The sequence below is a fragment of the Mycobacterium sp. AMU20-3851 genome (assembly GCF_043974665.1).
Taxonomy (GTDB): Bacteria; Actinomycetota; Actinomycetes; order Mycobacteriales; family Mycobacteriaceae; genus Mycobacterium.
Genome location: NZ_CP146371.1, coordinates 565,559 through 623,229, shown reverse-complemented (window position 1 = coordinate 623,229; position 57,671 = coordinate 565,559). Strand labels below are relative to the sequence as shown.

44 protein-coding genes (2 of these 44 running past the window's edge) are annotated in these 57,671 nt (G+C 64.8%); 11 read left to right on the top strand and 33 right to left on the bottom strand.

Annotated elements, in window-relative coordinates; translation table 11 throughout:
• Positions 1–418: the 3' portion of a class I SAM-dependent methyltransferase gene (locus V4U86_RS03030; protein WP_395309820.1), read on the top strand. The gene continues 404 nt to the left of window position 1, outside the view; the window shows 418 of its 822 coding nt (coding positions 405–822); the start codon falls outside the window, past its left edge; its stop codon occupies positions 416–418.
• A gap of 18 nt (positions 419–436) precedes the next feature.
• Entirely contained in the window at positions 437–859 is a 423-nt protein-coding gene (locus tag V4U86_RS03025) for a DUF6632 domain-containing protein (protein WP_395309819.1), read from the top strand.
• Here the strand turns inward: V4U86_RS03025 and dmpG are convergent.
• The 3 genes from dmpG to V4U86_RS03010 are packed head-to-tail and all read right to left on the bottom strand — an operon-like array spanning position 856 to position 3,641.
• Positions 856–1,908 (bottom strand): 4-hydroxy-2-oxovalerate aldolase, encoded by a 1,053-nt coding sequence (dmpG, locus tag V4U86_RS03020; RefSeq protein ID WP_395309818.1) that lies wholly within the window; start codon positions 1,906–1,908, stop codon positions 856–858. The two genes, V4U86_RS03025 and dmpG, sit on opposite strands and share 4 nt — an antisense overlap.
• Positions 1,905–2,816, bottom strand: a complete 912-nt coding sequence (locus V4U86_RS03015) for an acetaldehyde dehydrogenase (acetylating) (protein WP_395309817.1) — start codon at positions 2,814–2,816, stop codon at positions 1,905–1,907. The genes dmpG and V4U86_RS03015 overlap by 4 nt, the downstream gene beginning before the upstream one ends.
• 39 nt (positions 2,817–2,855) lie before the next feature.
• Positions 2,856–3,641 (bottom strand): 2-keto-4-pentenoate hydratase, encoded by a 786-nt coding sequence (locus tag V4U86_RS03010; RefSeq protein ID WP_395309816.1) that lies wholly within the window; start codon positions 3,639–3,641, stop codon positions 2,856–2,858.
• A 95-nt stretch (positions 3,642–3,736) separates the two neighbouring features.
• On the opposite strand from V4U86_RS03010, the gene kstD reads away from it, so the two are divergent.
• Together kstD and V4U86_RS03000 are read left to right on the top strand one after the other, a co-directional pair.
• The gene (kstD, locus tag V4U86_RS03005) at positions 3,737–5,419 is read left to right on the top strand and encodes a 3-oxosteroid 1-dehydrogenase (RefSeq protein ID WP_395309815.1); all 1,683 of its coding nucleotides are present in this window, start codon (positions 3,737–3,739) and stop codon (positions 5,417–5,419) included.
• Between the two features lies 1 nt (position 5,420).
• Positions 5,421–6,281 carry a MaoC family dehydratase gene (locus tag V4U86_RS03000; protein ID WP_395309814.1) on the top strand — a complete coding sequence of 287 codons (861 nt, stop codon included), beginning with the start codon at positions 5,421–5,423 and terminating at the stop codon, positions 6,279–6,281.
• On the opposite strand, the gene V4U86_RS02995 is transcribed toward V4U86_RS03000, so the two are convergent.
• Together V4U86_RS02995 and V4U86_RS02990 are read right to left on the bottom strand one after the other, a co-directional pair.
• On the bottom strand, positions 6,278–7,420 hold the full coding sequence (locus V4U86_RS02995; protein ID WP_395309813.1) for a glycosyltransferase family 4 protein: 1,143 nt from the start codon (positions 7,418–7,420) through the stop codon (positions 6,278–6,280). The two genes, V4U86_RS03000 and V4U86_RS02995, sit on opposite strands and share 4 nt — an antisense overlap.
• 56 nt (positions 7,421–7,476) lie before the next feature.
• Positions 7,477–8,190, bottom strand: a complete 714-nt coding sequence (locus V4U86_RS02990; RefSeq protein ID WP_395309812.1) for a LuxR C-terminal-related transcriptional regulator — start codon at positions 8,188–8,190, stop codon at positions 7,477–7,479.
• Between the two features lie 814 nt (positions 8,191–9,004).
• Here V4U86_RS02990 and V4U86_RS02985 point away from each other — a divergent pair.
• The gene (locus V4U86_RS02985; protein ID WP_395309811.1) at positions 9,005–9,751 is read left to right on the top strand and encodes a GAF and ANTAR domain-containing protein; all 747 of its coding nucleotides are present in this window, start codon (positions 9,005–9,007) and stop codon (positions 9,749–9,751) included.
• Positions 9,752–9,896: 145 nt separating this feature from the next.
• On the opposite strand, the gene V4U86_RS02980 is transcribed toward V4U86_RS02985, so the two are convergent.
• Complete coding sequence (locus tag V4U86_RS02980) at positions 9,897–11,324, bottom strand: hypothetical protein (protein ID WP_395309810.1); 1,428 nt, start codon at positions 11,322–11,324, stop codon at positions 9,897–9,899.
• Between the two features lie 581 nt (positions 11,325–11,905).
• Here V4U86_RS02980 and V4U86_RS02975 point away from each other — a divergent pair.
• From V4U86_RS02975 to V4U86_RS02965, 3 genes are all read left to right on the top strand, one after another.
• On the top strand, positions 11,906–15,139 hold the full coding sequence (locus V4U86_RS02975; protein WP_395309809.1) for a non-ribosomal peptide synthetase: 3,234 nt from the start codon (positions 11,906–11,908) through the stop codon (positions 15,137–15,139).
• Positions 15,140–15,313: 174 nt separating this feature from the next.
• The gene (locus V4U86_RS02970; protein ID WP_395309808.1) at positions 15,314–18,925 is read left to right on the top strand and encodes an amino acid adenylation domain-containing protein; all 3,612 of its coding nucleotides are present in this window, start codon (positions 15,314–15,316) and stop codon (positions 18,923–18,925) included.
• Between the two features lie 4 nt (positions 18,926–18,929).
• On the top strand, positions 18,930–22,997 hold the full coding sequence (locus V4U86_RS02965) for a type I polyketide synthase (protein ID WP_395309807.1): 4,068 nt from the start codon (positions 18,930–18,932) through the stop codon (positions 22,995–22,997).
• A 77-nt stretch (positions 22,998–23,074) separates the two neighbouring features.
• Here V4U86_RS02965 and V4U86_RS02960 read toward each other — a convergent pair whose 3' ends face one another.
• Positions 23,075–24,061 (bottom strand): glycosyltransferase family A protein, encoded by a 987-nt coding sequence (locus V4U86_RS02960; RefSeq protein ID WP_395309806.1) that lies wholly within the window; start codon positions 24,059–24,061, stop codon positions 23,075–23,077.
• Between the two features lie 396 nt (positions 24,062–24,457).
• Here V4U86_RS02960 and asnB point away from each other — a divergent pair, with 396 nt between their 5' ends.
• A complete protein-coding gene (asnB, locus tag V4U86_RS02955; protein ID WP_395309805.1) occupies positions 24,458–26,275 on the top strand; it encodes an asparagine synthase (glutamine-hydrolyzing) in 1,818 nt (605 codons plus the stop codon).
• A gap of 8 nt (positions 26,276–26,283) precedes the next feature.
• Here the strand turns inward: asnB and V4U86_RS02950 are convergent, their stop codons facing one another.
• The gene (locus V4U86_RS02950) at positions 26,284–26,979 is read right to left on the bottom strand and encodes a class I SAM-dependent methyltransferase (RefSeq protein ID WP_395309804.1); all 696 of its coding nucleotides are present in this window, start codon (positions 26,977–26,979) and stop codon (positions 26,284–26,286) included.
• A 259-nt stretch (positions 26,980–27,238) separates the two neighbouring features.
• On the opposite strand from V4U86_RS02950, the gene V4U86_RS02945 reads away from it, so the two are divergent.
• Positions 27,239–28,048 (top strand): heparin lyase I family protein, encoded by an 810-nt coding sequence (locus tag V4U86_RS02945; RefSeq protein ID WP_395309803.1) that lies wholly within the window; start codon positions 27,239–27,241, stop codon positions 28,046–28,048.
• A gap of 31 nt (positions 28,049–28,079) precedes the next feature.
• Here the strand turns inward: V4U86_RS02945 and V4U86_RS02940 are convergent, their stop codons facing one another.
• From V4U86_RS02940 to V4U86_RS02855, 18 genes are all read right to left on the bottom strand, one after another.
• The gene (locus V4U86_RS02940; RefSeq protein WP_395309802.1) at positions 28,080–29,138 is read right to left on the bottom strand and encodes a GNAT family N-acetyltransferase; all 1,059 of its coding nucleotides are present in this window, start codon (positions 29,136–29,138) and stop codon (positions 28,080–28,082) included.
• 16 nt (positions 29,139–29,154) lie between these two features.
• On the bottom strand, positions 29,155–30,609 hold the full coding sequence (locus tag V4U86_RS02935; protein WP_395309801.1) for a lipopolysaccharide biosynthesis protein: 1,455 nt from the start codon (positions 30,607–30,609) through the stop codon (positions 29,155–29,157).
• A 65-nt stretch (positions 30,610–30,674) separates the two neighbouring features.
• Entirely contained in the window at positions 30,675–31,796 is a 1,122-nt protein-coding gene (locus V4U86_RS02930; RefSeq protein ID WP_395309800.1) for a glycosyltransferase family 2 protein, read from the bottom strand.
• On the bottom strand, positions 31,793–32,866 hold the full coding sequence (locus tag V4U86_RS02925) for a polysaccharide deacetylase family protein (protein ID WP_395311898.1): 1,074 nt from the start codon (positions 32,864–32,866) through the stop codon (positions 31,793–31,795). Before V4U86_RS02925 ends, V4U86_RS02930 begins: the two co-directional genes overlap by 4 nt.
• Positions 32,867–32,877: 11 nt before the next feature.
• Positions 32,878–34,035 (bottom strand): glycosyltransferase family 4 protein, encoded by a 1,158-nt coding sequence (locus V4U86_RS02920; RefSeq protein ID WP_395309799.1) that lies wholly within the window; start codon positions 34,033–34,035, stop codon positions 32,878–32,880.
• 6 nt (positions 34,036–34,041) lie between these two features.
• Complete coding sequence (locus tag V4U86_RS02915) at positions 34,042–35,379, bottom strand: nucleotide sugar dehydrogenase (RefSeq protein ID WP_395309798.1); 1,338 nt, start codon at positions 35,377–35,379, stop codon at positions 34,042–34,044.
• 144 nt (positions 35,380–35,523) lie between these two features.
• Positions 35,524–36,762, bottom strand: coding sequence for a glycosyltransferase family 4 protein (locus tag V4U86_RS02910; RefSeq protein ID WP_395309797.1), 1,239 nt, complete (start codon positions 36,760–36,762; stop codon positions 35,524–35,526).
• 83 nt (positions 36,763–36,845) lie between these two features.
• A complete protein-coding gene (locus V4U86_RS02905) occupies positions 36,846–37,970 on the bottom strand; it encodes a glycosyltransferase (protein WP_395309796.1) in 1,125 nt (374 codons plus the stop codon).
• Positions 37,967–39,043 (bottom strand): glycosyltransferase family 4 protein, encoded by a 1,077-nt coding sequence (locus V4U86_RS02900; protein ID WP_395309795.1) that lies wholly within the window; start codon positions 39,041–39,043, stop codon positions 37,967–37,969. Before V4U86_RS02900 ends, V4U86_RS02905 begins: the two co-directional genes overlap by 4 nt.
• A complete protein-coding gene (locus tag V4U86_RS02895) occupies positions 39,036–40,418 on the bottom strand; it encodes an O-antigen ligase family protein (RefSeq protein WP_395309794.1) in 1,383 nt (460 codons plus the stop codon). The genes V4U86_RS02900 and V4U86_RS02895 overlap by 8 nt, the downstream gene beginning before the upstream one ends.
• A gap of 43 nt (positions 40,419–40,461) precedes the next feature.
• The gene (locus V4U86_RS02890) at positions 40,462–41,808 is read right to left on the bottom strand and encodes a hypothetical protein (protein ID WP_395309793.1); all 1,347 of its coding nucleotides are present in this window, start codon (positions 41,806–41,808) and stop codon (positions 40,462–40,464) included.
• Between the two features lie 49 nt (positions 41,809–41,857).
• The gene (locus V4U86_RS02885) at positions 41,858–42,844 is read right to left on the bottom strand and encodes a GDP-mannose 4,6-dehydratase (RefSeq protein ID WP_395309792.1); all 987 of its coding nucleotides are present in this window, start codon (positions 42,842–42,844) and stop codon (positions 41,858–41,860) included.
• Positions 42,845–42,878: 34 nt separating this feature from the next.
• Positions 42,879–44,393: a sugar transferase gene (locus V4U86_RS02880; protein WP_395311897.1), complete on the bottom strand. Its 1,515-nt coding sequence runs from the start codon at positions 44,391–44,393 to the stop codon at positions 42,879–42,881.
• 41 nt (positions 44,394–44,434) lie between these two features.
• Positions 44,435–44,761, bottom strand: a complete 327-nt coding sequence (locus tag V4U86_RS02875) for a hypothetical protein (RefSeq protein ID WP_395309791.1) — start codon at positions 44,759–44,761, stop codon at positions 44,435–44,437.
• Between the two features lie 289 nt (positions 44,762–45,050).
• Positions 45,051–45,908: a LuxR C-terminal-related transcriptional regulator gene (locus V4U86_RS02870; protein WP_395311896.1), complete on the bottom strand. Its 858-nt coding sequence runs from the start codon at positions 45,906–45,908 to the stop codon at positions 45,051–45,053.
• A gap of 288 nt (positions 45,909–46,196) precedes the next feature.
• Positions 46,197–47,981 (bottom strand): glutamine--fructose-6-phosphate transaminase (isomerizing), encoded by a 1,785-nt coding sequence (gene glmS / locus V4U86_RS02865; RefSeq protein ID WP_395309790.1) that lies wholly within the window; start codon positions 47,979–47,981, stop codon positions 46,197–46,199.
• 130 nt (positions 47,982–48,111) lie between these two features.
• Positions 48,112–48,909, bottom strand: a complete 798-nt coding sequence (locus V4U86_RS02860; protein WP_395309789.1) for a LuxR C-terminal-related transcriptional regulator — start codon at positions 48,907–48,909, stop codon at positions 48,112–48,114.
• A 217-nt stretch (positions 48,910–49,126) separates the two neighbouring features.
• Positions 49,127–49,819 carry a response regulator transcription factor gene (locus V4U86_RS02855; protein ID WP_395309788.1) on the bottom strand — a complete coding sequence of 231 codons (693 nt, stop codon included), beginning with the start codon at positions 49,817–49,819 and terminating at the stop codon, positions 49,127–49,129.
• A 922-nt stretch (positions 49,820–50,741) separates the two neighbouring features.
• On the opposite strand from V4U86_RS02855, the gene V4U86_RS02850 reads away from it, so the two are divergent.
• Positions 50,742–51,446: a GAF and ANTAR domain-containing protein gene (locus V4U86_RS02850; RefSeq protein WP_395309787.1), complete on the top strand. Its 705-nt coding sequence runs from the start codon at positions 50,742–50,744 to the stop codon at positions 51,444–51,446.
• Here V4U86_RS02850 and V4U86_RS02845 read toward each other — a convergent pair.
• The 7 genes in view from V4U86_RS02845 to V4U86_RS02815 are tightly spaced (at most 45 nt apart) and all read right to left on the bottom strand, a layout consistent with a single transcriptional unit that may run on beyond the window.
• Positions 51,443–52,180 carry a PE domain-containing protein gene (locus tag V4U86_RS02845; RefSeq protein ID WP_395309786.1) on the bottom strand — a complete coding sequence of 246 codons (738 nt, stop codon included), beginning with the start codon at positions 52,178–52,180 and terminating at the stop codon, positions 51,443–51,445. The two genes, V4U86_RS02850 and V4U86_RS02845, sit on opposite strands and share 4 nt — an antisense overlap.
• 6 nt (positions 52,181–52,186) lie before the next feature.
• The gene (locus V4U86_RS02840) at positions 52,187–53,287 is read right to left on the bottom strand and encodes a hypothetical protein (RefSeq protein ID WP_395309785.1); all 1,101 of its coding nucleotides are present in this window, start codon (positions 53,285–53,287) and stop codon (positions 52,187–52,189) included.
• Positions 53,288–53,332: 45 nt separating this feature from the next.
• Complete coding sequence (locus V4U86_RS02835) at positions 53,333–54,487, bottom strand: lipid-transfer protein (RefSeq protein ID WP_395311895.1); 1,155 nt, start codon at positions 54,485–54,487, stop codon at positions 53,333–53,335.
• A 2-nt stretch (positions 54,488–54,489) separates the two neighbouring features.
• The gene (locus tag V4U86_RS02830; RefSeq protein WP_395309784.1) at positions 54,490–54,900 is read right to left on the bottom strand and encodes a MaoC family dehydratase; all 411 of its coding nucleotides are present in this window, start codon (positions 54,898–54,900) and stop codon (positions 54,490–54,492) included.
• On the bottom strand, positions 54,882–55,859 hold the full coding sequence (locus V4U86_RS02825; protein WP_395309783.1) for a bifunctional MaoC family dehydratase N-terminal/OB-fold nucleic acid binding domain-containing protein: 978 nt from the start codon (positions 55,857–55,859) through the stop codon (positions 54,882–54,884). Before V4U86_RS02825 ends, V4U86_RS02830 begins: the two co-directional genes overlap by 19 nt.
• Positions 55,856–57,019: an acyl-CoA dehydrogenase FadE29 gene (fadE29, locus tag V4U86_RS02820; RefSeq protein ID WP_395309782.1), complete on the bottom strand. Its 1,164-nt coding sequence runs from the start codon at positions 57,017–57,019 to the stop codon at positions 55,856–55,858. The genes V4U86_RS02825 and fadE29 overlap by 4 nt, the downstream gene beginning before the upstream one ends.
• A gap of 33 nt (positions 57,020–57,052) precedes the next feature.
• Positions 57,053–57,671, bottom strand: partial view of an acyl-CoA dehydrogenase family protein gene (locus tag V4U86_RS02815; RefSeq protein WP_395309781.1) — the 3' portion only. The gene runs 380 nt beyond the window's last position; only the last 619 of its 999 coding nucleotides appear in the window; the start codon falls outside the window, past its right edge — the gene reads right to left on this strand; the stop codon is at positions 57,053–57,055.

The following is a 57,671-nucleotide window of genomic DNA, read 5'->3' as shown; positions in this document are numbered from 1 at the left end:
GTCGGCGCTGGACTATTCCTGGATGGACCGGGTGGACACCGGCAACGGGGTGTTCCTCACCGCGGAGGGTCTGCTGATGTACCTACAGCCCGACGAGGCGATGGGCCTGATCACCGAGTGCGCCAAGCGTTTTCCCGGCGGGCAGATGGTCTTCGACCTGCCGCCGATCCTGGTCAAGAAGTTCGCCCCGAAGGGAATGCGCGCCACCCGCCGGTACCGGGTACCGCCGATGCCGTTCAGTCTGTCGCCGAACCAGCTGGCCGATCTGGCCAACACCGTCCCCGGCATCCGGGCGGTACACGATCTACCGATGCCGCGGGGCCGGGGGCTGGTGTTCGACAAACTGTTCCCGGCGTTCTGGCAGTTCGGGCCTACCAAGCAGATCCGCGGGGCCTATACACTCCTCGAATTCGGCTGAATCCGAACGGAGGCCACCATGACAGGCACGCGCTCCTACACGCTGCTGCGGGTCATGCTCGTGGTGTTCGGAATCCTGATGCTGCTGCTGTATCCCCTTGCCGCGGTATGGCCGTCCGGGTGGGCCTGGCATACCGGTGCCCCACACCAGTCCGACTATTTCATGATGATCGTCGGGCTGTACGCGACGCTGGGCGTCTTCCTGTGCAACGCCGCACGACGCCCGGAGGCGCACCTGAGCCTGATCTGGTTCACGGTGTGCTCCAGCGTCGTGCACGCCGCCATCATGGCCGTGCAATCCTTCGGCGCCGGCCGTCACCACGGCCATCTGGCCGGAGATGTCCCGGCGCTGTTGCTGGTCGCCGTGGTGCTGACTGTCCTCGTCCGGTCCGCCGGTCTGCGGCGGACCGTCGAGGACGTCAGCAACCGAGCCCCGTCTTAGGCGTTGGCCTCCTGCTCGCGTTTGATTTCCAGGGCGATGTCGATGAGTTGGTCTTCCTGGCCGCCGATCAGTTTGCGCTGACCCGCCCGGTGCAGCAGCTGATGCGCCGGCACACCGTAGCGCTCGGACTGGCGGATGGCGTGCTTGAGGAAGCTGGAGTACACCCCGGAGTACCCCATGATCAGCGCATTGCGGTCCAGCAGGCACTCCGCCGGCATCGCCGGGGCGACGACCTCTTCGGCGGCATCGGCGATGTCGAAAAAGTCGATACCGGTCTTCACACCGATCTTGTCGAACACCCCGATCAGCGCCTCCACCGGCGCATTGCCGGCACCCGCACCGAACCGGCGACACGACCCGTCGATCTGCTTGGCCCCGGCGCGGACCGCCTCGATCGAGTTCGCCACACCGAGGCCGAGGTTCTCGTGACCGTGAAAACCGACCTGAGCATCCGACCCCAACTCCGCGACCAGCGCCGCGACCCGGTCGGCGACCCCGTCCAGGACCAGCGCGCCGGCCGAGTCCACCACATAGACGCACTGGCAACCGGCATCGGCCATGATCCGGGCCTGGGCCGCCAATTTCTCCGGGGAGATGGTGTGGCTCATCATCAAAAACCCGACGGTCTCCAACCCGAGTTCGCGGGCCAGCCCGAAATGCTGGATCGACACATCGGCCTCGGTGCAGTGGGTGGCGATCCGGCAGATCTCGCCACCGTTGTTCTGCGCCTCCTTGATGTCCTCCTTGGTACCCACACCGGGCAACATCAAAAAGGCGATCTTGGCTTCCTTCGCGGTCTCGGCCGCAAGCTTGATCAGTTCCTGCTCAGGGGTTTTCGAGAACCCATAATTGAACGACGAACCGCCCAGCCCGTCACCATGGGTCACCTCGATCACCGGCACACCAGCGGTGTCCAGCGCGGCCACGATCGAGGCCACCTCGTCCTTGGTGAACTGATGCCGCTTGTGATGAGACCCGTCGCGCAGCGAGGTGTCGGTCATCCGGACATCCCAGATGGGATTGAAGAAGATCTCATCGATGCCACTCATGCCTGAGCTCCTGCCGAAATTCGTTCCTTGGCGATCTCCTCGCCGACCTTCGTCGCCGCGGCGGTCATGATGTCCAGATTTCCCGCGTAGGGCGGAAGGTAATCACCGGCACCCTCCACCTCGACGAACGTGGTCACCACATGCTGGCCACCGTTGACCACCGACGGCTCGTCGAACTGCGGCTCATTGAGCAACCGGTAGCCCGGCACATAAGTCTGCACCTCGGCCACCACCTCCTTGATCGACGCGGTGATCGCCGCGTGATCGGCATCCTCGGGAATCGCGCAGAAGATGGTGTCGCGCATGATCATCGGCGGATCCGCCGGATTCAAGATGATGATCGCCTTACCGCTGCGCGCCCCACCGATATGCTGCACCCCCGCGCTCGTGGTCTTGGTGAACTCATCGATGTTCGCCCGCGTACCCGGGCCCGCCGAAGCCGAAGACACCGACGCCACGATCTCGGCATATGGCACATCAACCACCCGCGACACCGCGTACACCATCGGGATCGTCGCCTGCCCACCGCACGTCACCATGTTGACATTCGGCGCGTCCAGATGCGCCCGCAAATTCGCCGGCGGAATCACCCCCGGCCCCACCGCCGCCGGAGTCAAATCAATCGCAGTGATCCCGGCCGCCTCATACCGCGGCGCAGCATCGCGATGCACATAGGCGCTGGTCGCCTCGAACACCAGATCAGGCTTCTCGGCCTGACTCAACAGCCAGTCCACCCCCTCATGACTGGTCTGCAACCCCAACTTACGGGCCCGCGCCAACCCCTCGGACTCCGGATCGATACCGATCATCCAGCGCGGCTCCAACCAGTCCGAGCGCAGCAACTTGTACAACAAATCGGTACTGATATTTCCCGACCCGACAATCGCAACCGACAACTTATCGGCCATGAACGGCTCCCTAACTTCGTTCGTGAAACTCGAAAAACCTCATTCAAAAGACAGTTTGACTGAACCTAGCCCGTCGAAATCTGCTACGAAATCGTCACCGGGACGTGCATCTATCGCACGCATGCACGCGCCCGGCAACACGACGTCGCCGGCCTTAAGCCGCACCCCGAACTGGTCGACCTTGCGAGCCAGCCACGCCACCGACGTGACCGGGTTGCCCAGCACCGCGTCGCTGCGCCCCTCGGCGACCACCTCACCATTGCGCTTCAGCACGGCGTTGATGTTCTTGATGTCTATGTCCTTGGGCGACACCCGTTCCGGGCCCAGTACCCACCCGGCCGAGGACGCATTGTCGGCGATCGTGTCGCACAACTTGATCTTCCAGTCGGTGATCCGGGTGTCGATCAACTCGATCGACGGCGCGAACGCGGCGGTCGCGGCCAGTACGTCGTCCTCGGTGCACCCCGCGCCGGGGAGGTCGTCGGCCAACACGAATCCCACCTCCACCTCGACGCGCGGATACAGGAACCGGCCGGCCGCCACCGGAGTGTCCTCGAAGACCTCCATATCGGCGAGCAGATGACCGTAGTCGGGCTCGTCGACGCCCATCATCTTCTGCATCGCCTCGCTGGACAGGCCCACCTTGTGCCCGATCACCCGCGCGCCTTCGGCGACCCGCTGCCGGATGTTGATCAGCTGGATCTCGTATGCGTCGACCACGTCGATGTCGGGATACCGATCCGTCAGCGGGGTGGTGGGCACCCGGCTACGCTCCGCCTGAGCCAGATCGGCAGCAAGCTCGTCACGGACCTCGGCACTGAGCATCTTGGTGAATTCCCCTCGTAATCTCATTAGGCCCTCGACCGGCACAGTTGCGGGCCTGTTGTCGAAAGGCACTGCAATTCTATAACGTGTTCTACATGACTGGACAGGAGTACGACGTAGTCGTGGTCGGTAGCGGCGCTGCCGGCATGGTCGCCGCCCTCACCGCTGCTCACCAGGGCCTCTCGACAGTAGTCGTAGAAAAGGCTCCGCACTATGGCGGTTCCACTGCGCGGTCAGGTGGTGGGGTATGGATCCCGAACAACGAGATCCTCAAGCGCGACGGGGTCAAGGACACTGCCGAGGAGGCCCGCAAGTACCTGCACGCCATCATCGGCGACGTGGTGCCCGCGGAGAAGATCGACACCTACCTGGACCGCGGTCCGGAGATGCTGTCCTTCGTGCTCAAGCACTCCCCGCTGAAGCTGTGCTGGGTGCCGGACTACTCCGACTACTACCCGGAGACCCCCGGAGGCAAGGCCAGCGGCCGCTCGGTCGAGCCCAAGCCGTTCAACGCCAAGAAGCTCGGCCCCGACGAGAAGGGCCTGGAGCCGCCGTACGGCAAGGTGCCGATGAACATGGTGGTGTTGCAGCAGGACTACGTCCGGCTCAACCAGCTCAAACGGCACCCGCGGGGCGTCCTGCGCAGCATCAAGGTGGGCGTGCGTTCGGTGTGGGCCAACGCCACCGGCAAGAACCTGGTCGGCATGGGCCGCGCGCTCATCGCCCCGTTGCGGATCGGCCTGCAGAAGGCCGGGGTGCCGGTGCTGCTGAACACCGCGTTGACCGACCTCTATGTGGAGGACGGTGTCGTCCGCGGCATCTACGTTGTCGATGCGCGCGACTCCGCAAACGCCGAGCCCACCCTGATCCGGGCCCGCAAGGGCGTGATCCTGGGCTCCGGCGGGTTCGAGCACAACGAGCAGATGCGGGTCAAGTACCAGCGTGCCCCGATCACCACCGAGTGGACCGTGGGCGCGGTCGCCAACACCGGAGACGGCATCCTGGCCGCCGAAAAGCTGGGCGCGGCACTGGAATTGATGGAGGATTCCTGGTGGGGTCCGACCGTCCCACTGGTGGACGCGCCGTGGTTCGCCCTGTCCGAGCGCAACTCCCCCGGATCGATCATCGTCAATCTGTCCGCCAAGCGGTTCATGAACGAGTCGATGCCCTATGTGGAGGCCTGCCACCACATGTACGGCGGCCAGTACGGCCAGGGACCCGGACCGGGCGAGAACGTGCCGGCCTGGCTGATCTTCGATCAGCAGTACCGCGACCGCTACATCTTTGCGGGATTACAGCCCGGCCAACGCATTCCGAAGAAGTGGCTGGAGTCCGGTGTGGTGGTCAAGGCCGACACCCTGGCCGAGCTCGCCGAGAAGACCGGGCTGAACGCCGATGCGTTGACGGCCACCGTCGACCGGTTCAACGGCTTCGCCCGATCCGGTGTCGACGAGGACTTCCGCCGCGGCGACAGCGCCTACGACCGTTACTACGGCGACCCGACCAACAAGCCCAACCCCAACCTGGGCGAGATCAAGCACGGCCCGTTCTACGCGGCCAAGATGGTTCCCGGCGATCTCGGCACCAAGGGCGGCGTCCGCACCGATGTGCACGGCCGTGCACTGCGTGACGACAACTCCGTGATCGAAGGGCTCTACGCCGCAGGTAATGTCAGCTCGCCGGTGATGGGCCATACCTATCCCGGTCCGGGCGGGACCATCGGCCCCGCCATGACGTTCGGCTACTTGGCCGCTCTCCATCTGGCAGGAAAGGCATAACGTGCCCATCGACGTCGAAAAGGCGCTCGCCGCCGACCTGGATCCCATCGAGTTCTCCTGGACCAGCAGCGACATCCAGCTCTACCACCTCGGTCTCGGCGCCGGAGCCGACCCGATGGACGGACGCGAGCTGCGGTACCTGACCGACAACACCCCGCAGGTGCTCCCGACGTTCGGCAACGTCGCGGCCAGCTTCCACATGACCGAGGCACCGACGGTGCAGTTCCCCGGCATCGACATCGAGTTGTCCAAGGTGCTGCACGCCAGTGAGGGTGTCACCGTCCCGGCGCCCATCCCGCCCAGCGGGAAAGGCTGGTCCAAGCAACGGTTCACCGAGATCTGGGACAAGGGCAAGGCCGCCGTCATCGTGAGCGAAACGACGGTCACCGACGAGTCCGGCAACGTGCTCTGGACGACCAAGCGCTCCATCTTCGCCCGCGGCGAAGGCGGTTTCGGTGGCGAACGCGGCCCGTCCACCTCGGTGGATCTGCCCGACCGTGCACCGGACGCGGAGATCGCGCTGCCGACACTGCCGCAGCAGGCCCTGCTGTACCGGCTGTGCGGTGACCGCAACCCGCTGCACTCGGATCCCGCGTTCGCCAAGGCCGCCGGCTTCGACCGCCCCATCCTGCACGGGCTGTGCACCTACGGCATCGGATGCAAGGCCATCGTCGATCACTACCTCGACGGCGATGTAACCCGGGTCGGCACCTACGGAGCCCGGTTTGCCGGCACCGTCATTCCCGGCGAGACGCTGCAGGCCAACATCTGGAAGCAGGATGGTAAGTACATCGGGGTGCTGACCGCGCCGAGCCGGGACAACGCGGTCGTGCTGTCCGGCGTGGAGCTCATTCCGCTCTAGTAGACCAGGACGCCTGGACTACTGCGCGATCGCCGGCACCACCGGACGACCTTTGACGCAGATTCGTTCCAGGAGTAGCGCAGTGAGTTCGCCGATGCTCTTCGTTGCAGCTCGTCAGAGAGATCGGGCTCGCGGTCCAGCCTGTCGAGTTGGGCCGTCAGCGTCTCCGGGTCGTCGGGGTCGAAGTACAGTGCTCCGTCGCGGCAGACCTCCGGCAGCGCGGCGACATCCGAACAGAGGACCGGGCATCCGAGCGCCTGAGCCTCCAGCGGCGCCAGACCGAGCGTCTCATAGGCCGACGGCACGATCGCCGCGCGCGCATGCCGGTACAACCAGGCCAGGTCGGCGTCCGTCAACGGTTGGGGCGCCACCACGCAATCCCCCGAACTGTTGACGGTGCCGCGTTTCCGGCCCTTCGCAGCCAGCCCCACAACCACGGCCCGGCGGCCGGAATCGGTGAGTGCCCGAGCAGTCGAGAGCACATTCATGTTTGGCGCTGAGGAGCCGAAGACGAGGAATTCCGCGCCGGTCCATGCCAGTGGCGGCCGGGTCGGATTCACCCCTGTCAGGGTGTCCGCCCCCTGCGTCACGATGAACCGGTCGACATCGATACGCAGGACGTCGGACAGTTCGTGTGCGGCGAACAGCGATGTCGTGGCCAGCCCGTCAGCCGTCCTGCCCAGCCACCAGCAGGCCAGGTACCGGAGCAGAACTTTCGTCCGCGGAAATCCGGCGGGCCGCCGGAACAGCACAGCCTCGTGCATCGTCACCAGTTGCCTGCGCTTGAGCAGCGGCGCCGTCCCCGCGAAGGTGAGCAGCACCTGCCCGGCGGTCACCAGGGGCAGATGGACCTGTTCGAACAGGCTGCCGGCGACTCTTGCCGGCCGGACCTCGATGCGGGGGCAGTCAAGCCACTGCGGCAAGGGTCGGATCACACCCGCCGGGACATGGACGACCAGATCCCAGATATCCATAGCTGCAATGGCTTTCACCATCGCGGCGGCATAGCGCGACTCATCACGGGGGCCGCACGCAAGCCACGCCCCGTTGATGTGCACGCATCCCCGCGCCGGCCGGTCGCGATCCGGACGCTGCCACAGGAGCAGCCTCGAAAAGAGAATGGCCAGAGCGAGGTACACGACATCACTATCGGGTAGCAGCCGGTTTCTGGTACATAGACCGGAGGGTTTAAATCTCAACTCGTCCGGGACTGGTTCTCCGGCGTGACAATGTCGTACCGCATGGTCTGAGCGAGGGCTACCGCTTGCGCACGGGAACTCACGCCGAGCTTCGTCAACAGGCTGTGCACATGGTTCTTCACCGTGTGCACCGCAATCGAAAGCTGCAGTGCGATGTCCCGATTGGACAGCCCCTGGGTCAGCATGCCGAGGATCTGGTCCTCCCGCGCGGTGAGAACTAGACCCTTCGGCGCGGGACTCTGCTGCGCAGCTAACGCAGACAGCCTGCGCATCAATATCGCCGACACTCGCGGTGAGCAAACCGATTGGCCGGCAGCGACCTTATCCACCAGCTCGAGCAGATCGTCGAAGGATTCGGTACGCGTGTGATACCCGGCCACGCCGGCTTCGGCGCAGGCGATCACTCCCGACTCGTCATCGTCGGGGACCCCCAACACGACAACCCGCAACTGTGGATCCGTTGCCAATGCCACGCCGACGAGCGCGGCACTGTCCGCGGTGGCGATGTTGACGAGCGCGATGTCGACCGCGCCCTCCCGGATGGCCCGCACCACCGTCGCCAGGTCCCAGGCGAAGCCGACCACCCGGATACCGCTGCTGGTCAGGGCACCGGCCAAGCTGTAGCGATAGAGGATGCAGTCATCGACGATCAGCACGCGCACGTCGCGACGAGGTTTGCAGCCCTCGGCATCCATCACCGCCACCGCCACCGGCGCCGGCGCCACGTTCAGCGCTGGTGGCCCCCGGAATACCAACCCTCGCGAACCATGATTCGAGTGCCCGGCGTGGGCATCTCCTTCCACGTACCTGCGCCCCGACCCGACTGATCCGCTGTACGCGGATTCCGCCGGGCGCGCGACCGACCCATAAGCCTTCACAATCGTTCCCCCGTGATCAGTTCGGACACATTCGATCAACTGAACGCCCGTCCACTCCGTCCGCTAGGCCCGCCAGAGCGGACGTAACTGGGCAAACTTTACAGAGTTAGGCAGATATAGCTAACAATCTTGCCTCGGCGGCAGCAGGCCCTCCCACCAGAACCTGCCCGGGCGTCACCCCATGTGTTGTTGTCATCCCACCGAGCCGGACCAGGGTCTAGAGTCATCGGCTAGCAAAGACAGTAATTTACGCAAGCAGCAATCCGCAAGCATTTTCGATAACTAGATCTGCAGTTCTAGCGAATTCAAGGACCTTCGGCGGGCACACTGAGGTGTCTAGTCCAAAGATCCAGAATCCGAAGGGGTGGATCGAGACCATGGTGGCGGTACCCAGCACCGCGCCCGGACCTGTGCGCGTTGGGTACGAGCGTCAGATCACCCTTCCTTGCGGAGGTCGCACACCCGGCAGCGAGCCCACGACGCGTGTCCACCACCGGCCGTCATCGACTCCGCAACCGGCCCTGCCCGTGCCCCGCGAATGGCCGCGAAACGCACCTCGACGCTCGACTGTGCCTTCGCTGGCGGACGGCTACCCGGCCGAACTGCGCAGACCGCCCTGCACGCACATATCCTCGGCAGGGAGACCATGCACCGACTGAACGGACTGGCCCGCGCATTTGTCACGCTGGCGGACACACTGGTGGCCGACTTCGACATCGCCGAGCTGGCACAGCAACTGGTGAACAGCGCCACGTCGCTACTGAGGGTGGATGCCGCCGGAATCGTGCTGGCCGACACGCACGGCAGCCTTGAGGTGCTGGCGTCCGGTAGCGAGCAGCCACGCCTGTTGGAGTTTTTCCAGATCCGTAGCGGTGCCGGACCCTGTTTGCTGGCTTTCCGAACCGGCGAACTGGTCGTCACCGAGGACCTCAGGGAGACCGTCGAGGTGTGGCCGGAATTCGCCGCACGTGCGGTGGAAGCCGGCTTTCTCTCCGTGCACGCTTTTCCGCTGCGATTACGGGACGAGCGAATAGGCGTGCTGAACCTGTTCTGCTACGAACCCGGCCCGTTGGATGCCACCGACTACGCCGTCGGTCAAGCGCTCGCCGATGTCGCGACGATCGGCATTCTGAACCAGAGAATTGCCGCGCGATCGGGTGTCCTGAACCTGCAACTGCAGGCCGCGTTGAGTAGCAGAACCGTAATCGAGCAGGCTAAGGGCGTGTTGTCCGAGCGCGGCAAGATCGACGTAGACCGGGCCTTCGCTCTGATGCGCGGCTACGCGCGGAGAACCAACGCTCGGTTGATCGACGTCGCACGTTTGGTCGTCGACGGGGCGGATACCGCCGCCATATTGGAACCCGACCGGGCGTGGTCTCGGACCGACAGGTGACCTGCACCCGGCATGACGCCGGGGCTCCCGCTCATCCGAATTTGCTTGGACGACTACGGCTTCAGAAAAGGGTATGGGTGCCGGCCATCCGTACCCGACACCCATACCCGCCCCATCAGGTCAACGAAGCCTGCCCAGCCGACGCCTAGGCGTCCCCGCCACCGTCGCTGCCGGATGAGCCGCCGGATCCACTTCCGCCGCCGGAACCGCCGCTATCGGCGGAGCCACTCGACGTGCCGCCGCCCGGGTCGCCGGCAGATTCGCCGGCGCCGCTGCCGTTGGACGACTCGTGCTCTGCAGAGGGTGTCGACGGCGACGACGACTGTGTCGCCGGTGCCTCCGGCGAGCTTGTCGAAAGGGAATCCTCGGCAGCCTGCTGCACCGAGCCGCCGGGCTCGATCTTGTTGTCGAAGGTGATGTCATCGGATGCCTGCCGGGTCGGTTCCACCGAGGGCGTCGGCGAGTGCGTCGGCTCGGGGGCCAGGGACGGCGCAGAGGCGAGTTCCACGCTGCTGGGCTCCGCAACCAGGGCCGGCGCGAAGTCCATCTGCACCATCATCGTCATGGGCAGTGGCGCAGCCGGAGGGGGCGGAGGCGGAGGGGGTGCCGTGAAGGTGGAAACGAAAACGCCGGCCAACGCGTCGAACTGAGAGGTCACCGTCATCTGCGCACCGCCCGGCGCCACCGGCACGGATTCCGCCGCCATGATCGACGTCGCCGTTGTTTCGTCGACGGCCGGGGTGCGTACCGCGTACACGACGTTGCCGCTCACCTTGACCACCTGAACCTGGTCCGAGGTTCCCGGCACCGACGCCACGTCGACCTTGTCCAGCTGGGCCTTGACATCACCGACATCGGACGTCCCGTAGAACACCGAGTCCAGCATGATGTTGAGGTCCACGAGGTCGGGATGCTGCAGCAGCTGAACAAGGACCGAATCGGGCAGTTTCAGCAGTGCCTGGATCTTCGCCTCGAGTTCCGCTTGATCCAACTCGTCCGATTGGGCGTAGAGGATACTCAGCAGCGCCTCCAGTTTCGATCGGATCGGTATCACGGTCACATCGATCGCCGAGCTGGCGTAACGAATTCCCGAGGATCCGGCCATCGAGACCGGCATGACTTCGACGTCGGAGTCGTTGAGAGTCAGCGCCATCAATGGCGAGCCGGGTTCGATGTCGAGCTCCGCGTGATTGATCACGGACGGCCGCGGCGCCGACAGCTCTGGCAGCGGAACGTAGGTTCCGGACTCGACGGTCGACGGGAACAGCGCCCACGAGGAGACGATGATTCCCGAAACCGCAAGAATGGCAATCAGTTCCCGGCCATTGGCGGGATACGCATGGTTCCGTGTCGGCGGTTCCATCAACACGCGTGGCTCACCCGTCTCCGGCGACGAAGAAGGCACCCCGTCTGCCCGAGTCAAGATATTCGAGTCCATCTGAACATCACCCGCCCCGGCCCCCAAGCGCCGTCTGAAGCGCCGCGAACTGTCAGCGTAGGACTTTGCTGTTCTGCGTGTCAATGACGTGCACGATGATGACTTGCATCGCGGGTACCTACTGTCCGAGAACATGCATCCATACCCTGGCGGTCCGGCCAAATCCCATCACCTGAGCACGGAAGAAGGCCACAAGAGCTCGGGGTTCTCCTTGCATTGCTGCCTTTTCGTCGATGCAGTGCGAGCGCGAGGCCTACATATCAAGATCGCGGTCGGCCCGAATCAGGCCCCAGGCCGGTACGCGGAGTCTTGCGGAGTCGTCCTGTCGGGGCCAGCAGGGCCTAGCCATTCAAGGGTTGCTGAAGCTCACTCCATAAGATCCCCATCCAAGGACTGATCCCGAACTGAATCCTTCGGATCAAGGCGACTAGATACTTCGATGCCCACAACTGGCCCACCACCTGCCCCGGCGCCGTCCAGAACGTTTGCCAAATCTGCATAACCGGCACACTTCGACGCCGCGACCTCGCCAAAACCCCGTCATTGCAACGGGAACAGTTTTGCTTCTTGGCGGGTACGCCGACGCCCGGCATGAGGCTGTTTCTCTTTGCTGGAAGTCGGTACCCTGAATCGAAACGTCGGGCGAACCGACTGATCGACACTGTGAAATGCCGGGGGGCGGGTGTGCAGTCGATGGTGAGCGGGGGCAGTTGACTGTGGTCGACATCGTTGATTCCTACGAGCTATCTCCATTGCAGCAGGGGATGTTGTTCCATGCGCTGAGCACGTCAGGCTCGGGCGTCGACATCGAGCAGATCTTCTTCGCGCTCGACGAACGGCTCGATGTGGCGATGTTCGTGCAAGCAATGCGCGAAGTGATGGCGCGCTACCCCGTGATGCGTACGCGGTTGCGCTGGAAGGACGTCGGGGAACCGTGCCAGGAAGTACTGGCGCAGCCCGAGATGCCCACCACGGTCGCCGACTGGAGCGACGTACCGCTGGAGGTGGCCCAGCGGCGCTTCGATGCCTATGTTCGGGCGGATCGCCACCGCGACTTCGATTTATCGCGTGCGCCGACGATGCGGTTGTTCATTGCCCGGTTCCCGGGTGAACGATCACGGGTGCTGTACACGTTCCACCACGTGATTGGTGACGGACGCTCGTTCATCGCATTGCGTGAATGGCTCATGTTCTACGACGCCGCCAAGAATGGCGAAGTGCTGTCGCTACCGCCGGCACGTCCGTTCCGCGACTACATCGCATGGCACCGTTCCCTGGATTCCACAGCCGCCGAACAATTCTGGTGCGCCCGGCTGGCCGACTTCGATACCCCGACTCCGCTCGGGGCCGATGCGCCCAGCCGCCCCGCTACCGACGAAAAGTTCGAGTCGATCGAGCATCGCTTCTCGAGGTCGGTCTCCGACGGGCTTCGAGACGCAGCCGAGCTTGCGGGCGTCACGGTGAACACGTTGGTACAGGCGGGGTGGGCGGTGTTGTTGCACCGGTACAGCGGCGAGTCCGATGTCGTGTTCGGCACCACCCGCGTCGGCCGCAGCGGATTGGACGGTGCTGACCGGATTGTCGGACCGCTGTTCAATACGCTGCCGTTGCGCGCGAAGGTGGATGACGATGCCGCGATCGTGCCCTGGTTACAGTCGCTGCGTGCCGAGCAGATCGCGGTGCGGCCTTTCGAGCACGCCGCGCTGGCGACCGTACAGGCATGCAGTGGAATCACCCGCGGCAACAAACTGTTCGAGAGCATTCTGGTCTACGACCATAAAACCCTCGACACACTCCTGCGGACTCCGGGACGGCGATTCCATTACGTCGGGCAGACGAACTTCCCGCTGACGCTGCGGGCGTGGGGCGACGCCGGCGACGGCGAGATGTTACTCCGGTTGGAGTATTCGACGCAGCGTTTCGCCGAGGTGGTGATCACCCGGATGCTGAGGCACCTGGCGAACGTGCTGACCGGTTTGGCCGACCCACACTGCACCCGAATCGGCGACCTGGGCCTCCTGAACCCCGGGGAGCGTATCGATCTCGTGGGTGCCGGGCCGATTCCGGCGGTCGTCACCAGTGATGAAACTCTTCATGCCGGGTTTGCCCGGCAGGTCGCTGCCAATCCGGACGCGATCGCGTTGAGCGCCCAGACCCCTACTGGCCGCATGGAATTGAGCTACGCCGAACTCGACGCCCGCGCCGAGGCGATCGCCTCCCACCTGCGCGAGCTGGGCATCGGCGCCGGACAGGTCGTCGGGTTACGCGCCGAACGCAGCCCCGACGTCGTCATCGGCATCCTGGCCATCCTCAAAGCCGGCGCCGCCTACCTGCCCATGGACCCCCTCTACCCCACCGACCGCATCGCGTTCATGCTCGCCGACGCCGCCGTGCGCGTGGTGCTGACCCAGCACACCTTCCTCGACGAACTGCACACACTGCCCGTGCACACCGTGTGCCTCGATCAACCACTACCACCGGTCACCACACCCACACCAGCACCGGCCCAAGCCACCAGCGCAGACCTGGCCTACGTCATGTACACCTCCGGATCCACCGGAAATCCCAAGGGCGTACGCGTCACTCACCACAACGTGCTGCGCCTGTTCGCCGCCACCATCCCGCACTTCGGTTTCGGCCCCGACGACGTCTGGACCCTGTGGCACTCCTACTCATTCGACATCTCGGTCTCCGAACTATGGGGCGCGCTGCTGACCGGCGCCCGCCTTGTCATCGTCACCCAGGACACCAGCCGCGACCCAGCCGCCTTCCGCGCCCTCGTCGAACGCGAACACGTCACCGTGATGAGCCAAACCCCCACCGGATTCCAAGCATTCATCGACATCGACCACACCACACCACCAGCGGACTTCACCCTGCGCTACATCCTGCTCTGCGGCGAAGCGCTGCACCTGCAATCCCTGCAACCCTGGTTCGACCGCTACGGCGACCGCACCCCGCAGATCATCAACATGTACGGCCCCACCGAGGCCACCCTCTACGTCACACACCAACGCATCACCCAAGCCGACCTCGACGCCGGCGCCGGCAGCATCATCGGCACACCCCTGCCCGACATCCGGATCTACCTACTGGATCCCCGCGGCGAACCCGTCCCCACCGGCGTGGCCGGCGAACTCTACATCGCCGGTGCCGGCGTGGCCGCCGGCTACCTCAACCGCCCCGACCTCAACACCGAACGCTTCCTGCCCGACCCCTTCCACGGCGGACCCATGTACCGCACCGGCGACCTGGCCCGCCGCCTCCAACACGGCGAACTCGAATACCTCGGCCGCATCGACCAACAAGTCAAAATCCGTGGCTTCCGCATCGAACTCGGCGAAATAGAAACCACCATCGCCGCACACCCCGCCGTCCACCAGGTCGCCGTCATCGACCACGAAAACGCCCCCGGCGACAAAGAACTCATCGCCTACCTCGTGGCCCCCACCGCAGGACCCACACTCATCACCGACCTACGCCAAACACTGCGCGAACACCTACCCGAGTACATGATCCCCGCCCACTTCCACCACCTCGACGAACTCCCGCTGACCACCAGCGGAAAACTCGACCGCAAAGCACTACCCACCCCCACACACCAACGCAACCACACCACCACCGCATACACCGCCCCACGCAACCCCGCCGAACAAACCATCGCCGACATCTGGAAAGCCGTACTGCGCATCGACAAAGTCGGCCTCGACGACCACTTCTTCGAACTCGGCGGCGACTCACTACTCAGTATCAGGGTGCATACACAGCTGACCAGCAGACTGCATGCCAACCTGCCCATCATCGCGCTGCTGCAGTACCCCACCGTGCGCACACTCGCCCGCCACATCACCGGCCACCACAACCACAACACCACCGAGGCCACCATGACCCGGGCACGCAAACAACGCGAAGCCCTGGCACACCACCGTGAACTCACCGAGAGACGCTGACCATGCTCCTTTTCCGACACATCGGGAGGTTCGTCACCTCCACCGACAACGCGAAGAAGCGCCACGCCGTGCAACCGGTGATCCTGCATGAACGAGAGGCCTGAACATGAACGGGTTGATCGATGTGGCCGACAGCCATGAGTTGTCGCCGATGCAGCCAGTCGAGGAGTGACAGTGGGTAACTCGACTGACTTCAGCTGCATCGTCGTCGGTGAAGGCGCGCTCGCGATCAACTGCGCGAAGGCACTGCTCGACCGCGGCCATCGAATCATCGGGGTCATGCCGGCAGATCGCAGCCTTCGTGTCTGGTCTGAGTCAAATGGGCTTCCGACTGCCGGACCAGCCGAGGACATGACGGCCTTCTGCCAGCGCCAGGAGTTCGACTACCTCTTCAGTATCGTCAATTTCAAGATCATCCCGCCGGAGGTGCTCGCGATTCCTCGCCGCGGCGCGATCAATTTCCATGACGCGCCGCTGCCGAGATACGCGGGAATGAACGCGGTGTCGTGGGCTCTGATCAACGGTGAGCGGACGCACGCCGTCAGCTGGCACATGATCAGCGAGGAGATCGACGCCGGGGCGATCCTCAACCAGCGCGCAATCGAGATTGCGGACAGGGACACGGCACTCACGCTCAACGTGAAGTGCTACGAGGCGGGACTTGCTGCCTTCGCCGAGCTCATTCCGGCGCTCGAGACGGGGACCGCTCGACCATGGCAGCAGGACGCTGCCGATCGCTCCTACTTCTCGCGTCTCGACCGCCCTGCGCGCGGCGGTGTGATCTCCTTCTCCGACGATGCTCATCGGATCGATGCACTGGTGCGCGCACTCGACTTCGGCCCGTTTCGGAACCGCTTCTGCTCGGCGAAAGTCGCGATCGGCAATGAGTTCTACCTCGTGGGCACCGCTCGGCCACTAGATACCCGGTCGGAGAAGGCGCCAGGAACGATTCTGCGGTGCGGCGCCGGCGGCATCATCGTGGCGTCCGCGACCGACGACGTCGAGCTCGACGACATTCGGACGCTCGACGGTGCGCCGGTGACACCGACGAGCGTGGTCGCAAGGCACGGACTTGCCGAGGGGCGACAACTGTCGAGTTTCGACGCATCCGCATCGGCTCGACTCGAGAGCACCGAACTGGCGACCAGCCGGCACGAGGCATTCTGGGTGAAGCGCCTCGCCGAGTTGCGGCCGGCCGTCGTTCCGGTGCTGATACGCCGACAAGGCGAGCGGCGTCCCACGGCGCCGGCAGCACGTAGGGCACAACTCGCGCGCCCGGTGCTGGCGTACCTTGACCGGCACGACGACCTGAGCGCAGCGGATCTGGTGTTCTGCGCGTTCGGGGTCTACCTGTCGAGGATCGGCGATCTCTCCGCATTCGACGTCTGGGTTACCGATCCCGCGCTCATGCGGCTGGCCGCGGATGCTCCCGGCCTCGTCTCGGAGCGCGTTCCGGTTCGAGTGCAGGTGGCTCCGTCGCTTACGTGCGCGGAGGCCGTCGACACCGTTCGCGCAGCAGCTCGCAATGCCCGGGAGCGCGGTCCCTACGCGTTGGATCTGGCCGCGCGATATCCGAGCCTTCGGGATGCGGCGGGACCCGCGACAAGCGAGATTGCAGTCGAGGTGATGTTCGAAGCGGAGAGCGGATCGCGCCGTGTCCACCCGAACACGTTGACGCTCGTGCTGCCGCACGACGGCGACGAGTACGAGTGGCTCTACGACGCCGAGGCCGTCGACGCCGACACACTCGCGCGTATCGACCGCCACCTGTCTTCAGTTCTGGGTGAGATTGCCTGCGCTGCAGATGACGTGACGATCGATGAACTCAAGCCGGCACTTCTCACGCCGACCGAACGCGCGGAGCTTGTGGGGGCTGGGCCGGTTCCGGTGGTCCTCACCAGTGATGAGACCCTGCATGCCGGGTTTGCCCGGCAGGTCGCTGCCAATCCGGACGCGATCGCGTTGAGCGCCCAGACCCCTACCGGCCGCATGGAATTGAGCTACGCCGAACTCGACGCCCGCGCCGAGGCGATCGCCGCCCACCTGCGCGAGCTGGGCATCGGCGCCGGACAAGTCGTCGGGCTACGCGTCGAACGCAGCCCCGAAGTCGTCATCGGCATCCTGGCCATCCTCAAAGCCGGCGCCGCCTACCTGCCCATGGACCCCCTCTACCCCACCGACCGCATCGCGTTCATGCTCACCGACGCCGCCGTACGCGTGGTGCTGACCCAGCACACCTTCCTCGACGAACTGCACACACTGCCCGTGCACACCGTGTGCCTGGACCAACCACTACAAGACCAACCACTACCACCGGTCACCACACCCACACCACCACCGGCCGAAGCCACCAGCGCAGACCTGGCCTACGTCATGTACACCTCCGGATCCACCGGAAAACCCAAGGGCGTACGCGTCACTCACCACAACGTGCTGCGCCTGTTCGCCGCCACCATCCCGCACTTCGGTTTCGGCCCCGACGACGTCTGGACCCTCTGGCACTCCTACTCGTTCGACATCTCGGTCTCCGAACTATGGGGCGCGCTGCTGGCCGGCGCCCGCCTTGTCATCGTCACCCAGGACACCAGCCGCGACCCAGCCGCCTTCCGCGCCCTCGTCGAACGCGAACACGTCACCGTGATGAGCCAAACCCCGACCGGATTCCAAGCATTCATCGACATCGACCACACCGCGCCACCAGCGGACTTCGCACTGCGCTACATCCTGCTCTGCGGCGAAGCGCTGCACCTGCAATCCCTGCAACCCTGGTTCGACCGCTACGGCGACCACACCCCACAGATCATCAACATGTACGGCCCCACCGAGGCCACCCTCTACGTCACACACCAACGCATCAGCCAAGCCGACCTCGACGCCGGCGCCGGCAGCATCATCGGCACACCCCTGCCCGACATCCGGATCTACCTACTGGATCCCCGCGGCGAACCCGTCCCCACCGGCGTGGCCGGCGAACTCCACATCGCCGGTGCCGGCGTGGCCGCCGGCTACCTCAACCGCCCCGACCTCAACACCGAACGCTTCCTGCCCGACCCCTTCCACGGCGGACCAATGTACCGCACCGGCGACCTGGCCCGCCGCCTCCAACACGGCGAACTCGAATACCTCGGCCGCATCGACCAACAAGTCAAAATCCGTGGCTTCCGCATCGAACTCGGCGAAATAGAAACCACCATCGCCGCACACCCCGACGTCCACCAAGTCGCCGTCATCGACCACGAAAACGCCCCCGGCGACAAAGAACTCATCGCCTACCTCGTGGCCCCCACCGCAGGACCCACACTCATCACCGACCTACGCCAAACCCTGCGCGAACACCTGCCCGAGTACATGATCCCCGCCCACTTCCACCACCTCGACGAACTCCCGCTGACCACCAGCGGAAAACTCGACCGCAAAGCACTACCCACCCCCACACGCCAACGCACCCACACCACCACCGCATACACCGCCCCACGCAACCCCGCCGAACAAACCATCGCCGACATCTGGAAAACCGTACTGCGCATCGACAAAGTCGGCCTCGACGACCACTTCTTCGAACTCGGCGGTCATTCCTTACTTCTCGTGCGTGCGCACAGCCGACTCACGCACCATTTCCGAACCGACCTACCCGTGGTGGCACTGCTGCAGTACCCCACCGTGCGCACACTCGCCCGCCACATCGCCGGCCACCACAACCACAACACCACCGAGGCCACCATGACCCGGGCACGCAAACAACGCGAAGCCTTCGCCCACCAACGCAAACTCACCGGAAGACGCTGAATCCATGGCTTACTCTGAGGCTTACGATCCGCTCGACGGCATTGCGATCATCGGCATGGCCGGTCGCTTTCCGGACTCCCCGAGCGTGGCGGCACTGTGGCAGAACCTGCTCGACGGGCGCGAGTGCATTACTCGGTTCACGACCGAGGAACTCGAATCCGCGCACAACGAGGACGTGGCCGCGCGCACCAGCCCGAACTACGTCGGGTCGCGCGGCGTTCTCACGGGCGTGGACGAGTTCGATCACGAGTTCTTCGGCTTCACGCCCAGGGAAGCCGAGATCCTCGATCCGCAGCAGCGCCTCTTCCTGCAGGCCGCGTGGGAGGCGATCGAGGATGCGGGTCATGACCCAGGTCGCTTCGACGGACCCATCGGCGTGTTCGCCGGTGCGACGACCAACAGCTATTACCTGGAGAATCTGCTGTCGCGCAGGGATGTAACCGATCCACTCGGTCCCGTGATGATGATGATGGCGAACGGCAACGACTACCTCGCGACGCGGGTGTCGTACAAGTTCGATCTCACAGGTCCCGCGCTGAATATCCAGAACGCCTGCTCCACTTCGCTCGTCGCGGTGTGCACTGCGGTGCACAGCCTGCAGACGTATCAATGCGACATGGCCCTCGCCGGCGGTGTGTCGATTCTGTTGCCGCAGCGCCGCGGATATCTGCACCAGGAGGGTTCGATCCTCTCACCGGACGGCCATTGCCGTGCGTTCGACCGCGACGCCGCAGGAACGGTGTTCAGCAACGGGCTCGGCATCGTCGCGCTGCGTCGGCTACGGGATGCAATCGAGGACGGCGACACGATCTACGCCGTCGTCAAGGGAGCGGCGCTCAACAATGACGGCAGCCAGAAAGTTGGTTTCACCGCGCCCAGCGTCGACGGTCAGGCTCAGGTGATATCGATGGCACAGATGCTCGGCGGCATCGATCCCGACACGATCACATACATCGAAGCCCACGGCACCGGGACCACGCTCGGAGATCCGATCGAGATCGCAGGGTTGACACAGGCATTCCGCGCCGGCGGCGCCGAAGAGAACGCCTACTGCGCGATCGGTTCGATCAAGTCGAACATCGGACATCTGGATGTCGCGGCCGGCATTGCCGGCTTGATCAAGACATCGCTCGCCCTGCGTCACAAGATTCTTCCGGCGAGTATCAACTTCGAATCCCCGAATCCGAAGCTCGGTATCGAGAGCACGCCGTTCTTCGTGAACGCGGTTCGACGCGACTGGCCGGAAGGTCCGACGCCGCGCCGCGCCGGTGTCAGCTCGTTCGGCATCGGCGGAACCAACGCGCACGTCGTCCTCGAAGAGGCGCCACGGATCGAACCGGCGGCGCCCGCCTCGCGGCCGGAGCAGCTGTTGCTACTGTCGGCTCGCGACGCCGAATCCCTGGACTGCGCAGCACAAAACCTCAAGAGCCATCTCGAACAGGATCGTACGACCGAGCTTGCCGATATCGCATACACGCTGCAGGTCGGTCGAGGTCGGTTCAGCCACCGGCGCTCGATCGTCTGCCGGGATCGTGACGATGCGATTGCGCTACTGACGACCGCCGATTCAAAGCGCGTCCACGATTTCAGCGGGGACGGCGAGCCGCCGTCCATCGCGTTCATGTTTCCCGGCCAGGGCTCGCAATACGTCGATATGGGCCGCAGACTCTACGAATCCGAGGGGCTGTTCCAAGAGACGGTCGACGCGTGCGCCCAGGTGCTGCAGCCGGTGATCGGCGTCGACCTTCGCTCCGTGCTGTACCCCTGCGATACGGACCGCACGGCCGCACAGTCCGCGCTGACACAGACGGCGGTCACGCAGCCCGCTCTGTTCACGATCGAGTACGCGCTGGCGCAGCTCTGGATGTCCTGGGGTGTGAAGCCCGACGCGATGATCGGGCACAGCGTCGGAGAGTTCGTCGCCGCCTGCATCGGCGGAACTTTCACCCGGGACGACGCGCTGCTGCTCGTGGCGCGCCGTGCCCGACTCATGGAGGACATGCCCGCCGGAGCAATGTCGGCGGTGCGCGCCTCCGCAGACGAGGTCGCCGCCGAGCTGACACCGGGGGTGACGATCGCCGCCGTCAATGCGCCGCGACACACCGTGGTTTCCGGGGATCACGAGGCCGTCGCGGTGTTCGAGGCCAAGCTCGATGAGCTTCGACTCGCTCACCGGCGGTTGCAGACGTCACACGCGTACCACTCGCCGATGATGGAACCGGCGCTGGAGAGGTTCGCCGGTGTCGTCGCCGAGATGCCGCGTGCTGCACCGGCTTTACGATGGGTATCCAGCCTGACCGGGGCTCCCGTCACCGACGATGACGCGGTCGACCCGCAGTACTGGGCGCGCCAACTGCGCGAGCCGGTGATGTTCGCGCGCGGGATCGGGGGACTCATCGACCCCCGGCTCGCGCTGCTCGAGGTGGGCCCCGGGCAGGCGCTCACCTCGTTCGTTCGTCAGCACGACCGCCGTCTGCCGACACAGCTCATCGCGACGTCGCTGCACCCCGGCCAGGAATGCAGCGCGGACACCGACTACCTGCTCGCCGCTGCCGGGCAGCTCTGGGCGCGCGGCGTCGAGATCGACTGGCGCAGTTTGCACGGCGACGTGCCCCGGCGGCGGGTGCCACTACCCACGTATCCGTTCCGACGGCGACGTCACTGGGTCGATCCCAGTCCGCACGACAACGCGGTGCGCAAACCTGTGCAACCCGTGTCGGGCTCGGCGCACCCGGCCGTGACCGCTCCGACCCACTCTTCGCCGCACAACATCGCCGGCAGCGGCAGCCGCTCCGAAGCCCTGCTATCACGCCTGCAATCGCTGTTCGCCGACCTCTCCGGCGTCGACCCGGCGATTCTCATCCCCGACGCGACCTTCGTCGAAATCGGTTTCGACTCTCTGTTCCTCACACAGGCCGCCAGTGCGCTGCAGGCGCAGTTCTCGATCGAGATCACGCTGCGAACGCTGCTCGAGGAGGCCTCGACGCTGAATCTGCTGGCCGAGCGCATCCTGCCGACACTGCCCGAAGACGCGTTGCCGGATACGACACCGGTGGCCGTCGCTGACGTCGGCTCGCTCACCGCCATCTCCGAGCAGCTTGCGACCATCGGTCGCCGGCTCGACATGATGGGTGTGCACCCCGGTGCAGCAGCGCCGACAACCGCAACGGTTTCCCCGTCGGTGTCCGCCGGGCACACGTATCGACCAGCGAATCGCGATGCGTGCGTGGCATTTCTGCGCGAGGAACTACAGCTCACTGAGCAGCAACGCGCCATCGTGCCGTTGGAGGCCGGCGGCACGCGGACACCGATCTTCGCATTGGGTGGCCATAACGGCGACGTGTTCGCCTTTCGTGCGCTCGCGCAGCATCTCGGGCCGGACCAGCCCTTCTTCGGGCTGCAGCCACCTGGGCTCGCAGGAGGCAGCGAACCGCTGACAAGCGTCGAGGATATGGCTCGCCATTTTGCCGAACAGATCCGCTCATTCCGCCCCTCGGGGCCCATCACGGTCGCCGGCTACTGCGCCGGCGGCACGATCGCATTCGAGCTCGCTCGCGCCCTTGCGGTTTCAGGTGCGTATGTCACGAATATCATTCTGTTCGGCGCGCCGTACTACCCGTCGTACCGGCACCCCGTGACGTGGCAGATAGCCCAGGCTCGGGACTACACCAGCCGGGTCGGGATGCATGCCCGCGCGCTGCGCACACTGCCCGCGGTGGAGCGCGCTCCCTACATTGCCGAACGCACCCGCAGGCTGCTGGTCCCCCGCGAGCAGGTGCTCGATCCCGATGTGATTCGGCGCAGCGTCGTCGAGGGAGCGACCATGGCGGCGGTCCGCAGGTACTCACCGGCGCGGTTCGACGGCCACATCGACATAATGATTCCGAGTGAATCGTGGACGCGCTCGTGGGCCCACCCGTTGCACTGGATGCGGCACGCTGCGAGCAGCACCGTGTTCGTCGGACCCGACGAGTGCACCAAGGACACCATGCTGCTGCCCGAGAACGTCGCCGTGATCGCGGGATTCGCGGCTGACGCACAGTGCAGCCATTCGCGACTGGGCCACGGATGAAGCGCGCAGCAATGCCCGGCAGCGACCAGGATTCTCCAGTGTTGAACGGTCGAAGTCTGCGCACCTGCGCTCCGTGTCTAGCCACGGCGAGCGGCGGCCATAAAGGCGGCACGGCGTGGCAGGTCTCGCCGGTAGAGGACCCAGCCGACCGGAAGCATCGCACACCACAACCCGCGGGCGGCGAGTCCGTTCAGTCGCCGGCCCTGGGTTACCAGACCGACTCCCGACAGCCACGAGTTCCGCGAGAAGTTGGCGGCCGCCTTCAGGAAGAAAATCGGGTTGTTGACGAACCAACGCCCAGCTTGTTCCTCGAGAGCGCACTGCGCACCGAGTGCGAAGCACTCCGGGTCCCTCCAACTGGGCGTGGAAAGCCGGATCTCGGCGTCAGTGTGGTAGATACGAAGCGCCTTGTTGATGAAACGCTCCTGGTACCGTGCGGCGATTCTCCCCCACACAATCGATTCGGGCACGTACCGCATACCCTCGCGCTCCGGGAACTGAAACTCGCGTACCACGTCGATGCGGTGGAATCCCCACTTCTCGCCGGCGATGTGATGCTTGAAGCGGAGCGCATTCGAGTTCGAATCGAAGACGTCTTCCGGGAAGCGGTCGCCGAGAATTTGTCCGTTCGAATCCATTACAAGACAACAGGCCCCGGTGAACGCGGCGCGCCTGTCCGGGTGGATGCTCTGCCAAGTGTCATTGAAGACCCGGAGCGCGTCAGCAGTGCAGGCGTCATCCGAATCGAGCGAAAGGAAGAACTGCCCCTGTGCACGGTCGACGCCCATGTTCCACGCGGTGTGCTTGCCGCCATTGGACTTGTAGAAGTACCGGATCGGGAACGTTGCCTCACCAAGCCACGTCTGGACAAGCTCCCGGGTGCCGTCTGTGGATCCGTCATCCACTATCAGCCACTCGAAGTCACGGAAGGTCTGTCGCGCCAGGCTGTCATAGACGCGAGGCAGTGTCTTTGCCCGGTTGAACGTTGCTGTGAAGACGGTGAACGTCGTTGTGAATGAGGTCATTCGGATGAACTCCGCTCTCGTCAGGACAATCCTGGCCATTGAATGTGCGTCACCCGGCACCCCAGGAATGGAACGCAGCGGCGCCGATGAGAAGCGTCGCTGCCATCTGCGGTCAACCGTCGTAGGCATACACGAGCGACAGGTTCCAGGTTACGCAATTGCACTCAAACAAACTCGAGTTCGTGCCCGAATCCGAAGAATCTCCGGTTGCGATGGCGGACGCGGATGGCAATCTGCGCAAGTGGCCATACTGGCGGGCAGGAACGGGTTCCGGCCGCACCTGGTAACAGAAGCGAGCGACTCGGCCGTGGTGCCCGAACCGACGGTCCACCTCCTCGCTTACGTCCCGTCCCGAGAGAGCGAAGTGGCCATCTGATGTGTGGCATCTGTGGTATCTGGAGTCGCACCGCCCCCGCGCCCGAGCGACTCGACCGGATGTTGGAGTCGATCGCCCACCGCGGCCCCAGCGGCGAGGGGCGGTTCGGCCGGTCCGGCCTCGCAATGGGGATGCGCCGCCTGGCGATCATCGATCTGACAGGCGGCGGCCAACCGATCTTCAACGAGGACGGCTCGGTCGCAATCGTCTTCAACGGCGAAATCTACAACTTCCGCGAGCTACGCGCCGACCTCGAGCGCCACGGCCATCGATTCACCACACGCTGCGACACAGAGGTCATCGTCCACGGCTACGAGCAGTGGGGGGACGGCGTACTCGACCGGCTCGCAGGTATGTTCGCGTTCGCGCTCTGGGATGAGAACCGTCGACGGATGCTTGTCGCCAGGGACCGATTCGGCAAGAAGCCCCTCTACTACGCGCGATGCGGTGAGGAGGTGGTGTTCGGCTCTGAGATCAAGGCGCTGCTGGCCGCCGGAGTATCAGCTGACATCGATGACACCGCATTGCAGCAGTACCTGGCGCTACGTTATGTTCCTGCGCCGCGCACCCTGTTCCGATCTGTTCGTCAACTGCCTGCCGGCCACAAGATGGTACTGAGCGACAGCGGAATCGATATCCAACGCTGGTGGCGCCTTCGGTACATCTCGAAACCCGCGATCACACTCAACCAGGCGGCTGATGAGGTCGAAGACCTCATGCGTACCGCCGTCGCGCGTCGCCTTGTCAGTGAAGTCCCGCTGGGATGCTTCCTGTCGGGTGGTCTGGACTCGAGCACCATCCTGTCGTTCATGACCGAACTCACCGACAGTCCGGTTGACACCTTCTCGATCGGTTTCGACGAGGGCTGGTCCAGTGACGAACTGCCGGCCGCGCGTGCGACGGCACGGGTATTCGGAGCACGCCACCACGAGACCCGGCTCGGACCGAACGAGTTCCTCCAGTTGATGCCGACGGCGGTCTGGCATCGCGACGAACCACTGGCCGAGCCATCGGAGATCCCGCTGCTGGCGCTGTCACGGATGGCACGGGAACACGTCACCGTGGTCCTCTCGGGAGAGGGCGGCGACGAACTATTCGGTGGATACCCGAAGTACCGGGTCGATGCCTTGCTGGACAGCGCGGGCCAACCGGCACGCGCTCTCCTCGGCGAACGACCGCTGCATGCACTCGCGGACTGGCATCGGTTGCCGCGGCGGGTACGCATGGCCATCCGCGCACTTGCGACCGACACTCCGGCCGAGCGGTGGCCCGCCTGGTTCGGCGCCGACCGGTTGGCCGGGCTGTCGTCTGACGGGGTGCGGCCGCTCGACCCGGTACTCGCCGACCTGGACGCGGGCCTCGACCCCCTCGACCGCATGCTCGCACTGGACGTTGAGTCGTACCTCGTCGACAACCTGCTGGTCCGCGGCGACAAGATGACGATGGCCGCGTCGATCGAAGGTCGCATGCCGCTCCTCGACCATGATCTGGCCGAGTACGTCGCCCGTCTTCCAGTGCGACACAAGGTTTCACCGTTTCAGACGAAGATCGTCATTCGTCAGATCGCGCAACGGCGCCTACCCGCAATGCTGCTGTCTCGGAAGAAGGTCGGATTCGCCGTCCCGATCACGTCATGGTTCCGGGGAGACCTCGGCGACGCGCTGGAGCGCCTCTGGTTCGGCCCCACAGCACGACCCGAACCGCTAATCGAACCTGATCGGATCCGCCGAGCTCTTGCCTTACACCGCACCGGCCGTTATGACTTCGGTAAGGAACTCTGGAGCGCACTCACCCTCGAGGTCTGGGCGCGGATCTTTCTCGACGGTGCCGAACCGTCAAGCCTCTCCCTCGAAGGCGAGGCTTTCCAGCGCGGCTGATCGCCGTTTCAAAGGTCCGAAGTGCGCATGGCCATAATCGATTTGGTCATCAACAGGAATCTTTCCCGCACGATGCGCGCATCACTGAACAACCCTGCCATCTCGGCACGATCCAGCAGATGCCAGTCCGGGCTGGTCTGCTTGAACCAGAAGCGATTCGTCAACTCCAGAAGCGGTACCAACGCCCGACGCGGTAGCCAGCCCACAAGGGGCAACCAACTATGACTTTCGATCGGAAAGTGCCGGCACGGCGTCTGGACGAAATACTGGCGGCCTAACCGACACACCTCAGCTGCGAAGGCACGTTGTCGTTCTCGCGATTCCCGACGAAACTGCCCACCGTCGCGTATCTCCCACACACGAGCCTTAGGCACGGTCACATGCTCGATCACCGACGAGCAATAGACGATGTCGAAGTAACCGTCGGGGAAAGGAAGCGGTTCGGTTTCGTCGATCACCACCGGCACGAATCCGTAGCTTCGATGCCCCAACTCGACGGCGGCCCTGTCGATATCGGCGATGTACACATTCTCCGATCGCACCTCGGTACCTCGCAGAACACGATCGATGTTCGCACCCGTCTCCGAACCCAAGTCGAGGATCCGAGTCTCGGGTGTCAGCGAGAACGACTCCCTGAACGTTTCTGCTCGACGCGCCCGCGCCCGTACGGACGCGGAACTGAACAGTGTATCGATTGGATTCATCAGACTGCTCCTATGCGGAGGCGAACAGGATCTTTTGACATGTGGCCCCGCTCCCCGGTGAAGCACCGTCAGGGGATCTGCTCATCGACAACTCGGCTTCATCGATAATAGATCGATTCATACACGTAGAGACCGCATTTCGCATTACTCGCGTGAGAAATCGACAAACGTTCACTGTCGGCGGCGACCGTCGATCTGGACAAAGGACTATGGACACCTCGACACTCAGGGCATAGGCTCGAGCGTGGGGGTGAGGCCGATGGAGCGGCGCCACAGGCCGACTTTTGACAGACGGCGGACGCTGGGCATGCTCGGGGTGGGCGGCAGCCTCCTCGGACTCGGTTACGCGCTACGGGGCGGGGTCTGGTTTCCTGTCTCCGGTGCACGTCCGGACAGATCAGACCACGCGGCCGGTCCACCGGCCGACCTCACCGACGCAATCCGCGGTTACGCCGATCTGTCTGCGGTGTTTTCACCGGAATGGACTCAGCCCGCCATCGCCGCCGACGGGTTCTCCGTGGTGGAAACCCCGGCTGGCGACGGGTTCGAGTTTGTCGTACCCGATTCGAAAATCACGCCCTGGGATTCGACATGCAAGGCGATTCTCACGGTGAAGTACCCCGCCGCATCCCCCATCGGCCGTGCCGAACGCTGGACATTCCAGTTACTGCTGCCGCGCCAAGCCCTGGCCGACACGTGGCATACCGGTGTGTTATGGGAGTTCCATACGGATACGGGAAGCGGCCATCACATAGCACTGAACGCTGATTCGACGTTCCGCCTCGCCCGAGATATCGCGTCCGGCGCGTCCACCGCGTCCTATGTTTTCACGACTGGTCCCGCAGTCCCCTGGGACAAGTGGGTGGCAGTCAAAATTGAAGTGAAATGGTCGAATTCACCTGACGGCTACTACAAGGTCTGGATGGACGGTGTCCCGTACGTCGATGCCACCGGGGTACCGACGGTGTTCGGCAGTACCCCGTATCTCCAGTTCGGTTGGTACGCAAAGAGAGGAGCCGGGATCACCAACCGGATGCGGATCGGCGGTATCCTCCGAGAGGAGATATAGGGGGCACACGATCGGCCTCGCATCATCGGGTTCATCGGCTGTCTCCCTCGTGAATCGCCCTGATCGTCCGGTTCTTTGCAGTGCGCAGTTGGGGCCACAGCGATGAAGACTTAATCCTATCTGCGGCGGCACGACGCGCCAGCCACAACCGCTTCTCCAGAACGGTCGCTGTCACCTCACCCTCACAGACGGACACCGAGCCCGTCATCGAGCGAAGCTTGTAATCCTCGTCGCCGACCCCGAGGTCGATCCGTGTCACGTCGCTGTCGGGCGCCGATGTGATCAACTCCCGCAAAAGAATCCAGCCCGGCGACAGATGGGAATGCTCGCGCTTGAACACCGGGAACCACCAGTGCAGCACATCGCGGTCGCGCAACCCAAAGTGAGCGGCCAACAGCATATCGTCCGCGTAGACGGCCGACAGGACGCCTTCGAAGCCATCTTTCTTCGTCTGCGCTAGGTGATGCACCAGATGCCGGTTTCGCGACCGGGCGAAGAAGTCATATCCACCGGTCACTTCGTATTGAGAACGCTTGATCTCGATGAGCTGATCCAGCAGGTCCGGGTCCGCGCAGTTCCATACCAGGCGGACCTGCCCGAGCTCACGATCCGTTTTGTTGGTGACCCTCTTCATCTTGTGCCGGCCTTGTTTGCCGACCCTGCCCAGATAGCCCTCCAGACCACCAGTGACGTCGAGGAACGGAGACGGCCGACACTCTTGCACCCATGGACCGAAATCGGCTCGGTGCCCTTGGAGGAACTTGAACTGTAGTGCGCGCAAACCGGTATCCCGGACCAACTCGGCAGGATCGAAAGAAGTCCCGGCCGGCATGATCGGACCTTGGAAGTCTGCACCCGGGGTCAGCACCGGCCTCGCCACCCGCCTGCGTACCTGCAAGGGGAACCACACCTGACGATCCCGGTCGACGGCCACATGAACGTTGCCGAACACCGCATGCACCGAGCCGGCGAACTCTGGATGAAAGAACGGACTGTCGAGTGTCGGATCCGACTCTCGTACCTTCCGCCAACCTTCCAGTTCCTGCGCGCTGAGCGCGTCGAAATCGACCAATCTCCACGCCACACTCACCACTGCTCCTGTCTGTTCACGACGATCGCCTACGGAGCTGCCGCACCGCCTCCGACAGTTCACGCCACGCTGCCGGCACGAACAGCGCCAAGCCGGCCCCGTACAGTGCGAAGAACCCCGCACCCTCGGCCAGCAAGACCGCCGCACCCAGCAGGAAACCGCGCTCGTCGGAATGGACGAGCAGGTGTTCGCTGATGCCGAGGACAACCACCGGCACGGCCGCCACCAGGATCGGCGGGACCAGGCGGTGTATCAGCTCACCGAACGACACTTCAGCGAGCGGGCGAGCCAGCAGAACACTCAGCGCACCGGCCGTCAGGCACGAAATTGACAGGGCCAGGCCGACACCCGCCACGCCGAGCGGTAGAAGCAGGAACAGCAGTCCGATCCCGAGGACGGTGCCGACCAGCGTCACCCAGTGCAAGAGGCGCGTCCGGCCCAACCCCTTGATCGACTCCATACCGATCGCCATCAGCGCCACTCCGGGCCCCAGGCCCGCGAGTGCCACCAGCATGGTACCCGCTCCTCGCCATTGTTCGCCGAGCAGCACTGCGACCAGCGGCTCGCCGGCGGCGCCGATGAAGCAGGCAACCGGGACGGCCAGACACCACAGCACCTGCAGGGCCCGCAGGAATGCCGAGCGAAACCGCGCCGGATCGGCGGCCAGCCGCGAGAAGGCCGGGAACAGAACGTAAGAACCGACGTCTATCACGGCCCTTTCCGGCAGTCCACCCAACCGCAGACCATATCTGTAGTAGCCCAGCGCAGTCGCGCCCAGCGCCCCGCCGACCACGACGGTCTCGAGCAGCTCTCGTACCCTGTTCACTACAGTCCAGACCACCAGTGGCACAGAGAATTTGGCCAGTTCACGCCACAGCGCGAAGGAGGCACGCCCCGGCCCGCCGGGGCGCCATCCGGCCAGGGTCCAGGTTGCGATGAGCCAGGCCACGGTCGAGCAGTAGAACCCGATGACCAGTCCCCAGACCCCTAACCCGTTTGCGCACAGGGCTACCGAGACCAGCGCGAAGGTGACGGTGGTGACAGGCTGGACGATCAGCCGTTGACGGAAATCGAAGCGGCGCTGCATCAGTGCGTCCGGCACATACGTCAGCGCGTGCAGGATGATCGACCCGGCCGACGCTGCAGTGATCAGCCCCACTGTTTCGCTTCCGAAGACCCACGCCATCAGCGGAGCACTGACCACCGTCACGGCAGCCCATCCAACACCGGTGAGCAGCGTGGCCCAGAAGACGGTGGCCGCAACGTCGTCGACCCGGTCCTGGCGCTGTACCAGCGCATTGGACATACCGCCTTCAGCGAAGGTGAGCAGGAATGTGCACAACACAGTGCCCGCGGCAAACCAGCCGACTTCCTCAGGCGAAAGCAGACGAGCCAGAATGAGGGTCTGGACCAATACCACCAACTGCGTGAAGACCAGTACCCCGGTCGAGATGGCCGCACCACGGCGCAACGTGTTCGACAGTGAGCTGGGCGCGGACCCCTCGGATGCGGCCACATCGGACCCGGACGGAGAACTCACGTCGAACATTCCCTGTTCGCGGACCGGACTGTTACCGGCAGGCGTCTGCACGTATTCAGCACGGCGTGCGCGCCGGCGCGCGCGCGGACCGGGTACCGCCCCTGCGCTGCGCGATACGCAAGAAGATCGAGGGCATAACGACGCCCGAACCGGAGCCCTTCCACTCTGGTCGCATGCAACAGCACCAGTTCCCAGGCTCGCGCAATGGCGCGAGCCAATGCATCGGACGAGTATCGGCCGCTGTGCGCGTTGGCGCGTTCGAGGTCCTGCATCCACTGGCGCAGTGCGAGCATTCGCTCGACGCTCAGAGCTCCGGGGGGCTGGGCACTGCAATGCATCAGCGCCGACATCAGCAACGGGTCACACTCCGCCTTGCCCATGCCCACCTCCCGAAGCAAGCGGCCCTGGATGAGCAGGGTGTCGCGAGACACCTGGTCGAACTTGGTGTGCATGATGCCGCCGGGCGATTTGCGGTAGTCCACCAGCGCCTCGCGCACCAGCACGACGGCGTGGTGGCGCGCCACATCAGCCGCCATCGCATAGTCCTCGGCGTAGATCGGCCGGAAACCGCCCTCGGGGATCGCGCTTCGGCGCAACATGTGAACCGCCGACGGAAACGGGTTGGCGAACAGCATCAGTGGCTTCAGCGCCTCGTCGTCCAGTCCCCAATCGTCGATTCCCCGGGTGATCAGGCGGCTCTGCATATCGATGCCGTTGACCAGGCAACCCACCAGGCCCACATCGGGCCGGCCCTCGAAGGCCGCAATCTGGCGGGCGATCCGGTTGGGACGGCTGACGTCGTCGCCGTCCAGCAGCGCCACGAACGGCGCGCGCGACAGCGCCAATGCTGCGTTGCGCGCCCCCACCAGTCCGGCGTTGCGCTGGAGGCGGAAGATGCCCAGCCGGGAATCATCGATGCCGAACAGCACCTCGGTGCACTGATCCGGGCAGGCGTCGTCGATGACCAACACTTCCAGATTGCGGAACGTCTGGCGCAGCAGGCTGTCGACGGCCTCACGGAGGGTGGCGCGCACCCGGTAGGCCGGGACGATCACCGATACTGTGGGCGCAGCCGCGCCGATGCGCTTGACGACCGTGTGTGACGGCGCCACGTTCACGCGGAAACCTCCTGCCGTTCGCCCGTCGCCGGGCGGCGCGGAAGGATCCGCCGGGCCAAGCTCTTGTTCGAGCGCGGCCGCCCCGCGAACCCCGAGACCTTCAACCTGAACTGCGCGAAGGACTCCGTGGTCAGTCCCAGACGGGGCAACTCATAGGGATCGGAGTCCGGCCCGGCAAAGCCGGGCTGTGTCGACAGTGCCCAGCGGATGCCATTGCGGCGCAGCGCCGCCTTCGCGCGGTCGTCGAAATCCTGCAGCCCACCGTTCGGATAGGCGAAGATCGTCGGCGCACTCCCGGTGTTGATCTCGACCGCCCGGCACGACTCCGAGACCTCGTACTCCACCTTCTCGTCGTCGCAGCGGGAAAGAATCGGGTGAGTGACGGTGTGCGGGTACAGAGTGACCAGCCCGTCGCTTCCCAGCACAGTCGCCTCGTCCCAGGAGAGCAATCGGAACGGTCCGTCACTCGCACAGCCGGACTCCTGCCCCAACGCAATGACCAGCGACTCGATCTCCGCGATTCGCTGCGCATCGGGCAGCTGCTTGAAGGCCTGCAGTGTCGTATCACGCGCCTCGACACGATCCGCCCCGGTCCGAAGTGACAGGATGTCCAGGCCCACCGCCGACAGGTCGACCTCAGGGACGGTCGTCTCGGCGAAGGCGTGCCACAGCCGGTCCGGCCACAGCAACTCACCGGTTCCCATCGGTCCCGTCGCTAGGAAGACCGCAGCAGGGATTCCAAGCTCACGCAGCACCGGAGCGGCGTTGGTCAGCAGGTTACGCGTCCCGTCATCGAAGGTCACCGCGGCCGCGCGTGGGGGCAGCGTGCCGTCACGGAGACGCTCGAGGGCCTCCCCGAGCGGTAAGACCGTGAAGTGACGGCGAAGGTACTCCAGGTCGCGCCGCAGGGTGGGGATGTCGATCACCCAGTCGGCGGGCGGAGAAACCGACTCTGCCTCGACCCCGTGGAACATGACGATCGCAAGTCGATTCGCATGTCTCCAGCGCTCGAGCATCGGGACCCCGAACGCGCACAACAGCGCACACTTGATATCCCTCATGCTGGCCATCGTCACTCCTCCTACGCGCATGCTTTCCGGTACGCCTCAACAGTCATATCCGCCACTGCCGAGGCTGAATAGCGGCCCATTGCGACTTCGTGGGCTCGTAAACCCATGCGCAGGGCGAGTTCCTGGTCCTCGAGCAGTTTCACGATGCGTTCGGCAAGGGCACCTTCGTCCCCGGATTCCACGAGAAATCCGGTCTCACCGTCATCCACCATTTCCCCCACACCACCGACCCGGCTCGCAACGACAGGCTTACCCGCCGCCATCGCCTGCGCGAGAATTGTGGGAGCATTCTCCTGCCGCGAGAACAACACCACCGTTCGGGCATTCACGATCTCCCGCCGCATTCGGTCGTTGTCGACAAGGCCCACGATCTCGACGCTTTCCTGCAAGTCGAGGGCGTTCACCCGGTCCCGAACGCGTCGTGCATAGTCGGCGTCGGGCTCCGGGCCGACAATCAACAGACGCGCCTGCGGCACTGTCAGCCGGACCTGAGCCAAGGCATCGACAAGCCCGAGAGCGTTCTTGTTGGGCATGAGCCCACCCGCGAACAGCAGACACGGCTTCGTCGGGACCGGCGGAGCCAACGCGAAGAAATCCGCGCCAGCCGGATTGGGGATGCTCACCAGGGTGCCTCGGAGCGGTTGATCCAGCACCTCTGCACTCCATTTCGAGATCGAGATGAGGACCTTGGCACGCAGCGCCACACGCCGCTCCAGATTCCGGATCAACCTGTTCCGCAGTCGCCCTCGGAATCCGCGGCCCTCACACATATCCGCATTGGTGTCGGGGAGCGTCACGCCGTGGATCGTGACCGCCGCATTCAAACTGCATCGCTGAGCCATGTCGCCGTAGAGCCCGATCTCCTGGCCATGCACCACATCTGGTCGGATCTGCGCGACGATGGCACGGGCCTTGCGCACGTCGAGAAAGGACCGACTGACCGTTCGCAACAATCGCTGGCCACGCACGTAATAAACCTCGACATTGGGTCCCTCGCGGCGGAAGTCCGTCGGCGCGTCGCCGCTGTGGAAACGCAGCACTGTGACGCTGTCGATGGCGTGGTGTCGGGCCAACGCCGGAACCAGTGTGCTTGTTGCCGATTCTATTCCACCGCGAACAACACCAGGCTCCAGTGGATACGGGCCGATCATCAAAACCTTGATACCCATACTCCGCTACCAACCGATGCCCTGATAGTTCGGGGTACCACGCAGTGTCCCGGCGTCCGGCAGGCGCACCAGATCCACGACGAACCGGTCCGAACCTGCCCGCGCGATCGCATCGACAACCCGAGGTTCGCGGGTGCCGACGATCAGCACCTCGCCATGGTCGAGTACCTCATCGACATCATCGGTCAACAGGTCACCGATATGCGGAAGTTGTTGGCGGATATATGCTCCGTTCGCACCGGTGAGCCGGGACAGCACGACGTTCGCATCGTAGATCCTGGCATCGAACCCCTTGCCCAGCAGCCGTTCGGCAAGCTCGACCATCGGACTGTCTCGCAGATCATCGGTACCGGGTTTGAACGACAAACCGAAGATGCCGACCTTGTGCAGGCCGGTGCTCAGCACCAGGTCCACAGCGCGCCGCATCTGGCTTTCGTTCGACGTCAGCAGATTCGCCAGCAGCGGTACGTCCAGATCGTTTCGGCGCGCCGTGTGGGTCAGCGCCCGCACATCCTTCGGTAGGCACGAGCCTCCGAATGCGAACCCGGGCCGCAGGTAGGCGGGGCTGATGTTCAGCTTGGTATCGGCGGTGAAGATATCCATGACGACGTGCGAATCGAGCATCAGCGACGAGCAGATCGCCCCGATCTCGTTCGCGAACCCGACCTTGAGCGCGTGGAAGCTGTTGTCGACATATTTGGTCATCTCGGCGACTCTGATCGGCACCTGGAAGCGCGGTCCGGGAAGGCCTTCGTAGATGCCGAGCACGAGCGATCCGCTACGCGTATCCGACGCTCCGACAACAGTTTTAGGGGGCTCATGGAAGTCGTGCACACTGGTACCCTCGCGCAGGAACTCCGGGTTGACGCATACCCCGAAGTCCAGCCCCGCACGTTTGCCCGATGCCGACTCCAGACGTGGAATCAGCAGATTCTCGCAGGTCCCCGGCACCATGGTGCTGCGGTACACCACCACGTGCCATCCGTCCTTGGTGGCCAGTGCGGCCCCGATCTGGTCGCTGACCTGCTCGAGGAATGACGTCGATAAGCCGCCGCCGGAGGCCGACGGCGTACCGACGCAGACGAGGGACACATCCGTCTCCGACACCGCGCGGGCCGCATCGGTCGTGACGGTGAGGTCCCCCGCCGCCACGACCTCGGCGATGACGTCACCGATCCTCTCCTCGATGACCGGAGACAAACCCTGCCGGATGGCGTTCACCTTGTCCGGGTTGACGTCCACCCCTGTCACCCGATGCCCGCGCGATGCGAGGCAGGCCGCACTCACGCAACCTACGTAGCCAAGTCCGAAGACACTCAACGAAACCGACGGCGAAGCACTCATGATCCGTTCACCAACTCCATATCAGAAGAGAAGACTCCATTACGACGCCGGCGGCGCCCGTATCGATCGTCAACACACGAGGGACACCTGACTCCGACCACCAAACCCGCGGCAGTTCGTGTGGCGGCATGGCGGCCGCACGCCCTAGGTACCGGCACGGATGTCAATCTGATTCATCACGGGGGCCGAGTCGTTCATTCCCAGGAGGCGCTCGTAGAACCCGATGAGCGACCGGCGTGATACCTCCCACGACAGCTCATTCTCGAGCCTTCTTCGTCCCAGTTCACCCATCCGACTACGGCATTGGGGGTCCTTGAGCAACTGGTCGATCGCCGCGGCGAAGGCCAGTTCGTCGTTCGCCGGCACATATACCGCGGCATCGCCGGCGGAGACGCGCGCTTCGGTGAGTTCGAAGGACACTATGGGCCGCCCCATCGCCATGTACTCGACCACCTTGTTCATGGTCGAGATATCATTCAGGGGATTCTTCGGGTCCGGCGACAAGCACACGTCGGCGGTCGACAGACAGCGCGCGACGAAGTCATCGGTCACCCGCCCCGGAAACTCGACCCGATCCGCTATGCCGAGCTCCCCGCAGAGCTTAACCATATCGTCGAAGACATCACCGGCACCCATGAATATGGCATGAAAATCATTCCTTCCCAACTTATTACGGAGGATCTGCAACGATCTCAGGGCGTAGTCCACGCCGTCTTGCGGTCCCATCACACCCAGGTACGCGAGTAGATACGGCTGGCCACGCCGCAGGCTCGGATCGGGCGCCTGCGCCGTGAAACGACCGAGGTCAGGTGCACTGCGCACCACGGCGACCCGGTCGGGCGGCACCTTTCCGCGCGCCATCGCGATGCGCCGGTACGTCTCGTTCGGTGCGATGACCGCGTCGGCCACGACGAAGGTCATTCGCTCGACCAGCCGCGTGAGCCAGTAGAGGATTCGGGCACCACCGGGAAAGCGCGAAAGAAAGAGCTCGGGTGTCAGGTCATGTTGGTCGAATACGAACCGGGTGCCAGTCGGACGCAGCACCAACGCGATGAGGAACAGCAGATCCGGTGGATTGCACGCGTGCACCACGTCAATCGGTCCCAGTCGACGAACCTTGATCGCGAGCCGCAACGTATGCCACAGGGCCAGGCTGTACTCCCGCAGGTACTCGACGGGCCCTCCGGTCGCCGGACGCAGGGGATAGCGCAGTATCCGGATACCGTCGATCACCACCTCTCGTTCGACATCCTGCCCGGCTCCGGTCGGACAGATCACGGTGACCGCAAATCCCGCGTCGATCAGCGCCGTGGCCTCCTGCCAGACGCGACGGTCGAACGGCACCGAAAGATTCTCGACAAGCATCAAAATGTGGCGTTTCATTGCCCATCCCCTTCCATGGTGATCCCCACCGCACATCCGCTGTTCCGCTGTCGCACAACCGCGTCGCACCGCTGCGCTGCCTTCTATCGCACTGTGATCAAGTCCTCTATCGCCCGTTGCGCCGCCTCGACGCTGCGATCCAGTCCGAACTCCGCCTCGACGCGACGGCGCCCGGCCAGACCCATGCGGCGCGCCGCTTCCGGGTCGGACAACAACTGCACCATCCGCGCCGCGACCTGTTCCGGACTCCTCGGGGAAACGAGATAGCCGGTCTCACCGTCGTTTACGATCTCGACAATCCCGCCGACGGCCGTGCAGACAACAGGTCGCGCGCAGGCCATAGCCTCCAACAGTGCCATCGGAAAGCACTCGGTTGTCGAGGTCATTGCGAAAACATCTACTGCGCATAGAATTCGATCGATGTCGCCGCGTATACCGGTGAAACACACGCTGCCGGACAGGTCCAGATCACTGCACAGCGCCTCGAGTCCACTGCGACACGGACCGTCCCCGACGACGAGGAACTTTGCTCGTGGTAGTTGGTCCAGCACGATACGCGCCGCTCGGAGGAACGTCTCGTGGTCCTTCTCCCACCGGAGCATGCCGATGATGCCCACCACCGGATCGCCCTCGGTGACCCCGAACTCACCCAAGGAATCCCGGCAGGTGGTCACATCGAACAATGTCGGATCCACGCCGTTACGGATGATCCGGATCTTCTCTACCGGGTAGCCTCGCTCATCGGCGAGAAAGCGTCGTTGGGCTTCGGCGACACCGAAGTAGCGATTCGTCCAGCGTCGAAGGGCACGATCGATCATGCGATGACCTGTTCCCCGCGGCAGGATCTCGGTGGCCTGATGGACCCACACGATGGTGCGCGCGACACCGGCGACGCGGGCCGCGATCCGGCCGATGATCTCGGCGTTTCGACCCATCACCACGACGACGTCCGGCAGGTCCGATCTCATGATCGAGACAAGTTCCCGCAGTGCGCGCGCAGCCTGGCGCTTGGTCAGCCAGAGCGCCCGTGCCTCGATACCGGAGTCCCGCACGTCGGCGAAGAGCTCCCCGTCCCAGCCGAGACAGACCACCGATGGTACGAAACGTGTCGGGTCCAACCGCGGAAGCAAGGTGCTCACATGCCGTTCGGCGCCGCCGGCCGCCAGATTCGGGACGACGAACAGTATCTTGATCGGCCGGGCGCTCATGAGCGGACCTCGCGATACAACGCATCGAGCCGACGACCGACGACGCGCGTGTCGAAATGCTCGACGATCCTTTTATAGGCAGCGCAGCCATATTCGGCGCGCAGTTCGGGCGCGACGATGACCCTGGCCAACGCCGTCGCAATCGCTTCGCTGTCATCGGGGGCAATCAACACTCCACACCCTTCTCCGATCATCTCCGGCAGCCCACCGACACCGGTGGTGATCACGCACAGACCACGAGCCATCGCCTCCAGTACCGCCATCGGTTGCCCTTCGTTGCGCGACGGCAGCACGAGCACCTGCGCGCAGTCGAGCAGTTGCCCCACCGCCGCCTCCGAAAGCCAGTCGCGAATCTCGACCGTGCCTCCTATGCACAGCTCCCGGACCCGCCGGCGCGCCCGGTCGACTTCGCCGTCACCGGCGACGGTCAATGTCGCGATGCTCCCGTTGGCGGTGTTGAACCACGGCTCGCAGGCCAGCTTGGCCCAGGCGTCGAGAAGTGTGAACGTGCCCTTGTGATCGCCGATCCGACCGAGGAACACCACGTGCACCGGCTTGTCGCCCGTCGTCTGCGGTACTCGGCGCGCCGGGTTGACACCGTTGGGAACAGCCACTATTCGAGCGTTCGGTACGATATCCCGCATCCGTTCGGCCCATAGCTCACCCAGCGTGACGAAGGCGCTCACATGGCACAGCGTGGTGCGAATCACCGCGCGCACCAACGGGGGCGAGCTCTCGTAGTCCTCCTGGAATCCCGAGCCGTGCATATGGAAGACGACCGGCACACGGCTCGGCCTGCTGATCCAGAACAGGATCGCCTTGCGCGCGAAACTTCCGCGGGAGCCGGAGTGCAGGTGAATGACATCGGGACGGAAACAAATCAGCTCGACGGCGAAGCGCAGCGCCCCTGCCGCGAACACGAGGATCTTCCAGATGGTGGAACCGTCACGGTGCGTGGCTATGTGGCGGATGCGCCACTCGCCCCACAGCGGCGTCCGCCGCATGGTGCGGACATAGGAGGAGATGCCACCCCTACTCGCGGTGGAAACCCAGAGGGCTCGCTGCTCAGCCATGTGACATCACCGGCCGCGCAGGTGTGTCGACGACTGGGGCAACGCCGCGGCGCCCGGCCCGTTCCCACCATCCGATGGTCGTTCCGGCAAGCAGGAAGATGACGGCCGTGGGGTAGTCGAAGAAACGGAGGTCGACAGTGAGACCGGTGCAGACAAGGACAGCGAAACCCATGATCGAGATGACCGCCAGTGGCCGGCCGCACAGATCGTCGCTGGGCAGGGTTCGGTACGCCTTCCACAGCCGGTGCGCGATGAACCCCAGTACACATATCCACGTGGCCAACCCGATCACGCCCAGCTCGGCGAGAATGCCGAGCTCGTTCTCGTGCGACACCTCGCCGAGCCCGCGCAGCCATGGAGTATCCAAGGACCACTGCTGATGGTGGTAGGTGTTGATCGACTGAAACCGCGCGATTCCCCAGCCGACCAACGGTTCCCGCTCGAACGCCCACAGCGATGTCTGAATGGCGTTGAGCCGGTCGTTGACCTCGCTTGCCGAGGCAACGCCGCCGGCGGACCGGTCGGGGCTGGTGAATGTCGACCAATTCAGGGCGATACCGGCACTCACTAGTCCCAAGGCGGCGATGAACCCCCGTCGATTATCGTTGGCCAACAACGCACCCAGGATCAGTACGACGGCGGCACTGGCCCAGGCGGCCCGGGTGTGGGTCAGGTAGATGCCCCAGCCACATGCAGCGGCTATGACGACCATTGCGCACCTGCGGTATCGCGGTTCACTGCGTAGGCCGGCGAAGAACATCGCGACTGCGAAGCCGAGTGCCAGAACCATGCCGTTGACGACCGGTTGTCCGAGGATGCCGATCGCGCGGCCGGTCCATCCCGCAGGCACCTCGGTGACGATGTAGCGCGGCCAGACGACGTCGCTCAGCCCGATGGACGGCATGATGCTGACGGCTGCCGAGTAGGTGGCGAAAGCCACGATGAACCACAGCAGTGCGCGTACGGCGGCGGGGCGGTCGAAGGTGTAGCGCCCGACCAGATAGAACACGAACGGGAGAAGTATCCCGATGATGATGAACCGGCCCACCGTCAGGGGTTGCCCCCCCAGAATGTCGACCGCCGGGTACTTGTGCGGGGCCACCATCGAGTAGACGTTCCACAACAGGTACACCGCCATCGCGCACTCGATGGCCCCGACGCCGCGCAACCGATCTTGCGTGCGATCCATCCACAGCACGGTCGCGGCGACAAGCAGCGCGAAGACGAACCACCACATCTCGATCGGAGTCGGAACCGACGCATTGAGTGTCCGGCGCAGGCTGATCAATATGAGCAGAACGATGGCGGCGACCGTCGGGCTTCGCAACGCGTACAGCCCGACGATCAGGCTGCAGGCACCGGCAAGCAGAATCATGTCCGATCACCCCCGGGTGGACGCCCTACCGGCACCATCGCAGTCATCTGCGGAACTTTCGGCGGTCGACCAGCACGCCGCCGGCGACGACCGCATGCGCGCCGGCAAGGGCCCGCGCAGCCGAATCGACATCGCCGGCGCGTGATACACCCTTGCCCACCACAAGCACGGTGAGATCCGATGCGGCACAGATCTGTTGTGCATCGATGGTGTCGGCGATCGGCGAAGCGACGATGACGATGACCTCGGCGACGACGCGGAGTTCGTCGAGCACCGCATCGATCCGTTCCCTGCTCACCAGCGCATACCGGTCGACCACCGGGGCACCCGCCGGAAGGATCTTCAACGGTTCGGCCTCGCTGTCCCTGAGCAGACTTTGGACCGAGTTGCATTCGGCGAGCGCGTCGTTGAATCCCAGACCAGCGATCGTCGGCGTCTCCTCGTTGTCCGCATACACCAGAACCGTTCGGCGTCCCTGTTGTGCGGACAGACCGGCCAGCGCCTTGGCGATGTCCCGCGCACCGCGCGCGCCGCGGCAGTCGGACAGGCACACGACGGACGACTTCGGCAGGTCGTGAAGACTGATTCTGCACGCGAGCAGGCGCAGTCGTTCCTCCCGTAGCCGGCTGCCCTTCGTCGAACCACCGTCGGGGATCTCGATCAGCGGCTCGACGTCCGTCTTGTCCCTCATGTCGACCGAGTTCCCGATGCGCGACGACACCGTCGCGACACCGAGAGCCGCGAGGATTCCCAGGAGCAACCCGCCTACGGCGCGCAGGCCGGTCTCGACCGCGATATTGGTTTCGGTCTTGGTGACGCCGGCCCGCAACTGGAGTTCGCGTAACTGATTGGTGGCGGCGGCCAGCATCGTATCCAAACGCGCCTGCACCACGGGCACCATCGGATTCAACTGACCGTCAGGTCCCGGTTGAGCCACCAGATCCGCCAGTTCTCGTTCCGCGTCCTGTATCGGCTGTCGCGTCGCCGCTTGCCGCACCTCCCCGACGTCTGTACGCAACGCCGTCGCCATGCTCTGCGCCGCCTCCTGGGCGACCTCGGGGTCGTCGGCGGTCGCCTCGATCAGCAGGATCGGGCTGGTGGCAACAGACCTGGCCTCGACGGCGACCTCCTCGGGGGTGTTCGTCGCGGCCTTCAGCCGACCGATCGTCGCCGGGTCGTTGAAGACCGTCGCATAGCCGACCGTCATCGCGGCGTCCTGCTCGGGAGCCAGACCCGGTGTCGACTGAATGAGAAGTGATCTGGCGACGTATGTCGGCTGCATCTGCAGGACCGGCAGCACCGCGGCGTAGGTGGCGAGGACCGCGACGCCCAGGACTATCCACCATCGCCGCCGGACCTGATCCAAGCGATCCTTCAGTCGCTGATTCACGCTCTCCCCCCATTGAATTCGTCTGCACGCCAGTACCGGTTTCTCACTTTCACGCCCCGATCAGCTCTGCGGGATCGGTTTCCAGGGTGGTGCGCAGCCACTGGATGGTGCGCCCGATACCGTCCGGCAGATCAACCGAGGGAGCCCACCCCAGTTCGACCAACGCTTTCGACGCATCCAGAGCAATCGCCTGCAACTCACCGCTGCGCGCCTGCTCGAACAGCGGTGGGGTCGAACTACCTAGGATTTGGGCGATCTGCCGGTGCACGTCGAGCACGGTGGCCTGCCGCCCCGTACCGATGTTGAACGTGCCGACTGTTCCGTCGGGCGTGTGAGCGGCCCGCATGAACGCCTCGACGACATCATCGACGTATACGTAATCACGTGCGGCCGAACCATTTCCGAAGATCGTCGCGGTTCGGTTCGTGATCATCGCAGTGCCGAACACCGTGATGACCCCTGCTTCTCCGCGCGGATTCTGGCGCGGCCCGTACACGTTCGCCAGCGCCAGGCAGATCGGCCAGATGCCGTACATCTCGGCGTAGGCACGCAGGTACATTTCGCCGGCAAGCTTGGCCACCGCGTACGGTGAGATGGGGTCGACGCGGAGGGTTTCATCTGCAGGGAGGGAATCGGGTGTGCCGTAACGCGACCCTCCCGACGCGGCGTAGACGATGCGTCGGACACCCGAGTGCCGCACTGCCTCCAGCACGTTTATGGTGCCGAGGACGTTCGTCTGCGCGTCGAACTTCGGGTCGGTGATCGACGCCCGTAGATTGACCTGCGCGGCGAGGTGGAAGACGACGTCGGGCTTGGCCCCCGCCATGATGTCGCTGAGCTCGGGTGCCTGGATATCGGTCTGTACGAACGTGAACCGGTCACGCTGCAGCCGATGTTTACGGCGAGCCTCATCCAGATTCCCCAGCACACCCGTGCTCAGGTTGTCGAGCGCGACGACTTGGTGGCCCTCATTCAGCAGTCGATCCACCAGGGTCGAACCGATGAACCCGGCGGCGCCGGTAACGAGTGCTCGCATGATGTTCGTCTCCTGTTCCTCGAGGCGTGGAGCCTCAGTAGGCTCCGGTGCGGCGCAGCACAGCCTGCAATGTCTTGCCAACGATCAGAATGTCGCCGACCATCGACCAGTTGTCGACGTATGAGAGGTCGAGGCGGACGGCCTTGTCCCATGGCAGATCTGATCGTCCGCTCACCTGCCACAGTCCTGTCACCCCGGGCTTTACGAGCAACCTGCGCTGCACGTCGTCGTCGTAGCGTTCGACCTCCCGCCTGAGCGGCGGACGCGGACCCACGACGCTCATCTCCTGGCGGAGAACGTTGAGGAACTGTGGGAGTTCGTCGATACTGAAGCGACGGAGGAACCGTCCCACCGGCGTGACTCGCGGGTCGTTCCGGATCTTGAACAGGAGGCCATCACACTCGTTGGCCTGAAGGAGGTTCACGACGTCCTTGTCGGCGCCCTCCACCATCGTTCGAAACTTCAGCATCGAGAACGGCTTACCGTCCATCCCGATGCGCTCGGAGGCGTAGAAGATCGGCCCCTTGCTCGTCAGCTTGATCGCCAGAGCTGTAGCCACCAGCATCGGCATGGTCACGAGAAGCGCCGCCGCGGCGAAGCAGAAGTCGAATGCGCGCTTCTGAATTCGTTTCGCGCCCCGATACTGCGGCTTGTCGATGTGCAACAGCGCGAGGCCGTCGATGGGCCGCATCACCAGTCGGGAGCGTGCGACATCCATGACGCCGGGCGCGACGACGAGTTCGACGTTCAAGGGCTCCAGATCCCACAGCAACCGCCGGATGCCCCGGACTCCGAAGTGCTCCGTGCCGGCGATCGCCACGGTGTCCGCTCCGCAGCTGCGGACCGCCTGTAGGACGTAACCCTCACCACCGACGATGGGGATCAGTCGCCCGTTGATGGTGAGGTTCTCACCGGTCGGAGCGCCGTAACCGGGTATTCCTATCCCGACGACCGAATAGCCGTTCGCCACATTGTCCGTGAGCTCACTCACCAGGTCCACCACCGCGTCCCGGTGTCCGACCGCCAGAACGGCAGTGCGGTAGGCGCCTGCGCACCGCTGTCGAACCACATACCGTCGCCAGGCGAACCGACCGACGAGTAGTCCCGCCACACCGATCGGGAGTGCAACCGCCAGATAGCCTCGCGACACCTGCAGCTTCAGGAGCAGCTGGGCGATGGCGATTGCCCCGAACGTCCAGAAGGAGGCAGCCACTACCCGCCGGTACTCCTCGATGCCGGAACCGATGTACTTGGGTGACCGCGCTCGAAGCCCGGCGAGCGCGGCCAGCCAGACGAGCGCGAGGACTGCGGAGCATGCCGTCGCAACGCGACCGTCGACGCCGTCGGCGGTGAGGGTGTTTCCGAATCGTAGGTACTGACCCAACAGAACCGCCGCGCACACCACAACGGTGTCCGTGACGAGCAGGTTGAGGCTGTATCGGCGCTCCCATTGGGCACGGCCGTCCGAGCGTCTCAGTTGCTCGATCTTCTCTACCGCAGGTGCTTTCAGCTCGTCGGACGCCACCACGGGGACAGGTGCCGGCACCATCGACAACACCGTCCCGGGAGCGTCTCCTCCCTGTCGGATCGTCATTGGGGCAGACCCACAAGCGGCTCAGCGCCGACAATCCACGCCGGCGGCGTGCCGGCCACGTGGTAGATCATCCAGGTCGCAGCGGTACGGCCGTACTTCCCTGCACCGGCCCCGACGAACTGCGCGTACACCTGGTCATCTATCAGGATGCGGTTTCCGGCGATGCTCGCGTGGTGACCTGCCCTCTTCAGGGCATCACATGCCGCACCGATCTGTGCAATGCCGGCGACGACCGTGGCCACCCCCTCGGTGGTGACCGTGGAGTCCTGGCCGTTGGAGCCGCACGTGGGCCGATCGACCACTTTCGCCGGTGCCGTACTCATGACCGTGCCCGCCCTTCCGGCAAACGACACTCGTGCAGCAGCTGCTGCACTCTCGTGGTGATGCGCACCCCTCGCCGCGCACCTACGACCACTTTCCGCCCCAGACACACCGGCAACTTCTTGGCTGGTGCCACGCCGGCATTCACACCTTGAACGACTTCGGGCATTTCGGGGTGCGCCGGCACCTCGTCGCTGAAATTCGTTTCCCCCCATATCATTAGCCAACTATCTGTCACCGGCGACCGGCGGTACATGGGCCATTGGAGCGAATTTCAGTCCGGTCCGGGGTTTAGTTCTCTGGGCCCACTTCCCGCAAGCCCGTCGTTCTGAAACGCGCCGCCGCTTCGGCTCGGGAGCTGACACCCAGCTTCTTCAACACGCTGTGCACGTGGCTTTTCACCGTGTGGATGGCAATACGCAAGTCGGCAGCTATCTCCCGGTTGGTCAGGCCCATATCCAGCATCCGAAGGATCTGGACCTCCCTGCGGGTGAGGACTAGTCGCGGGATTGACGGCTGCCGCTTGGTCGCAAGTGTGGAGAGCCTACGTAGCAAGATTGCTGAGACGAGCGGAGAACTTGACGATTCACCCTGTGCCACTCTGCTAATCAGCGAGATGAGCTCATCGAGCGACTCGGTGCGCAGGTGATAGCCGGCAACTCCGGCCTCGGCGCACGCGACTATCCTGGCCTCATCGTCCTCCGATATTCCCAGGACGATGACTCGCACATGTGGGCGGATTTCGAGAGTCGCATGCAGCAACAGTCCGCTGTCGCGAGTATCCAGGTTGAGCAGAACGAGATCCGGCGGATTATTGGTCAGAGCGGTGAACAGCGACTGCAGGTCCCACGCCGACACCGGCGCCGCACCGTTGGAGGTCAGGACCGCGGCGAGGTTCTCACGGTGCAACGTGTGGTCATCGACGATCAGCAAGCTCGGGCCGGCCGACGGACTCCACACGGTACGTCCTGCGACGGGCCCCGGCTCCGGGGATCGCTGCGAGTTCTGCACCGCGGCCTCGCCGATTGGGTTATCCCTCATCGGGATCGTCGGTCTCGTGGGTCTGTCGAAGCGCCCGTGTTCCATTGCGCGATGGTCGATGCGGCCCGACGCAGCCTCACTCGATCGCGTGTCGTCGACGGCCCACATATCCACTGGCCCCACCATCCCCTCGTGGCCGCTGGTCCGATTCGCCGCATAGCGGGGCGGCTGCCGCCTTCTCCAGGGCGGCCACGCGCCGCCACGGTGCCGGTGAGCGAGTCCTGCTGGGGTAGTTCGCGACCCGTGCTTCATCAATATCGGAATTGCCTACACGCTCTCGGTTTCTCTGAGCGCGCACGTCAACTATCACGTCGGCAGGACCATCGCGTACATGGACCGGCGGAGCCATTTCAGAGCAGGCCCTGATCTAGATCGCCCCGGACACCTACGCGGCACTCACTCGACGGTCACCGACTTCGCGAGGTTGCGCGGCTTGTCTACATCACGTCCCAGCGCGAGCGCCACCGATCTGGCGAGCATCTGCAGTGCGACGACGCTCTCGAGCGGGCCCCATGGATGACCGTGCGCCTCGATGGCCGGGATCGTGCTGCCGGCCGGGCCGATGGTGACGACCCGCCCGTTGCGGGCACGCACCTCGGATACGTTGCCCACCAATTTCGGTTCACCGTTGTCCACCACGATGACCGGAGTCCCGCCGTCGACCAGGGCCAGCGGCCCGTGCTTCAGCTCTCCCGCAGGATGGTGTTCCGCCCACCGGTAGCTGAGCTCCTTCATCTTCAACGCGCCCTCCGCGGCGTACGGGAGGCCCGAGCCTCTCGCCAGATAGATGAATCCGCTCGCCCCCACCAGTTCGCCTGCGACGTCCGGCACGGCGGCCCTGGCGGTTGCTATGGCAGCTGTGAGCCGGTCCGGCAACCGCCGCAGTTCCGCGCTCAGCGCCCGGCCCTGTGCCGGCGACAGACGGTTGCCGGCCACCAACGCCGAGACCGTCAGGGCGACACCGCAAATGACCTGATTGACGAACGTCTTGGTCGCCGCGACACCGATCTCCGGTCCCGCCGAGCAATTCAGCACCGCGTCCGAGCGACGAGCCAATGTCGAATGCGTGTTGTTGGTGATCGTCAACAGCGGGGCATCGGCGGGAATCGTGGTCAGCGCACTGAGCACATCTGCGGTCTCCCCGGATTGGCTGATCGCGATGCGGTGCGTGTCCGGCTCGACGATGGTGGCGGCCGCCTCACTGGCCACCGTGACCGTCACTGGAAGTCCACCGAGTACCGCCGCCGTGTGCCGGATCACCCGGCCGGCATTGAGCGACGTCCCGCAGCCGATGACCTGGAGACGGTTGAGCTCTCCCAGTCCGAGTGCCCGCCAGAGCTCCCCGTTCGCGACACCGTCACCGATGGCGTCGAGCAATCTGCTCGCCACACCCGGCTGCTCCTCGATTTCCTTGGCCATGAAATCGGTGTGACCCTGCAGATCTGCATCGCCGTTGCGCCAACTGCTCTGAACCAGCATCGGTGCCTCGGCCGAAGAACCGGCCCAGCCCGACTCCCCGTCACCGGTCAGCTCGATGACCTCACCGTCTTCCAGTGCCCGGAATTCGTGCACCCAGTCTGCGATGGCGGCGATGTCACTGGCGGCAAAAGCCCCTGCTGCAGTTCGGCCGACGAGCAGCGGTGACCGGTTGGCAGCGACCACGATCCTTCCGGTGCCCTGCTCCAGAACTGCTATGCCCCAGGCGCCTTCAACCGAGCCCAAAGCCGACCGCACCGCGTCGACGAGGTCCTCCGACTGCAGCATGCTCGCTTCGATCAGATGACACAGAACCTCGGTGTCGACATCGCTTTCGAACCGGTGGCCCGACGCCGCCAGCTCACGCCGGAGCAGATCGGCATTCTCGATGATGCCGTTGTGCACGAGACTGATGCGGCCGGTGCAATCGATATGCGGATGCGCATTGGCTTCTGTGGCCACTCCGTGCGTGGCCCAGCGGGTGTGGCCGATCCCTGCCCCGTTCAGTTCCGCCCCGGCGTGCATACGCACTGCCTCCTCCAGGGCGTGGATGCGGCCTGCTCGGCGGATTCGCATCACCTCACCGCCGGTCGTCTGGATCGCGACACCGGCGGAGTCGTATCCCCGGTACTCCAGCCTCTTCAAGCCCACGAGGAGGTAATCCACTGACGGCGCGTGGGTTCGGCACGCGATGATCCCGCACATCAGGGCGTCCGCAGTGATGTTGCGGCGGCCAAGTCAGCTGTTTGCACCTCACCACTCTCGAACCCGCCGGCGTCGGCGTACATGGGCAATCGGGTCCATGTTTGGCGGGCCCGCGGACTAGTTCGACCGATCATGGCTGCCTGCGCCTCAGCCCGCGTGACATCGCCGCCGCCTCGGCCCGCGTGCCGACTCCGAGCTTGGTCAGCAGGCTGTGCACATGGTTCTTGACGGTGTGGATGGTGATCGCGAGCTGGTCGGCGATCTGCTGATTCGAACTTCCCAGCTCCAGCATCTTGAGGATCTGCGTCTCGCGGGTGGTCAATGCCGGCTCATTGGCCGAGGACAGTCCACCGGCTGCGAGCGCGGAGAGTCGCCGGAGCAACATGGCCGATACCGCGGGGGTGCAGGCCGTCTCGCCGTCGGCAACCCGCTGTATCGTTCGGAGCAGATCGTCGAATGAATCCGAGCGCATGTGATAGTCGGCTACCCCTACTTCGGCGCAGGCGATGATCTGTGCCTCATCTTCCTCCGACACGCCCATCACGATCGTGCGGAGTCTCGGGACGATGTCGGTGGCCGACTTCAGCAGTGCCACGCAGTCACGGGTGGTGACGTTCAGCAGCAGGATATCCGGCTTCATCTCGTCGACTGCTGTGACCAACGAGCGCAGATCCCACGCTGCCGCAGGCGTTTTGACCCCGGTCAGCGTCAGCGCGGTGCTGAGGTTCTCCCGGTGGAGTGTGCAGTCGTCGACTATCAGGATGGTTTCGGATTGCAACAGACCGAGCATGTCCCGCCGCGCCAGGAGCTGCGGGACGCGGGCCTCGCTCGACGAAGCCGTTCTGAAGTCCGCCATCTGGCGCGGCAGGACATAGCCGTCGTGCGCCATATGCCGGCCAACTTCGTAGATGTCGATGATGTCCCCCACCCGGTTGGACCCCGCCTCGATCGGTAATCTCCGAATCAAGTAGCCAACGCGTGTTTCGCCACTGCCGCGATTACACGGGCTGGTTCACACCGACGGTCGAGCTCTCATGCAAATTGGTGTCCGATGGCTACGGCTCAACTATCACGTCGGTGCAGCCGCCCGTACATAGACCGGCGGACTCATTTCTGGCCGAATCCGGATCTAGATCCTCGGCGCGCTACTCGGAACCCCGTGGCAGCGACACCGCCACGGCCTGAGCGCGGGTGCGCACGCCGAGCTTGGTCAGCACGCTGTGCACATGGTTCTTGACCGTGTGCACGGCGATGCACAGTTCGTCGGCGATGTCCCGGTTACTGAGCCCCCGCCGGAGCATGTCCAGGATCTGGGCCTCCCGGGCAGTGAGGGCCGGCCCGTCCGGCACAGCGGCCTGCTGCTGGGAGGCCAACGTCGACAGTCGCCGCAGCAGGACCGCCGATACGAGCGGCGGACAGAATGACTCACCCGCGGCAACCTTCTTCAACAGGACCACCAGATCCTCGAAAGAGTCTGTGCGCGTGTGGTATCCCGCCACTCCAGCTTCAGCGCACGAGATGATGGCGGCCTCGTCGTCGTGGGACACGCCCAGTACGACGACCCGTATGGCCGGGTCGGTCGCCAACGCAGCCCGGAGCAACGCCGTGCTGTCACGGGTGGCGATGTTCAGCAGCACCACGCCGGCCCCGGCATCGCGAATCCCGGTCACCACGGTGACCGGGTCCCACGCACATCCGGCGACCGGCACACCGCTCGCAGCCAGCGCCGCGGCCAGACTGTCACGGTGCAGCACGCAGTCATCGACGATCAGGATCTCGGTGTTGAGAAACGGTTCCCGCTCGACGACCGGCGCCGCGGCCTCCCGGTGCCCATGCACAGGCCACCGTGCTGAGCCGTAGCCCAGCCGCGAGCCGTGATCTGGATCTTGACCGTGGACCTGCCGCACTGCCGTGCGGTCCGGGTCCAGTACCGGTGCTACATCCCCAGGAATCGCCCTGGGTGCCACCGATCCATAAGCTTTCATCCCCCGCGCCCCATTCACGCTCGTCGGCCGCAGCGGTCCGCGGCCTTCCCGTCAAATGTCTCCCGCTCCGAGTCACCGACACCGTCGGCAGCTGCCGATTCTGGCTGAGAAATAGCCCACAAGTTCTGGAGCTAATTTATCGTCGACTCTCGAAACAGGATTTCCAACGGCCCCCACCGACCGCTCAGATCTCCGAAAACCCTCCCGAAACCCTCACAACCAGGGACTGGGGCAGCGAGGCAGCACTGAGATTAATTGACCTGTGGGCAACTTCGCAACTCTTTCACATACCCCCCGACCGCATTCATGGCGAATGCAAATAGTTTCGCCAAAAGTGCCTATCGACCTCCCGTGCGGAACCACACGGCAACGTCCCGTTGTCGCGGCGTCGAGTCGTGGGCGTACCCGCCGCCCATGACAGGCTGCCCACGGGGGATTGATGCAAGGGCCCGGATCGGGTGTTCCTGCACCGTAGCCACACCTCGGCCGCGATCCAGATCGATGGGCCCGGTCTGCACCGGGCCTGCCCCGCCGTGTCCGCTTCGAGGGGAATTTCGGGGCGACAGCTAGCCGAGGTACATATGGCGCAACGAATCGGCGGCAACGTTACTTAACCTGATTTCCGGCTTCGACAGTCACCCGAATTGTCCATTTCAGTGCATATACGCAGTCAGAGTCGTTCCCGAGGAAAGCTTCTCAGTTATCCAAATTCCGAACGGCGCCGCTCCATTTCAGCAACCCGATTCTGCTGTGGCAGCATTGGGCAGGGGGATTGATGGACCGGTACCACAAACTTGCCCGTGCCGTTGTGGGTCTGGCGGACACGATGGTCGCCGATTTCGACCTGATCGAGCTGGCACAGCAACTCATCGAGACGGCCATGGCACTACTCCCGGTCGACGCTGCGGGAATCGTGCTCGCCGACGAGAACGGTGACCTGCAGGTGCTCGCCTCCAGCAGTGAGCAATCCAGTCTTTTGGAGCTGTTCCAGACTCAGCAGGACAACGGACCGTGCATGCTGGCGTATCGCGGCGGACGGCCGTACGGCGTCGACGATCTGCGTATCGGCGGTCGGCGGTGGCCGCAGTTCGCATCCCGCTCAGTCGAATTGGGCTTCCTGTCGGTCTACGCACTGCCCATGCGATTGCGCTCGGATCGGATCGGGGCACTGAATCTGCTCCGTTCGGCCACCGGCCCCCTCAGCGACTCCGATATGCACATCGCGCAGGCCCTGGCAGACATGGCCACCATCGGCATACTGCACCAGCGGACCGCGATGCGCCTGGACCTGCTGAACCGCCAGCTCCAAACCGCGTTGCACAGCCGTACCGTGATCGAGCAGGCCAAAGGAGTCCTCGCCGCACGCCGCGGGATCGACGTCCACCAGGCGTTCAACCTGCTGCGCTCCCACGCCAGAAGTACCAACACCCGGCTGGTCGACGTCGCGCGCGCGGTGGTCGAGGGTGCCGACCCCGGTTAGACCCGGCGGGACAGATCCTCGCCACCCGTGGTGGGCCGTGACGGGCCGTGCGGCGTCACCGGCGCCGGGCCTGCCGCGGATCCGCCGGCCGACGGCCCGGCGGCCGCCTGATCGCGGGAGTCCAGTTGTGCCTGACGCTGATCCTGCTGGCGATCGCGGGCATCCTGGGCGGCCTCGCGCTCATTCTGCTGATCCTCACGCTGGTTCAGCTGTTCTTCGCGCTCGTCCTGCTCGTTCTCGCGCTGCTCCGGCGTCGGGGCTCCGGGCACCCCCGGCGCCCCGGGACCACCACCGGGACCCTGCCCCTGCTGCGCGGCCTGTGTCGCCTGTTGCACCGCCCCCTGGGCACCCTGCATCGCCTGCTGCATGAGCTGGCCGAAGCCCCCTCCCTGGCCGCCGCCTCCCCCGCCGAGACTGCTCGCCGCCTGCTGCGGCATCTGCGCGAGCTGGCCGAGCTGACCGAGCATCTGCCCCATCTGGCCCACCGACTGCCCGCCGGCGGCGTCCTCGACGTTGTAGGCGGTCTGCGCGGCTCCGACCTTGCCGGAGAAGGTGTTCTCCTTGGCCGCAAGGGATGTCACGCTGGCGGTCATCGAGGCTTCCAGCGTCGGCAGCACGGCCGCGATCGTCATGCTCATCGCATCGGCACCCGGCGGGATGACCGGCATCGGCGGCAACTCCACCGCGGCCGCGCTCCAGCTGATCGCATCCGGTTTACGCAGTGGGCTCGTCATCGGTGTTCACCAGTCCTCATCGACATCGTCTTCGGCCAGGTCATATTCGAGGGATTCCGGCAGCGCCAAACCGGAGGTGGTGCCCCCGCTGCTTCCCCGCTGCCCCATCATCGGCGCACCCATGCCACCCATGCCGCCTCCCGCGGCCACCGGCACCATCCCGCCCATCGCTGCGCTGCCGGCAGTGGCGCCCGGAGCGGGAGCCACCGAGACCGGCAATGTGTTGCCGACCAGGCTGGCCATCAACGGCGACTGCGCCGGACCCCCGCCACCGCCGGGCAGACCGGCAGCCCGCATCATTCCGGCTCCGGCGCCGGCACCCGTCCCACCGGCCAGCGGATGGTTGGAAAACGCCGAGAACGGCGACAGCCCACCCAGACCCGCAGAACCCCCACCGCCCTGGCCGAGCATCGAAGTCAGTTGTTGCAGCGGCTGACCGAGGGTCTGAGCGAGCTGCTGCGGGGCCTGGGTCACCTGGCCCATCGCCTGGCCCAGCATCTGCGGGAGCTGGCCGACCAGCCCGGCGAGCTGCCCCAACATCTGCATCGCCTGCGACGGGTCCTGTCCGGCGATCTGCTGGGCACCCACCGGCGGGGTACCACCGGTGGGTAACTGCGGCGGGGCGCCGATGGCATTGGCCATCGTGGTGGCGTTGGCCGACACCGTGGCCGCGTTCTGGGACAGCCCCATCATGATCCGGCTCTGCACCAACGCCTGTGTGTTGCTGACCGGCATCGACTGCAGCGCCATGCACTCGGCCTGGGTTTCCTGCGCCACGATGTTGGCCATCGTCTTGGTCTGGATGACGGCGGTCTCCATGGTGCGCAGCTTGGCGGCGATGGCGGCGGCCTGGGCACCGTTGGCCTCGTGGCCTCCGATGATCGTGCTGGCCTCGCCGGCGGCGGCCAGCGAACCGCCGCCCTCCCACTCGCCGGTGAGTCTTGTCAGCTGACCCTGCTGTTGCGGCACCACCGTGCCGCTGATCTTGGCGGCCAGCGCCTCGTACTGCGCGGCCGCCGCGGCCAGTGCGTTCTCGTCGACGTTCGGCCAACCCGGGCCGGTGACCGTCTGCCCCCCGTATGGGCTCACATCAGGCTGGATCCCCATGCCGACGAGATTACCGTGCCCCCGACCTGCGGCGGCACACTAAAATCACCCCAGTATCAGACCCGAGGTCGGCACCCCGGTTCCCGCGGTGACCAGCACATGCTCGACGCCCTCGACCTGGTTGACCGAGGTTCCGCGCAACTGGCGCACCCCCTCGGCGATGCCGTTCATACCGTGGATGTAGGCCTCACCGAGCTGGCCGCCGTGGGTGTTGATCGGGAGCCGGCCACCGATCTCGATGGCACCGCCGGCAATGAAGTCCTTGGCCTCGCCCTTGCCGCAGAAACCCAGTTCTTCGAGTTGGATCAGCGTGTACGGGGTGAAGTGGTCATACAGGATCGCGGTCTGGATATCCGCCGGCGACAGCCCGCTCTGCTGCCAGAGCTGACGGCCCACCAGGCCCATCTCGGGCAGGCCGAGTTCCTCGCGGTAGTACGAGTACATGGTGAACTGGTCGGCGCCGGCGCCCTGTGCGGCGGCCTCGATGATCGCCGGCCGGTGCTTGAGATCCCTGGCCCGCTCCGGGGTCGTGACGACGATGGCCACCCCGCCGTCGGTTTCCTGGCAGCAGTCCAGCAGCCGCAGCGGCTCGGCGATGAACCGTGAGTTCTGGTGATCCTCGATGGTGATCGGTTTGCCGTAGAAATGCGCCTTCGGGTTGTTCGCGGCGTGCTTGCGATCGGCGACCGAGACGGCACCGAAATCGGCGCTGGTGGCTCCGTACTCGTGCATATAGCGCTGGGCGATCATGGCCACCGATGCGGCCGGGGTGCTCAACCCGTGCGGGTAGGACCAGCTGTACTCCACACCGCGGGAGTCGGCGTTGACGGTCAGCCCGGTCATCACCTGCCCGAACCGGAACTCCGAGCGCTCGTTGAACGCCCGGTAGGCGACGACCACCTCGGCGACACCGGTCGCCACGGCCAGGGCCGCCTGCTGGACGGTGGCCGCGGCAGCCCCGCCGCCGTAACCGATCTGGCTGAAGAACTTCAGGTCACCGATCCCGGTGGACCGTGCGACGGCGGTCTCCAGGTTCGAGTCCATGGTGAAGGTGACCAGTCCGTCGACATCGGACGGTTCGAGGCCGGCGTCCGCCAGAGCGTCGAGTACCGCCTCGGCGGCCAGGCGCAATTCGCTGCGGCCGGAGTTCTTGGAGAAATCGGTGGCGCCGATCCCGGCGATCGCCGCCTTACCGGACAGGCTCACTTTCCGTCTCCCAGTGTCAGGGTTGATGTGGCGATGACGTGGGCGCCAAGGCTGTTGTTGCCCACCACTTTCAGAGTGATCAGGTCGCCGTCGATCTCGGTCACCTCACCGGTGAAGGTGATGGTGTCGTAGGCGTACCACGGCACCCCGAGGCGCAGCTTGATGGACTTGACGATCGCATCCGGCCCGGCCCAGTCGGTCACGTAACGCCCGACCAGACCGGTATCGGTCAGAATGTTGACGAAGATGTCCTTGGAGCCCTTGGCCTGCGCCTTGTCCCGGTCGTGGTGCACGTCCTGGTAGTCGCGGGTCGCGATGGCGGTCGACACGATGAACGTGGGATCGCCGTAGATCTGCAGTTCGGGAAGCTTGGTGCCGACGGTCACGCTCACTTGACGGGCTCCCATGCGTACAGGCTCCATGCCGGGCTGACATCACTGTCTGCGAAATCGAGATATGTTGCGCGCACCGGCATTCCGATCTTCACGTCGGCAGGATCGACGCCGCGCAACTCGCCGAGCATGCGCACGCCCTCCTCCAGTTCGACGAGCGCGATCACGAACGGCAGCGAGCGTCCGGGCACCTTGGGCGCGTGGTGTACCACGAAGCTGAACACCGTGCCGTTGCCGGAGGCCACCACGTAATCCGTCGGGTCGTCCTTGCCCGCCCACACCGCCGGCACCGGCGGGTGCTGCAGGGACCCGTCGGGGCGACGCTGAATGCGCAGTTCGTGGGCATTGATGCCGTCCCAGAAGAACTTGGTGTCCCGCGAGGACGACGGCCGCATCAGCTTGTCCGGGTCGAGGCCCTCCGGGATCGCGACGTCTTCAGCGGTCTGCTCGCCGGCCTGTTTGGCGGCGGGCAGGAATTTCATGATGCGCCAATCCATGTCGGCAACCTCTTCGTCGCCCACGTGCCAGCGGATCTTCTGGTTGATGAAGTAGCCTTCGCCCAGCGCGGTCTGCTTCGGCCCGATGATGCTGACGATTTCGGCGCTCATGGCGACCTGCTCGCCTGGCCGCAGGTAGCGGTGATAGGTCTGGTCGCAGTTGGTGGCCACCACGCCGACATACCCGGCGTCATCGAACAGTTTCATCGCGCGCGCCAGCGGATCATCGTCGGATCGCGTGCGCCCCAAGCCCATCATGGTCCAGACCTGGATCATGGCGGGCGGAGCGACGATGCCGGGGTGACCCGCGGCCTTGGCCGCTTCCTCATCGACGTAGATCGGGTTCTTGTCACCGATCGCGTCGGTCCAGTGGTGGATCATCGGCTGGTTCACCGGGTCACGGGCGATGGTCGGCTCGCCGCGACCCGACGCGAGGACGCCGTCGATGCCCTGCTGCAGATCGTTCGATTGCGTCATCGCGGAACCCTCGGCACATTCAGACCGGACGCCGCGATCATCTCGCGCATAACCTCGTTGACGCCGCCGCCGAAGGTGATGACCAGATTGCGCTTGGTCATCTTGTCCAGCCAGTCCAACAGCCGTGCGGTGTGCGGATCCGCCGGATTTCCGTACCTGCCGACGACCTCCTCGGCGAGCCGGCCCACTTCCTGAATCCGTTCGGTGGAGAAGACTTTCGTCGCGGCGGCATCGGCGACGGCGATGGTCTCCCCGGAGGCGGCGACCTGCCAGTTCAGCAGTTCGTTCACCCGCCAGATCGCCTTGATCTGGCCGAACAGGCGCCGGGCGCCCTCCTGCTCCAGCGGAGTGACGCCGTCCGAGCCGGGCTGGGCCGCCCACTCGTGCACCTGGTCGTAGATGCCAGCGATGCGTCCGGCCGGACCCAGGCCCACCCGCTCATGGTTGAGCTGGGTGGTGATCAGCTTCCAGCCGCCGTTCTCCTCACCGACGAGCATGTCGGCCGGCACCCGCACATCGTTGTAGTACGAGGCGTTCGTGTGGTGCGCACCGTCGGACAGGATGATCGGGGTCCACGAGTAGCCGGGATCCTTGGTGTCCACGATGAGGATCGAGATGCCCTTGTGCTTGGCGGCTTCCGGGTCGGTGCGGCACGCCAGCCAGATGTAGTCGGCGTCGTGCGCGCCGGTGGTCCACATCTTCTGTCCGTTGACGATGTATTCATCGCCGTGCTTGACCGCGGTAGTGCGCAGCGAGGCCAGGTCGGTACCCGCCTCGGGCTCGGAGTAACCGATCGCGAAATGCACCTCTCCGGCCAGGATCCCGGGCAGGAACTTCTTCTTCTGAGCTTCGGTGCCGAGGGCCTGCAGCGTCGGGCCCACGGTCTGCAGGGTCACCATCGGCAGCGGGATGTCCGCGCGGTTCGCCTCGTTGATGAAGATCTGCTGCTCGACCGGGCCGAAGCCCAGGCCGCCGTACTCCTTGGGCCAGCCCACACCGAGTTTGCCGTCGCTGCCCATCCGCTTGATCACCGTGCGGTAGGCCGCGTTGTGCCGGTCGGACTCCATCGCCGCGGCTTCCTCGGGAGTCACCAGCGTCGAAAAGTACTCGCGCAGTTCGTCTTGTAGCTTGCGCTGTTCGGGGGTCAGTTCGATGTACATGCCTGTTTCACTTCCCGTCGCTTCGCTCGACCATTACGCACCCACCAGATCAAGCCGGTACGACGGACCGCCGAGCATCCGGGTCAGATCCTTGATCGAGGAGAAGTAGCGATCCATCGGGTAGGTGATGTCCATACCCATCCCGCCGTGCAGGTGATGACACAGGCGCATCGCGGGCGGCGCCTGCGAGGTCACCCAGTAGCCGAGCAATGCCAGGTCGTCATCGGCGTCGAGCCCCTCGGCGAGCCGGTAGATCACCGATGTCGACACCAAAGCGATGGTGCGCGAAGCGATGTAGATCTCCGCGAGTTGTGCTGCGACGGTCTGGAATGTCGACAGCGGGCGCCCGAACTGCTCGCGGGTCGCCACGTAGTCGGCGGTCAACCGCAGTGCACCGGCCACCAGCCCTGCGGCGAACGCACCGGTCGTGGCCAGCGCCAACTGATTGACCCGGTGCGTGGTCGCGCCGTCGAGCACCCCGTCGACCGCGGCACCGTCGAACACCACCGCGTACTCGTCGGTGCCGTTGGCGGCCGGCGTCTTCGTCAGGGTCACACCGGGGGCGGTCGGCGCGATCACCGCGACCCCGCCCGCTGCGGTGACCAGCAGCCACTGCGCCGCTTCGGCATATGGCACAGCGATCTTGGTGCCG

Bases quoted from the DNA above. Each gene is read 5' to 3' on its own strand.
- V4U86_RS02900 (WP_395309795.1), bottom strand. From the start codon at position 39,043: ATGGCTGAGCAGCGAGCCCTCTGGGTTTCCACCGCGAGTAGGGGTGGC.
- V4U86_RS02905 (WP_395309796.1), bottom strand. From the start codon at position 37,970: ATGAGCGCCCGGCCGATCAAGATACTGTTCGTCGTCCCGAATCTGGCG.
- V4U86_RS02875 (WP_395309791.1), bottom strand. From the start codon at position 44,761: ATGAGTACGGCACCGGCGAAAGTGGTCGATCGGCCCACGTGCGGCTCC.
- V4U86_RS02985 (WP_395309811.1), top strand. From the start codon at position 9,005: ATGCACCGACTGAACGGACTGGCCCGCGCATTTGTCACGCTGGCGGAC.
- V4U86_RS02825 (WP_395309783.1), bottom strand. From the start codon at position 55,859: ATGACGCAATCGAACGATCTGCAGCAGGGCATCGACGGCGTCCTCGCG.
- V4U86_RS02910 (WP_395309797.1), bottom strand. From the start codon at position 36,762: ATGAAACGCCACATTTTGATGCTTGTCGAGAATCTTTCGGTGCCGTTC.
- V4U86_RS02965 (WP_395309807.1), top strand. From the start codon at position 18,930: ATGGCTTACTCTGAGGCTTACGATCCGCTCGACGGCATTGCGATCATC.
- V4U86_RS03015 (WP_395309817.1), bottom strand. From the start codon at position 2,816: ATGGCCGATAAGTTGTCGGTTGCGATTGTCGGGTCGGGAAATATCAGT.
- V4U86_RS02915 (WP_395309798.1), bottom strand. From the start codon at position 35,379: ATGAGTGCTTCGCCGTCGGTTTCGTTGAGTGTCTTCGGACTTGGCTAC.
- V4U86_RS03025 (WP_395309819.1), top strand. From the start codon at position 437: ATGACAGGCACGCGCTCCTACACGCTGCTGCGGGTCATGCTCGTGGTG.
- V4U86_RS02840 (WP_395309785.1), bottom strand. From the start codon at position 53,287: ATGGGGATCCAGCCTGATGTGAGCCCATACGGGGGGCAGACGGTCACC.
- kstD (WP_395309815.1), top strand. From the start codon at position 3,737: ATGACTGGACAGGAGTACGACGTAGTCGTGGTCGGTAGCGGCGCTGCC.
- dmpG (WP_395309818.1), bottom strand. From the start codon at position 1,908: ATGAGTGGCATCGATGAGATCTTCTTCAATCCCATCTGGGATGTCCGG.
- V4U86_RS02945 (WP_395309803.1), top strand. From the start codon at position 27,239: ATGGAGCGGCGCCACAGGCCGACTTTTGACAGACGGCGGACGCTGGGC.
- V4U86_RS02830 (WP_395309784.1), bottom strand. From the start codon at position 54,900: ATGGGAGCCCGTCAAGTGAGCGTGACCGTCGGCACCAAGCTTCCCGAA.
- V4U86_RS02850 (WP_395309787.1), top strand. From the start codon at position 50,742: ATGGACCGGTACCACAAACTTGCCCGTGCCGTTGTGGGTCTGGCGGAC.
- V4U86_RS02920 (WP_395309799.1), bottom strand. From the start codon at position 34,035: ATGGGTATCAAGGTTTTGATGATCGGCCCGTATCCACTGGAGCCTGGT.
- fadE29 (WP_395309782.1), bottom strand. From the start codon at position 57,019: ATGTACATCGAACTGACCCCCGAACAGCGCAAGCTACAAGACGAACTG.
- V4U86_RS02895 (WP_395309794.1), bottom strand. From the start codon at position 40,418: ATGATTCTGCTTGCCGGTGCCTGCAGCCTGATCGTCGGGCTGTACGCG.
- V4U86_RS02880 (WP_395311897.1), bottom strand. From the start codon at position 44,393: ATGGTGCCGGCACCTGTCCCCGTGGTGGCGTCCGACGAGCTGAAAGCA.
- glmS (WP_395309790.1), bottom strand. From the start codon at position 47,981: ATGTGCGGGATCATCGCGTGCCGAACCCACGCGCCGTCAGTGGATTAC.
- V4U86_RS02925 (WP_395311898.1), bottom strand. From the start codon at position 32,866: ATGGCCAGCATGAGGGATATCAAGTGTGCGCTGTTGTGCGCGTTCGGG.
- V4U86_RS03010 (WP_395309816.1), bottom strand. From the start codon at position 3,641: ATGCTCAGTGCCGAGGTCCGTGACGAGCTTGCTGCCGATCTGGCTCAG.
- V4U86_RS02980 (WP_395309810.1), bottom strand. From the start codon at position 11,324: ATGTTCTCGGACAGTAGGTACCCGCGATGCAAGTCATCATCGTGCACG.
- V4U86_RS02885 (WP_395309792.1), bottom strand. From the start codon at position 42,844: ATGCGAGCACTCGTTACCGGCGCCGCCGGGTTCATCGGTTCGACCCTG.
- V4U86_RS02960 (WP_395309806.1), bottom strand. From the start codon at position 24,061: ATGGCCAGGATTGTCCTGACGAGAGCGGAGTTCATCCGAATGACCTCA.
- V4U86_RS02950 (WP_395309804.1), bottom strand. From the start codon at position 26,979: ATGAATCCAATCGATACACTGTTCAGTTCCGCGTCCGTACGGGCGCGG.
- V4U86_RS02845 (WP_395309786.1), bottom strand. From the start codon at position 52,180: ATGACGAGCCCACTGCGTAAACCGGATGCGATCAGCTGGAGCGCGGCC.
- asnB (WP_395309805.1), top strand. From the start codon at position 24,458: ATGTTGGAGTCGATCGCCCACCGCGGCCCCAGCGGCGAGGGGCGGTTC.
- V4U86_RS02870 (WP_395311896.1), bottom strand. From the start codon at position 45,908: ATGTGGGCCGTCGACGACACGCGATCGAGTGAGGCTGCGTCGGGCCGC.